At 73.1% G+C, this 56304-nt stretch carries 49 protein-coding genes and 1 pseudogene (2 of these 50 cut by a window edge); 27 read left to right on the top strand and 23 right to left on the bottom strand.

Annotated features, from left to right (window positions below; genetic code table 11):
• From ABZ934_RS18550 to ABZ934_RS18535, 4 genes are all read left to right on the top strand, one after another.
• Positions 1–725 carry the 3' portion of a DUF1343 domain-containing protein gene (locus ABZ934_RS18550; RefSeq protein WP_361314099.1) on the top strand. The gene continues 520 nt to the left of window position 1, outside the view, so 725 of the gene's 1245 nt are visible here — the last part of the coding sequence; its start codon lies off the left edge, out of view; it ends in the stop codon at positions 723–725.
• A 97-nt stretch (positions 726–822) separates the two neighbouring features.
• Positions 823–2142: a serine-threonine protein kinase gene (locus tag ABZ934_RS18545; RefSeq protein WP_361314096.1), complete on the top strand. Its 1320-nt coding sequence runs from the start codon at positions 823–825 to the stop codon at positions 2140–2142.
• A 153-nt stretch (positions 2143–2295) separates the two neighbouring features.
• Positions 2296–2886 (top strand): hypothetical protein, encoded by a 591-nt coding sequence (locus ABZ934_RS18540; RefSeq protein ID WP_361314093.1) that lies wholly within the window; start codon positions 2296–2298, stop codon positions 2884–2886.
• Positions 2887–2889: 3 nt separating this feature from the next.
• The gene (locus ABZ934_RS18535; RefSeq protein ID WP_361314090.1) at positions 2890–3696 is read left to right on the top strand and encodes a 3-keto-5-aminohexanoate cleavage protein; all 807 of its coding nucleotides are present in this window, start codon (positions 2890–2892) and stop codon (positions 3694–3696) included.
• Here ABZ934_RS18535 and soxR read toward each other — a convergent pair.
• Positions 3671–4120 carry a redox-sensitive transcriptional activator SoxR gene (gene soxR / locus ABZ934_RS18530; protein WP_361314087.1) on the bottom strand — a complete coding sequence of 150 codons (450 nt, stop codon included), beginning with the start codon at positions 4118–4120 and terminating at the stop codon, positions 3671–3673. The genes ABZ934_RS18535 and soxR overlap by 26 nt on opposite strands.
• A 119-nt stretch (positions 4121–4239) precedes the next feature.
• Between soxR and ABZ934_RS18525 the strand changes: the two genes are divergently transcribed.
• A complete protein-coding gene (locus ABZ934_RS18525; protein WP_361314085.1) occupies positions 4240–4701 on the top strand; it encodes a MaoC family dehydratase in 462 nt (153 codons plus the stop codon).
• 27 nt (positions 4702–4728) lie between these two features.
• Here ABZ934_RS18525 and ABZ934_RS18520 read toward each other — a convergent pair whose 3' ends face one another.
• The 3 genes from ABZ934_RS18520 to ABZ934_RS18510 form a co-directional block, all read right to left on the bottom strand.
• Positions 4729–5355, bottom strand: coding sequence for a TetR/AcrR family transcriptional regulator (locus tag ABZ934_RS18520; RefSeq protein WP_361314082.1), 627 nt, complete (start codon positions 5353–5355; stop codon positions 4729–4731).
• A gap of 94 nt (positions 5356–5449) precedes the next feature.
• Positions 5450–5767 carry a YiaA/YiaB family inner membrane protein gene (locus tag ABZ934_RS18515; RefSeq protein WP_361314079.1) on the bottom strand — a complete coding sequence of 106 codons (318 nt, stop codon included), beginning with the start codon at positions 5765–5767 and terminating at the stop codon, positions 5450–5452.
• A gap of 103 nt (positions 5768–5870) precedes the next feature.
• Positions 5871–7022 (bottom strand): acyl-CoA dehydrogenase family protein, encoded by a 1152-nt coding sequence (locus ABZ934_RS18510; protein ID WP_361314076.1) that lies wholly within the window; start codon positions 7020–7022, stop codon positions 5871–5873.
• 75 nt (positions 7023–7097) lie between these two features.
• On the opposite strand from ABZ934_RS18510, the gene ABZ934_RS18505 reads away from it, so the two are divergent.
• Positions 7098–7739: a TetR/AcrR family transcriptional regulator gene (locus ABZ934_RS18505; RefSeq protein ID WP_361314073.1), complete on the top strand. Its 642-nt coding sequence runs from the start codon at positions 7098–7100 to the stop codon at positions 7737–7739.
• A gap of 57 nt (positions 7740–7796) precedes the next feature.
• Here the strand turns inward: ABZ934_RS18505 and ABZ934_RS18500 are convergent, their stop codons facing one another.
• From ABZ934_RS18500 to ABZ934_RS18465, 8 genes are all read right to left on the bottom strand, one after another.
• Positions 7797–8876: a zinc-binding dehydrogenase gene (locus ABZ934_RS18500; protein ID WP_361314070.1), complete on the bottom strand. Its 1080-nt coding sequence runs from the start codon at positions 8874–8876 to the stop codon at positions 7797–7799.
• Between the two features lie 75 nt (positions 8877–8951).
• On the bottom strand, positions 8952–10364 hold the full coding sequence (locus ABZ934_RS18495; protein ID WP_361314067.1) for an aldehyde dehydrogenase family protein: 1413 nt from the start codon (positions 10362–10364) through the stop codon (positions 8952–8954).
• A 99-nt stretch (positions 10365–10463) separates the two neighbouring features.
• Positions 10464–11960: a citrate:proton symporter gene (locus tag ABZ934_RS18490; protein ID WP_361314064.1), complete on the bottom strand. Its 1497-nt coding sequence runs from the start codon at positions 11958–11960 to the stop codon at positions 10464–10466.
• A gap of 73 nt (positions 11961–12033) precedes the next feature.
• Positions 12034–14328: a molybdopterin-dependent oxidoreductase gene (locus ABZ934_RS18485; protein WP_361314061.1), complete on the bottom strand. Its 2295-nt coding sequence runs from the start codon at positions 14326–14328 to the stop codon at positions 12034–12036.
• 173 nt (positions 14329–14501) lie between these two features.
• Positions 14502–15122 (bottom strand): TetR/AcrR family transcriptional regulator, encoded by a 621-nt coding sequence (locus tag ABZ934_RS18480; protein ID WP_361314347.1) that lies wholly within the window; start codon positions 15120–15122, stop codon positions 14502–14504.
• Between the two features lie 35 nt (positions 15123–15157).
• Positions 15158–16462 carry a hypothetical protein gene (locus ABZ934_RS18475; RefSeq protein WP_361314058.1) on the bottom strand — a complete coding sequence of 435 codons (1305 nt, stop codon included), beginning with the start codon at positions 16460–16462 and terminating at the stop codon, positions 15158–15160.
• Between the two features lie 62 nt (positions 16463–16524).
• The gene (locus ABZ934_RS18470; protein ID WP_361314344.1) at positions 16525–17328 is read right to left on the bottom strand and encodes a hypothetical protein; all 804 of its coding nucleotides are present in this window, start codon (positions 17326–17328) and stop codon (positions 16525–16527) included.
• 170 nt (positions 17329–17498) lie between these two features.
• The gene (locus tag ABZ934_RS18465) at positions 17499–19643 is read right to left on the bottom strand and encodes a right-handed parallel beta-helix repeat-containing protein (RefSeq protein ID WP_361314055.1); all 2145 of its coding nucleotides are present in this window, start codon (positions 19641–19643) and stop codon (positions 17499–17501) included.
• 556 nt (positions 19644–20199) lie between these two features.
• Between ABZ934_RS18465 and hmgA the strand changes: the two genes are divergently transcribed.
• Both hmgA and ABZ934_RS18455 read left to right on the top strand, forming a co-directional pair.
• A complete protein-coding gene (hmgA, locus tag ABZ934_RS18460) occupies positions 20200–21531 on the top strand; it encodes a homogentisate 1,2-dioxygenase (RefSeq protein WP_361314052.1) in 1332 nt (443 codons plus the stop codon).
• Positions 21532–21584: 53 nt separating this feature from the next.
• The gene (locus tag ABZ934_RS18455) at positions 21585–22334 is read left to right on the top strand and encodes a GntR family transcriptional regulator (RefSeq protein ID WP_361314050.1); all 750 of its coding nucleotides are present in this window, start codon (positions 21585–21587) and stop codon (positions 22332–22334) included.
• Between the two features lie 58 nt (positions 22335–22392).
• Here the strand turns inward: ABZ934_RS18455 and ABZ934_RS18450 are convergent, their stop codons facing one another.
• Positions 22393–22560 carry a hypothetical protein gene (locus ABZ934_RS18450; RefSeq protein WP_361314047.1) on the bottom strand — a complete coding sequence of 56 codons (168 nt, stop codon included), beginning with the start codon at positions 22558–22560 and terminating at the stop codon, positions 22393–22395.
• Between the two features lie 159 nt (positions 22561–22719).
• On the opposite strand from ABZ934_RS18450, the gene ABZ934_RS18445 reads away from it, so the two are divergent.
• Positions 22720–23862, top strand: coding sequence for a type ISP restriction/modification enzyme (locus tag ABZ934_RS18445; RefSeq protein WP_361314341.1), 1143 nt, complete (start codon positions 22720–22722; stop codon positions 23860–23862).
• Between the two features lie 18 nt (positions 23863–23880).
• Here ABZ934_RS18445 and ABZ934_RS18440 read toward each other — a convergent pair whose 3' ends face one another.
• The gene (locus ABZ934_RS18440; RefSeq protein WP_361314044.1) at positions 23881–24618 is read right to left on the bottom strand and encodes a TetR/AcrR family transcriptional regulator; all 738 of its coding nucleotides are present in this window, start codon (positions 24616–24618) and stop codon (positions 23881–23883) included.
• A gap of 70 nt (positions 24619–24688) precedes the next feature.
• On the opposite strand from ABZ934_RS18440, the gene ABZ934_RS18435 reads away from it, so the two are divergent.
• The 3 genes from ABZ934_RS18435 to ABZ934_RS18425 all read left to right on the top strand — a co-directional run bounded on the left by ABZ934_RS18435 (position 24689) and on the right by ABZ934_RS18425 (position 27828).
• Positions 24689–25666: an ATP-binding cassette domain-containing protein gene (locus tag ABZ934_RS18435; protein WP_361314042.1), complete on the top strand. Its 978-nt coding sequence runs from the start codon at positions 24689–24691 to the stop codon at positions 25664–25666.
• Positions 25663–26451, top strand: a complete 789-nt coding sequence (locus ABZ934_RS18430) for an ABC transporter permease (protein WP_361314041.1) — start codon at positions 25663–25665, stop codon at positions 26449–26451. Before ABZ934_RS18435 ends, ABZ934_RS18430 begins: the two co-directional genes overlap by 4 nt.
• 153 nt (positions 26452–26604) lie before the next feature.
• On the top strand, positions 26605–27828 hold the full coding sequence (locus ABZ934_RS18425) for a CaiB/BaiF CoA-transferase family protein (RefSeq protein WP_361314039.1): 1224 nt from the start codon (positions 26605–26607) through the stop codon (positions 27826–27828).
• Between the two features lie 188 nt (positions 27829–28016).
• On the opposite strand, the gene ABZ934_RS18420 is transcribed toward ABZ934_RS18425, so the two are convergent.
• Entirely contained in the window at positions 28017–28286 is a 270-nt protein-coding gene (locus ABZ934_RS18420; protein ID WP_361314036.1) for a hypothetical protein, read from the bottom strand.
• Between the two features lie 314 nt (positions 28287–28600).
• On the opposite strand from ABZ934_RS18420, the pseudogene ABZ934_RS18415 reads away from it, so the two are divergent.
• A pseudogene (locus tag ABZ934_RS18415) lies at positions 28601–28834 on the top strand (serine/threonine protein kinase); the annotation flags it as partial.
• Between the two features lie 219 nt (positions 28835–29053).
• Here ABZ934_RS18415 and ABZ934_RS18410 read toward each other — a convergent pair.
• Complete coding sequence (locus ABZ934_RS18410; protein ID WP_361314033.1) at positions 29054–29866, bottom strand: SGNH/GDSL hydrolase family protein; 813 nt, start codon at positions 29864–29866, stop codon at positions 29054–29056.
• Between the two features lie 190 nt (positions 29867–30056).
• Between ABZ934_RS18410 and ABZ934_RS18405 the strand changes: the two genes are divergently transcribed.
• Both ABZ934_RS18405 and ABZ934_RS18400 read left to right on the top strand, forming a co-directional pair.
• Positions 30057–31166 (top strand): DUF5925 domain-containing protein, encoded by a 1110-nt coding sequence (locus tag ABZ934_RS18405; RefSeq protein WP_361314031.1) that lies wholly within the window; start codon positions 30057–30059, stop codon positions 31164–31166.
• 94 nt (positions 31167–31260) lie between these two features.
• A complete protein-coding gene (locus ABZ934_RS18400) occupies positions 31261–31803 on the top strand; it encodes an FABP family protein (RefSeq protein ID WP_361314029.1) in 543 nt (180 codons plus the stop codon).
• A 46-nt stretch (positions 31804–31849) separates the two neighbouring features.
• Here the strand turns inward: ABZ934_RS18400 and ABZ934_RS18395 are convergent, their stop codons facing one another.
• Positions 31850–32242 carry a GntR family transcriptional regulator gene (locus tag ABZ934_RS18395; RefSeq protein WP_361314026.1) on the bottom strand — a complete coding sequence of 131 codons (393 nt, stop codon included), beginning with the start codon at positions 32240–32242 and terminating at the stop codon, positions 31850–31852.
• A 72-nt stretch (positions 32243–32314) separates the two neighbouring features.
• On the opposite strand from ABZ934_RS18395, the gene ABZ934_RS18390 reads away from it, so the two are divergent.
• From ABZ934_RS18390 to ABZ934_RS18375, 4 genes are all read left to right on the top strand, one after another.
• The gene (locus ABZ934_RS18390; RefSeq protein WP_361314023.1) at positions 32315–33280 is read left to right on the top strand and encodes a GNAT family N-acetyltransferase; all 966 of its coding nucleotides are present in this window, start codon (positions 32315–32317) and stop codon (positions 33278–33280) included.
• The gene (locus tag ABZ934_RS18385) at positions 33277–33759 is read left to right on the top strand and encodes a DUF402 domain-containing protein (RefSeq protein ID WP_361314020.1); all 483 of its coding nucleotides are present in this window, start codon (positions 33277–33279) and stop codon (positions 33757–33759) included. The genes ABZ934_RS18390 and ABZ934_RS18385 overlap by 4 nt, the downstream gene beginning before the upstream one ends.
• Before the next feature lie 281 nt (positions 33760–34040).
• Positions 34041–35540 carry a M4 family metallopeptidase gene (locus ABZ934_RS18380; protein ID WP_361314338.1) on the top strand — a complete coding sequence of 500 codons (1500 nt, stop codon included), beginning with the start codon at positions 34041–34043 and terminating at the stop codon, positions 35538–35540.
• A gap of 210 nt (positions 35541–35750) precedes the next feature.
• Positions 35751–36773, top strand: coding sequence for a lytic polysaccharide monooxygenase (locus ABZ934_RS18375; protein ID WP_361314017.1), 1023 nt, complete (start codon positions 35751–35753; stop codon positions 36771–36773).
• A 58-nt stretch (positions 36774–36831) separates the two neighbouring features.
• Here ABZ934_RS18375 and ABZ934_RS18370 read toward each other — a convergent pair whose 3' ends face one another.
• From ABZ934_RS18370 to ABZ934_RS18360, 3 genes are all read right to left on the bottom strand, one after another.
• Complete coding sequence (locus ABZ934_RS18370) at positions 36832–37692, bottom strand: alpha/beta fold hydrolase (protein WP_361314015.1); 861 nt, start codon at positions 37690–37692, stop codon at positions 36832–36834.
• Between the two features lie 211 nt (positions 37693–37903).
• Positions 37904–38887 carry a hypothetical protein gene (locus ABZ934_RS18365; protein ID WP_361314012.1) on the bottom strand — a complete coding sequence of 328 codons (984 nt, stop codon included), beginning with the start codon at positions 38885–38887 and terminating at the stop codon, positions 37904–37906.
• A complete protein-coding gene (locus ABZ934_RS18360) occupies positions 38884–42375 on the bottom strand; it encodes a DNA polymerase III subunit alpha (RefSeq protein ID WP_361314009.1) in 3492 nt (1163 codons plus the stop codon). Before ABZ934_RS18360 ends, ABZ934_RS18365 begins: the two co-directional genes overlap by 4 nt.
• Positions 42376–42562: 187 nt before the next feature.
• On the opposite strand from ABZ934_RS18360, the gene ABZ934_RS18355 reads away from it, so the two are divergent.
• Positions 42563–43660 carry a DUF3533 domain-containing protein gene (locus ABZ934_RS18355; RefSeq protein ID WP_361314007.1) on the top strand — a complete coding sequence of 366 codons (1098 nt, stop codon included), beginning with the start codon at positions 42563–42565 and terminating at the stop codon, positions 43658–43660.
• Between the two features lie 60 nt (positions 43661–43720).
• Here the strand turns inward: ABZ934_RS18355 and ABZ934_RS18350 are convergent, their stop codons facing one another.
• Complete coding sequence (locus ABZ934_RS18350) at positions 43721–44146, bottom strand: VOC family protein (RefSeq protein WP_361314005.1); 426 nt, start codon at positions 44144–44146, stop codon at positions 43721–43723.
• Positions 44147–44323: 177 nt separating this feature from the next.
• On the opposite strand from ABZ934_RS18350, the gene ABZ934_RS18345 reads away from it, so the two are divergent.
• Positions 44324–45214, top strand: a complete 891-nt coding sequence (locus ABZ934_RS18345; protein ID WP_361314336.1) for an alpha/beta hydrolase — start codon at positions 44324–44326, stop codon at positions 45212–45214.
• A gap of 17 nt (positions 45215–45231) precedes the next feature.
• Here the strand turns inward: ABZ934_RS18345 and ABZ934_RS18340 are convergent, their stop codons facing one another.
• Positions 45232–45723 (bottom strand): hypothetical protein, encoded by a 492-nt coding sequence (locus ABZ934_RS18340; protein WP_361314002.1) that lies wholly within the window; start codon positions 45721–45723, stop codon positions 45232–45234.
• Between the two features lie 620 nt (positions 45724–46343).
• Between ABZ934_RS18340 and fxsA the strand changes: the two genes are divergently transcribed.
• The 6 genes from fxsA to ABZ934_RS18310 all read left to right on the top strand — a co-directional run bounded on the left by fxsA (position 46344) and on the right by ABZ934_RS18310 (position 56037).
• Positions 46344–46508: an FxSxx-COOH cyclophane-containing RiPP peptide gene (gene fxsA / locus ABZ934_RS18335; protein WP_361313999.1), complete on the top strand. Its 165-nt coding sequence runs from the start codon at positions 46344–46346 to the stop codon at positions 46506–46508.
• 29 nt (positions 46509–46537) lie between these two features.
• Positions 46538–48805: a radical SAM/SPASM protein FxsB, inactivated metallohydrolase extension form gene (gene fxsB / locus ABZ934_RS18330; RefSeq protein WP_361313996.1), complete on the top strand. Its 2268-nt coding sequence runs from the start codon at positions 46538–46540 to the stop codon at positions 48803–48805.
• Positions 48802–49599, top strand: a complete 798-nt coding sequence (locus tag ABZ934_RS18325; protein ID WP_361313993.1) for an AAC(3) family N-acetyltransferase — start codon at positions 48802–48804, stop codon at positions 49597–49599. Before fxsB ends, ABZ934_RS18325 begins: the two co-directional genes overlap by 4 nt.
• A 43-nt stretch (positions 49600–49642) precedes the next feature.
• Complete coding sequence (locus ABZ934_RS18320) at positions 49643–51049, top strand: TIR-like protein FxsC (protein ID WP_361314333.1); 1407 nt, start codon at positions 49643–49645, stop codon at positions 51047–51049.
• The gene (gene fxsT, locus ABZ934_RS18315) at positions 51033–55064 is read left to right on the top strand and encodes an FxSxx-COOH system tetratricopeptide repeat protein (RefSeq protein ID WP_361313990.1); all 4032 of its coding nucleotides are present in this window, start codon (positions 51033–51035) and stop codon (positions 55062–55064) included. Before ABZ934_RS18320 ends, fxsT begins: the two co-directional genes overlap by 17 nt.
• A gap of 76 nt (positions 55065–55140) precedes the next feature.
• Positions 55141–56037, top strand: a complete 897-nt coding sequence (locus ABZ934_RS18310; RefSeq protein WP_361313988.1) for a DUF4231 domain-containing protein — start codon at positions 55141–55143, stop codon at positions 56035–56037.
• Between the two features lie 24 nt (positions 56038–56061).
• Here the strand turns inward: ABZ934_RS18310 and ABZ934_RS18305 are convergent, their stop codons facing one another.
• A protein-coding gene (locus ABZ934_RS18305; protein WP_361313986.1) for a hypothetical protein crosses the window boundary here: on the bottom strand, positions 56062–56304 show its 3' portion. It continues 237 nt past the right edge of the window; 243 of the gene's 480 nt are visible here — the last part of the coding sequence; the start codon falls outside the window, past its right edge; it ends in the stop codon at positions 56062–56064.

Genomic DNA, 56304 nt, shown 5'->3' with positions numbered 1-56304 from the left:
GGCCCAATCCGATCGGCGGCCTCCGGGCGTCCGGGCCCGTGCTCCGACGGCCGTACGCGAGCGGCGTGGGCCGCGAGCCCATCGCGCTGGCGCACGGCATGACGGTCGCCGAACTGGCGCTGCTGTTCCAGGGGGAGTTCCCGACCGGCCGCTCCCTCGCGCTGAGCACCGTACCGATGTCGGGCTGGCACCGGGGCTCCTTCTTCGGGGAGACGGGGTTGCCGTGGGTGCCGCCGAGCCCCAACATGCCGACCCCGGACACCGCCCTCGTCTACCCGGGCACCTGCCTGTTCGAGGGGACCAACCTGTCCGAGGGGCGGGGCACGACGACACCCTTCGAGGTGCTGGGCGCGGAGGGCGTGGACCGCAGGTGGGCGCAGGCGGCGAACGCGCTGGGCCTGCCCGGGGTGTGGTTCCGGGAGGCGTGGTTCACGCCGGTCTCCTCCAAGCACGCCGGGAAGGTGTGCGGCGGGGTCCGGCTGCTCGTGCACGACCGCGCGGCCTTCGATCCGGTGCGGGCGGGGATCGGGCTGCTGGTCACCGCGCGGCGGACGTGGAGCGGGTTCGCCTGGCGGCCGGACCACTGGATCGATCGGCTCACCGGTTCCGACCGGGTGCGGACGATGGTCGACGCGGGAGCCGGGGTGGAGGAGATCGCCGGCGACTGGGCGGCGGGGCTGGCCCGGTTCGCCGCGGTCCGGGAGGGGTACCTCCTGTACCGGTGAGGCAGAGCGGGATCGGGTTCGGGGTCGGCGCGGGATCGGTCGGGCGGGCCGGGCCGCGGGATGCCGATCGGCGGTGACAGGACCCGGAGGGGGCGTCATGTCGGGTGGAGCGGCGTGGGGAACGGGTGTCGGGGTGGCTCCGTACGCGGAGCTGGTCTTCGACGCGGACGGGGACCCCGCCCCGGGGACCGGGACCGCACTCGACGGGATGGAAGCCACCGACCTGCTGGTCTTCGCGCACGGCTGGAACAGCGAACCGACCACCTCGACGCTGCTCTACGACCGGTTCTTCGCACCGTTCCCGGGCCTGGTGGGCCCGGAGGTACGGCTGGGGTACGCGGGGGTCCTCTGGCCCTCGATCCGCTTCGCGGACGAGCCGATACCGGACTTCGACCCGCGCGGCCTCGCGGGCGCGCTCGCCGAGCCGGGTCTCGGGACGGCGCTGGACCCCGGGACCAGGCGGGCCCTCGGGCAGTTCTGGCCGGGGCGGCGGACGGAACTCGACCGGATCGCGGAACTGCTGGAGGACCGGCCGGAGTCGGAGGCCGCGTTCGTCGAGTTCGGGGCGCTGGTCCGGGAGTTGGCGGGGGTGGCCTCGGTGTCCACGGCCGGCGGTGAGGACGTACCGGCGATGTTCACCGAGGACGTCCTGGACGTCTGCCGCCGCTTCACCGAGGCACTGATCGAGGCGGGCGGGGCGGCGGGCGGGGCCGGGGGCGAGCCGGGCGGGGCGGAGCTGTCCCTGGGCGGCGGGTTGCGCGCCTTGTGGGGAGGCGCCAAGGAAGTGCTGCGCCAGGCCACGTACTACGAGATGAAGAAGCGGGCGGGAGTGATCGGCGAGCGGGGGCTGGGACCGGTACTGGCCCGACTGGCCGCCCACCGGCCGACCCTGCGCGTCCACCTGATCGGGCACAGCTTCGGCGGCCGGGTGGTGTCCTTCTGCCTGCGGGCGGTGCCCGGCAGTGCCCGGTACGTGAAGTCCCTGACCCTGCTCCAAGGCGCCTTCTCCCACTACGCCTTCACCGACCGCCTCCCCCACGACAAGAGCCGCGGCGGCATGCTGCACGGCCTCCAGCGCATGGTGGACGGCCCGGTGGTCGCCTGCCACTCGCCTTACGACACCGCGCTCAAGGTGTTCTACCCGTTGGCCTCCCGGATGGCGGGCGATTCGGCCGGTGTCCTGGGCTTGGACGAACGGTGGGGCGCGGTCGGGCACGACGGCGTACAGGCGGTGCCGGGCGCGCCCCGGCTGACCCTGGCCGCGGCCCTGCGCGACGGGCTGCCGACGTCCGGTTGCGTCAGCGTGGACGCGGGCGCCGTGGTGCGCAGGGGCGGGGCACCGACGGGGGCGCACAGCGACATCTGCCACGAGGAACTGGCCCGGATCGTGGTGGCGGCGGGGCGCATGGGGCGCTGACTTCCGGCCATGTGCCACCCGCACGCCTCGACCGCCCCGCATGCGCCCGCGTCCCTCCGGGCATGTTGGGCACGTCGGGACGTAGGACGACGTTCACCTCGTACGGCGTCTCGACGTCGGTGTGGGCGTGGGCGCGGCGGAGGTGAGGGTGTCATGGCGGGATTCCGGAGTCTGGCCTACCAGGTGCGTGATGGGCGCAACGACCGTGCGTTGCGGCGCCATTCGCTGCGCCGCTGTCTGGAGCGGTTCGCCCCGTACGGGCACCGCGCGACGTGGTGGCACCTGTGCGATCGGCACGGGATCGCCCCCGAGGACCGGGCGGCCGATCCGGGGCGGCTGGTCGCGGCACTGGAGGAGTTGGAGGAGGCGCGGGCGGTCTGGCTGGAGTACGAGCGCCAGTTCGCGGAGCGCAGACGGCGCGAGAAGCACGACGGGCTGCGCCGGCCGGAGTGGGCGTGGGGCGGCAGCGGGGACGCGGTGGTGCGGTGCGCGGACCCGGGGGTGCGGCCGGACGGGACGTTGGGCGAGGTGCTGCGGCGGCTGGTGAAGGCGCTGGAGTCGGAGCCGGGGACGTCGTGCCCGGTCTGCGGGGAACAGGAGTTGCACTGGTCCTCGATGGGGTCCGCGCGCGGGCCGTGGGCCGGGGCGTGGGCGTGGGACGGGCCGGTGTGCGGGGGCTGCGGGATCGTGGTGCCCAGACCGGCGTTGGCGGACGCGCCGGCGTATCCGGCGTCGGCGGCGTGAGCGGTGGGGCGGCCGGGGCGGGGGGGTGCGGACGGGCCGGGGGGTGCGGACGGGCCGCGGATCCAGGTCGCGCTGAACGGCGCGCGGGGCGCGTGTGACGGGACGGCCGTGCCGGTGTCCCCGCGGGCGCTGGCGGAGTCGGCGCTGGGGGCGGTCGCCGCGGGGGCCCGGGAGGTACTGGTCCATCCGCGGACGCCGTGCGGGCGGGAGAGCCTGTCGCCCCGGGTGGTGGGGCCGGTGCTGGAGGCGTTGCGGGGCGCGGGGGTTCGCGTACCGCTGGGCGTGCCGGTGAGCGTGGCGACGGAGTCCGATCCGGTGGGGCGACTGGAGCGGGTGCGGTCGTGGACGGTGCTGCCGGAGCGGGCGGTGGTGCGCTCGGCGGAGCCGGGGGCGCGGGAGTTGGCGTCGGCGCTGCTGGCGCGCGGGGCGGCGGTGGACGCGGTGGTCCGGCTGGGCGGGCCGCAAGCGTCGGGCGGGGTCGGGTGGGAGGCGGCTTGGGCGGGCGCGGCGGCTTGGGCGGCGGGCCACGCCGGGCGGGTCCGGCTGGTGGGTGAGGCGGCGGGGGCGGGTCAGGCGCTGGAGGCGGCGCTGCGGTGGCCGCCGGCCGTGCCGTGGACGCTGTTCGGGCGGGACGCGGCCGCGTGGCCGGTGCTGCGGCGGGCCGCGCGGTACGGGGCGGGTGTGCGCATCGGCGTAGGGGATGTGCTGCTGCTGCCGGACGGGCGGCAGGCCCGCTCGAACGCCGAGCTGGTGGCGGCCGCCGTCCGCGAGTGGGGGCGCGCCGCTACAGCGACAGCCGGGAGCCGGTGAGGCGTTCGCCGAAGACGTCGTCCGGGTTGGACAGCGCGCAGGTCGTCAGCGACAGACAGCCGCAGCCGATGCAGTCGGAGAGGTTCTCGCGCAGCCGGGTCAGTTGCTTGATCCGCTCGTCGAGTTCGGTGCGCCAGGCCTCGGAGAGGGCCGCCCAGTCCTCGCGGGTGGGCGTACGTTCCTCGGGGAGCCGGGTCAGTGCCTGGCGGATGCTCGCGAGCGGGATGCCGACCCGCTGTGCGGCGCGTACGAAGGCCACTCGGCGCAGCGCGTCACGGGTGTAGCGGCGTTGGTTGCCGGAGGTGCGGCGGCTGCTGATCAGGCCCTTGGCCTCGTAGAAGTGGAGCGCGGAGACGGCGGCGCCGCTGCGCGCGGACAGCTGGCCGACCGTGAGTTCGTGGACGTTTCCGGGAATCTGCGGCACCTGCCCGAGAGTAGTCGGCGCGGCCGGGGAACGGGGGCGGAGGGCGTTGACAGGGGCGGGCGGTCCCAGCATGCTGAGCAAGCGCTTATTAGCTTGATCAGCGAGAGGCAGGGCAGGGCATGGCCGAACCGAGGATCTTCACGTCCGCCGAGGAGCTGCGCGCCGGTATCGGCGAGCGGCTGGGCCCGAGCGGGTGGCTGGAGGTGGACCAGAAGCGCATCGACCTCTTCGCCGACGCCACGGGCGACCACCAGTGGATCCACGTGGACCCCGAGCGGGCGGCCGCCGGGCCCTTCGGTTCGACCATCGCGCACGGCTACCTCACGCTGTCGCTGCTGCCGAGCCTGGTGCCGCAGATCATGCGGGTCGAGGGCATGCGGATGGGCATCAACTACGGGACGGACAAGGTGCGTTTCCCGGCTCCGGTGCCGGTCGGGTCGCGGCTGCGCGCGACCGCCGTGGTCACCGACGTCCGGGAGGCGGGCGGCGGGGTGCAGGTCACCGCGACCGTGACGGTCGAGCGCGAGGGCGGCGAGAAGCCGGTGTGCGTGGCGGAGTCGGTGTCCCGCTACTACTTCTGAGGCTGCCGGGACGCGCGGGGCCGCCGGTCAGGGTTTCGCCGTCACCATGCGCAGCACGAGGTCGGCGTAGAGCGCGCCGACCTCGTCGGGCGTGCGCCGTCCTGCGACGTTGAACCAGCGGGCCACGTCGATGCACAGGGAGAGCACGGCGAGGGTGGTGCCCGGGACGTCGGGGACGTCGAACTCCCCGGACCGGACGCCGTCGGCGAGGATGCGTCGGACGGCGGCGTCGCTCTGCCGGCGCAGCGCCATGATTTCGGAGCGGTGCTCCGGAGCGAGAGCATCGAGCTCGTACTGGACCACCCGCGCCGTGGTGTGGTGCGCGGCGTGCCACAGCACGAAGGACCGCACGGCCTCGTCGAGGCGCTCGGCTGCGGTCCCGGGGCGGTCCGCGGCCGTCTCCAGGATCTCCAGCGCCTTGTCGTGGCCGATCCGGCTGATCCGGTGGAGCAGCTCTTCCTTCGTCTTGTAGTGGATGTAGAGGGCGGCCGGGCTCATCCCGGCGCGCGCGGCGATGTCCCGCGTGGTGGTCGCGTGGTAGCCGCGCGCCGCGAAGGTCTCGACGGCGGCGACCAGGAGTCGCCGGGCGGCGTCGGGGGTGACCTCCGACCACGGCTGGTAGCCGCCGGTCTCGGCCGCGCCGGCACTGTCCATCGCTCGCTCACCCTCTTCGGCTTGTAGGAACCAACACCTTACCGGAGGGTGAGCAAGCGCTTAGGGCTGTCCCGCCCCGATCCGCCGGACTCCCTCAGGGGCGAGCCGCCGGGCGTTCGGGGGTCTGCTTCGGGGAGAAGGGGTCGTACTCCGCCATGATCTTCTCCATTCGGGCCTGGTCGACCCGGCTGACGATCTGCGTGACCTCCTGGCGGTCACGGATGACCTTGGCCAGGGTGAAGGCGGAGGTGGTGAGGTAGAGGACCGCGATGCCGATGAAGGCGCGGACCCAGCCGTCGGCGTCCATGTTGTAGATGCCCAGCCCCACAGCGGCGAGGGCGATGGCGAAGGAGGCGACGGCCTGGCCGTAGTACGCCCCCGTGTTCTGCTGCTTGACCGGTGTCTCGTTCATGGGTCCAGCGTCGCGGCGGGGCGCCCGGCGGCGCATCCGCGCGCGTACTCACGTACGTACTCAGGCCGGCGGCCCCGGCGCCCGCGCCGCCTCCGACGACCCGTCAGAAGGCGGAGACCCCGGTGCGGGCACGGCCGATGAGGAGCTTCTGGATCTGGCTGGTGCCCTCGTACAGGGTCATGACGCGGGCGTCGCGCAGCAGCTTCCCGGCGGGGTACTCGTCGATGTAGCCGTAGCCGCCGTGCACCTGGAGCGCGTTGCCCGCGGCGCGCACGGCGGCCTCGGAGGCGAAGAGCTTGGCCGTGGACGCCTCGGTGGCGAAGGGCTGCCCCCGGTCGATCAGGTCGGCCACCCGCCAGGTCAGCAGGCGGGCCGCGTCGACGTCGACGGATATGTCCGCGATGAGTTCCTGCACCAACTGGTGCCGGGCGATCGGCTTGCCGAACTGCTCGCGCTGTCCGGCGTACGCGACGGCGGCGTCGAGCGCCGCCTGGGCGATGCCGACGCAACCTGCCGCGACCGACATCCGCCCCTTGGCCAGGGCCGACATGGCGACGGAGAAGCCCTTGCCCTGGGGGCCGAGCATCGCGGTGGCGGGTACGCGGACGCCGTCGAGGGTGAGTTCGGCGGTGGCCTGGCCGCGCAGGCCGAGCTTGCCGTGGATCTCGCGGCGGGTCAGACCCGGGCTGTCGGCCGGGACGAGGAAGGCGGAGACGCCGCGGTGGCCCGGCTCGTCGTTGGTGCGGGCGAAGAGGAGCACCACGTCGGCCCAGGTGCCGTTGGTGATGAACATCTTGCTGCCGCTGAGGACGTACGTGTCCCCCTCGTGCGTGGCGCGGGTGGTGAGGTTGCCCGCGTCGGAGCCGGTGCCTGGTTCGGTCAGGCCGAAGCAGCCGAGCGCCTCGCCGGAGCACAGGCGGGGAAGCCAGGCCCGCTTCTGCTCCTCCGTGCCCCAGGCGGCGATGGTCTTGGCGACGAGGCCGAGGGAGACCGAGACGATGCCGCGGACGGCGGAGTCGCCCCGGCCGAGTTCCTCGGTGACCAGCGCGTACGCGAGGTGGTCTCCGCCGGAACCGCCGTATTCCTCCGGGACGGTCAAGCCGAGGAAGCCGAGGTCACCGAGCTTCTTCACGATGGACCGGTCGACGCTTTCCGCGCGGTCCCAGTCGGCGGCGTACGGGGCGATCTCGCGCTCGGTGAACTCGCGGGCGAGCCGGCGTACGGCGGTCTGCTCCTCGCTGAGCTCCAGATTCACCGGGGCCTCCGTGGGCGGGCGTCGGGGTAAATTAGCAGCGCTAGTTTAACGGGGTCAGGCCCTACTATGTGGCGCATGGCCAGACCGCGCAAGCCCCTCCTGAGCAGAGACCGCATCGTCGAGGCGGCGGGCGCGCTGGTGGACGCGGAGGGGCTGGAGGCGGTGTCGACGCGGCGGCTGGCGGCCGCACTCGGGGTCAGCGGACCCTCGCTCTACAACCACTTCCGGACGAAGGACGAGATCCTGGAGGCGGTGGCGGACTCGGTGAGCGGCCGGGTCGACTTGTCGATGTTCGACGGGGACCGCGGATGGCGGGAGGCCCTGCACGACTGGGCGCACTCCTACCGGGCCGCCTTGGCCGACCATCCGAACATCGTGCCGGTGCTGGCGCGCGGACCCGGCCGTCGGCCGGCTGGGCTGCGGGTGGCGGACGCCGTCTTCGGCGCCATGACGGCGGCCGGGTGGCCACCGGCCCAGGCAACGCGGATCGGCGCCCTCATGCGGTACTTCATCCTGGGCTCGGCGGTCGCGTCCTTCGCGCGGGGTTTCGTGGACGACCGGACGGCGTACGACCCCGGCGACTACCCGCACCTGGGGCAGGCCCACCTGCTGGCGGAGCGGCAGCGGGAGGTGGACGAGGGCGCGTTCGAGACGGGCCTGTCGGCCCTGCTGGACGGCCTGGCCCTCCAGTACGAGGCGCTGCCGCGGCCGTCGTGACGACGGCCGCCGGCAGGGCCGCCCCGGAGGGCGGCCGGGTTCCCCGAGGGCCGGGCGTCAGAAGACGACCAGGGAACGGCCGCCCTTGCCGGCCAGCATGTCCTCGAAGGCGCCCGGGATGCCGTCGAGGCCGATGCGGTCGGTGACGAGGGCCCCGAGGTCGAGGCGGCCGGCCCTGACGTGGTCGGCGATCACCGGGAGGTCGCGGGCCGGGTCGCTGTTGCCGTAGACGCAGCCGGTGAGGGTGCGGGCGAGGTGGAAGATCTCCAGCGCGTGGAAGGTGACCTGCTGCTCCCTGCCGCCGATGCCGACGACGGTGGTGCGGCCGCCGCGACGCGTGGACTCCCACGCGCCCCGGATGGTGTCCGCCCGGCCGACGCACTCGATGGCGACGTCCGCTCCCTGGCCGGCCGTGAGGGCGCGGATCTGCTTGGCGGTGGTGTCGGACGCGAGGACGAACTCGGTGGCTCCGGCCGCCCCGGCGAGCTCCTCCTTGGCCGGGGAGACGTCGACGGCGACGATCGGGCCCGCCTGCGCGATCCGCGCGGCCTGGAGGGCGGCCAGTCCGACGCCGCCGACGCCGAAGACGACCACCGACTCGCCGGGGCGGACCTGGGCGCTGTGGTGGACGGCGCCGTAACCGGTGAGCACCGCGCAGCCGAGCAGGGCGGCCTCGGTGAGCGGGATCCCGGCGGGCGCGGGCAGCACGCAGTTCGCCGCGACGACCGTCTCATCGGCGAAGGCGGCGACGTTGAGCCCGGGGTGCAGTTCGGTGCCGTCGGCGTCGTGGGCGTAGACGGCGCCGACTCCGGTGAGGGCGTTGGCGCAGAGCCATACCTCGCCGATCAGGCAGTGGTGGCACGCGCCGCAGGACGGAGCCCAGTTGAGCACCACCCCGTCCCCGGGGGCGACGTGCGTGACGCCCTCGCCGACGGCCAGTACCGTTCCGGCGCCCTCGTGGCCCAGCACCGCGGGGACGGGGACCCGCATGGTGCCGTTGGTGAGGGAGAGGTCGGAGTGGCAGACGCCGGCCGCGGCGAGCCGCACCCGGACCTGGCCCGGACCGGGTTCGGGCAGCACGATGTCCCGGATCTCCAGCGGAGCTCCGACGGCGGGCAGGATGGCGGCGCGGACCATGGTCGTTTCCGTCTCTCGGGGCGTGGGCGGGGCAGGGCGTTGTGACGGCGGGGTAGCGGCGAGGCGCGGCCGTTCTCAGAACTGCAGGGACTTGGTCTGGAGGTACTCGGCCAGGCCGTGCGGGCCCAGTTCACGGCCGACCCCCGACTGCTTGTAGCCGCCGAAGGGCGCGAGCACGTTGAAGCGGCCGCCGTTGATGTCCACCTGGCCGGTGTCCATACGGCGGGCGAAGGCGACCGCGGTTTCCTCGTCCGCGGCCCAGACGGCGCCGCTGAGCCCGTACACGGTGCCGTTGGCGATGCGCAGGGCGTCCTCCTCGTCCTCGTAGCGCAGGATCGACAGCACGGGGCCGAAGATCTCCTCCTGGGCGATGGTCATCTCGGGCGTGACATCGGCGAACACGGTCGGGGCGACGAAGTACCCCTGCTCGTGGGGCGCCTCGGGGCCGCCCGCGACGAGGCGCGCGCCTTCCTCGACACCCTTGACGATGTACGCGCGGACGCGGTCGCGCTGCTTGGCGTTGACGACCGGACCGACGCGGGTGCCCGGCTGGGTGGGGTCGCCGGTGGGGTACTTGGCGACGGCGGCGGCCGCGAGGGTGACGGCCTCGTCGTACTGGTCGCGGTGGACGAGCATGCGGGTGAGCGCGTTGCAGCTCTGACCGGAGTTGCGCATGACGTCGGCCACGCCCGTGGAGACGGCCTTGGCGAGGTCGGCTCCGGGCAGGATGACGTTTGCCGACTTGCCGCCCAGTTCCAGGGCGACGCGCTTGATCGCGGCGCCGGCGGTGGCGCCGATCTGCCGGCCCACGGCGGTCGAGCCGGTGAAGGAGACGAGGTCGACTCCCTCATGCGCGGCCAGCGCCTGTCCGGCGACCGGACCGGTGCCGGTCACCAGGTTGAAGACTCCGGCCGGGATGCCCGCCTCGTGCACGGCTTCGGCGAAGAGCTGTGCGGTCAGCGGGGTGTCCTCCGCCGGCTTGAGGACGACGGTGCAGCCGGCGGCGAGAGCGGGTGCCACTTTGGCAACGATCTGGTGCAGCGGGTAGTTCCAGGGTGTGATGGCCCCGACCACGCCGACCGGTTCCAGCAGCACCGTGGAGTTGCCGAGACGCTCCTCGAAGGCGTAGCCGGCGGCGAGTTCGGCGAAGGAGGCGGCGACCCCGATCGGCGCGCCGACGTGGACGGCTTCCGCGAAGCCGAGCGTGGTACCGAGTTCGGCGGTGATCGTCTCGGCGATCTCGCTCTTGCGCGCGACCAGTACGTCGCGCAGGGCGCCGATCAGGGCGGCCCGTTCGGCCGGGGGCGTCGCCGCCCAACCGGGCAGCGCCGCGCGGGCCGCCCGTACCGCGGCGTCCACGTCGTCGGCGGTGCCGGCCGGGACCCCTCCGATGACCTGCTCGTCGGAGGGGTTCACGACCTCGATCCGGTCGTGCCCCGTGGCGGGCCGCCATGCGCCGCCGATGTACATCCCGTCGTGGGCCTTCATGGCTTTCCTCCCGAGCACGCGCGAGCGTGTAGACGCCGACCTCGCGGACAGCCTACAAATTAGCAACGGTAGTTTTACCGGCGCCAGGGTGGGCCGGGGTCAGATGATGCCGAAAAGCATCCCTGCCGCGAGGACCACCAGGGAGGTCAGTGCCGCCCATTTCACGGTGAAGCGGGTGTGGTCGCCGAATTCGACCTTGGCCATGCCCACGAGTACGTAGACGGCCGGAACCAGTGGGCTGGACATGTGCAGGGCCTGGCCGACGAGGGAGGCGCGAGCGATCTCCAGCGGCGAGACGCCGTGGGCGGCGCCGGCTTCGGCCAGTACCGGCAGGACGCCGAAGTAGAAGCCGTCGTTCGACATGAAGTAGGTCAGGGGCAGGCTCAGAACTCCGGTGACGAGCGCCATGTGGGGGCCCATGCCGTCGGGTATGGCACCGACCAGCCAGTCGGCCATGTGCTTGACCATGCCGGTGCCGGTCAGGACGCCGGTGAAGACCGCGGCCGCGAAAACCATTCCGGCGACGTTGAGGACGTTGTCGGCGTGGGCGGCGACACGGGCCTTCTGGTCGGGCATGTGCGGGAAGTTGACCGTGAGGGCGAGGGCCGCGCCGAGCAGGAACAGCACCGGGATGGGGAGCAACTCCATGATCATCGCGGCGAGCAGGGCGACGGTCAGGGCGGCGTTGAACCAGTAGAGGCGGGGGCGGAGGGTCGGCCTGTTCGGGTCGAGCCCCTGCATGTCGTCGGCGTCCCCTTCCCCGGCGGACGGGTTCGCGGCCGGTGCGGACGTCGACGTGGACGTGGACGTCGACATGGGGGGCGAGGTGGGGAACGACGCGGGGGACGCGCCTTCGCCGGTGCCGGTGCCGACCGTGAGGGCCGGGGCCACCGCGGGCTCCGCAACGAGCGCGGCGGTGTGCACGTCCGCGTGCGCCTCTTCGGGTGCGTCCTCGTGCGCGCCGGGGCCGGGAAGCGCGAGGGTGCCGACGCGGCGGCGTTCCCGCACGCCCAGCACGTAGGCGAGGACCAGCACACACACCAGCCCCATGGCGAGGGCCGGGATCATCGGCACGAAGATGTCGCCGGCGTCGAGCTTGAGGGCGGTGGCCGCGCGGGCGGTGGGGCCGCCCCAGGGCAGGGTGTTCATGACGCCGTTGGCGGTCGCCGCTACCCCGGTCATCACCACCAGGCTCAGCCCGAGCCGCTTGTAGAGCGGATACATGGCCGAGACCGTGATCATGAAGGTGGTCGAGCCGTCGCCGTCGAGTGAGACGACGGCGGCGAGCACCGCCGTGCCGACCACGACACGCATCGGGTCGGCCTTGCAGAACCGCAGGATGCCCCGCACGACCGGGTCGAAAAGGCCGACGTCGATCATCACGCCGAAGTAGACGATGGCGAACATCAGCATGGCCGCGGTCGGCGCGAGTTTGCCCACGCCGTCGATGACGTAGTCGCCGAGGTGGGCGCCCTTCCCGGCGAAGACGCAGAAGAGCGCGGGGATGAGGACGAGGGCCGCGATGGGCGACATTTTCTTCATCATGATCAGGACGAGGAACGTCCCGATCATGGCGAAGCCGAGGAGAGTCAGCATGCAGGGAACGTAGGCGCCGCCTCCTTGCGCCAACAAGACGTGCGCGCGTGAGCAATACGAGCAAAACCCCAGCTCAGGGCAGAGGTGACAGCTCGACGGGGAACCCGTTGAGGACGGCGGTGCCGGACAGCGGGTCCAGTCGGGTGCCGTCCAGCAGTTGGTTCACGTTGACTCCCGGGTCGGTGGCGGCCACCGACAGCCGGGAGCCCGCACGGTCGTGCCCCCAGCCGTGCGGGAGGCTGACGACTCCGGTGCGAATGGAATCGGTGACCTCGACCGGAACGTCCAGGGCGCCGCCGTCGGCGGTGATCCGGGCCCTGCCGCCGTCGGTGAGCCCGAGCCGGTCCGCGTCGTAGGGGTGAACCTGGAGGGTGCAGCGGTTGGAACCTCCGACCAGGGCCGGGACGTTGTGCAACCAGCTGTTGTTCGACCGCAGATGGCGGCGGCCCACGAGCACCAAGGCGGCGGGGCGTTCGGCGAGCGCCGCGCGCAGCCTGGGCAGCTCGGCCGCGATCGGGTCCGGCAGCAGCTCGATCCTGCCGCTGCGGGTCCTCAGCACGCCCGGAAGCCGGGGGCGCAGCGGACCCAGGTCGATGCCGTGCGGGTGCGCGAGTACCCGCTCCAGGCTGAGGCCGACCTCCGGCGCGCCCTGGGTGCGGTGTGCGGGCGCGCTCGTACCCTCCCGCCGGTCGGCGGCGGCGCCCGGGTCGGCTGCGAACATGTCTCCGTACGGCCCGAGTCGGAGCATCAGATCGAGCCTCCTCTCCGGGCCGGTTTCGCCGGTGAGTAGGCCGGCCAGGCACGCCGGGTCCTCTCCGTGCAGCGGTGAGTCGGGAGCGGCGGTCTCCTTGGCGAGGGTGGTCTGGATGGCCAGTTCGTCGACGGCTGACGGCTCGGCGCTGCCGTGCATGCCGGAGACGGCGAGGACGAGACGGGCGTGGATCTCGCACTCGTCGAGCCGGCCCACTTCGAGCGGGACGGCCGGTCGGGTGTAGCGCACCTGGTTGCGGATGGCGAAGCCGTTGAAGGCGAAGTCGTGGTGCGCGCTCTGGGCGGGCGGCGGCGGGGGCAGCACCACGTGGGCGTGGCGCGAGGTCTCGTTGAGGTAGGGGTCGACGCTGACCATGAAGTCGAGGCCGGCCAGTGCCTCGTCGAGGCGGCGGCCGTCGGGGGCCGACAGCACCGGGTTGGCGGCGATGGCGATCACGGCCCGGATGCGCCCCTCCCCCGGTGTCTCGATCTCCTCGGCCAGCGCGGCCGTGGGCAGTTCGCTCTTGACCTCGGGGTGGCCACTGACCCGGCTGTGCCACCGGCCCGTGGTGAACCCTTTGCCCGGCCCCGCGGGGCGGGGCCGTGGGCCGGCCGCCGGCAGCGGGAAGAGGGCTCCGCCCGGGCGGTCGAGGTTGCCGGTGAGGATGTTCAGTACGTCGACCAGCCAACTGGCGAGGGTGCCGTACTCCACGGTGCAGCTCCCGATCCGCCCGTACACGGCGGCGGTGGGCGCCGCCGCGAGTTCGCGGGCGAGGGCGCGGATCTCGGCGGCGGGGAGGTCGCATGCGGGGGCGACCGCCTCAGGAGTGAAACTCGCGAGGGCGACGCCGAGTTCCCCGAGACCGTCGGTGTGTTCCGCGAGGACTCCGGGGGCCGTCAGCTTCTCGTCGAGCAGCGTCTGCGCGAGCGCGGCCAGGAGAAGGGCGTCGCTGCCGGGGCGCGGGGCGAGGTGCCGGTCGGCGAGCCGTGCGGTGCGCGTGCGGCGCGGATCTACGACGACCAGTTTGCCCCCGCGTGCGCGCAGCGCCTTCAGCAGCCCGGGGAAGTCCGGAGCGGTGCAAAGCGAGCCGTTGGATTCGACGGGGTTGGCGCCGAGCAGCAAGAGGAAGTCGGTGCGGTCGAGGTCGGGCACCGGGATGGCGAAGGGGTCGCCGAAGAGCAGACCGCTGGAGACGTGTTTGGGCATCTGGTCCAGGGTGCTGGCCGTGAACAGGTTGCGGGTGCCGAGGGCCTTGAGGAGGAGCGGGGGGTAGAGGGCGCCCGCCATGGTGTGGACGTTGGGATTGCCGAGGACCACACCGACGGATTGGGCTCCGTGCTCCCGGACCAGGGCGGGCACGGCGGCGGCGATGGCGTCGTACGCCTCTTCCCAGGTGGCTTCCCGGAGCTCTCCGTCGCGGCGGACAAGGGGGGTGCGCAGCCGGTCGGGGTCGGCGTCGAGGGCGCCGAAGGAGGCTCCTTTGGGGCAGATGAAGCCCCGGCTGAACACGTCGTCGCGGTCGCCCCGGGCGCCGGTGACGGTGGCGCCCTCGATGGTGAGGGTGAGGCCGCAGGTGGCCTCACAGAGGGGGCAGATGCGCAGGGCGGTGCGGGGCATGGACCCTCCTGGGGGCGGCAGGCCCGCGGCGGCGGGCCGACGGGCACCGAGCATACCGACCGGTAGGGAGGTTGGGGAGGGGTGCGCCCCGGTTGGGCTCCGGCCGGTTCGAGCCCGCCCCCGTGGGCACCGGCGGGGTACGAGCGCCGACTGCGAGGCGGTCGGCGGTGGTGTCAGTCCAGCACCCTGGCCAGGTACGCCTGCATCATGGCGCGGGTTTCGGCGACGATGCCCGGGTCCCCGGCCGGGTCGGTCCGGAAGGCGAGCTGTATGAGCGCGTCGGTGGCTTCGACGGCGATCAGCACCGCACGTTCCAGGGCGGCGTCGGGGGCGAGCCCGAGGTGGCGCGAGAGCAGCTCGGTGAGCCGGGCGGCGACCAGGTGGTTCGGGTCGGCAGCGGGCCCCTCGGCGGGTGGCGCGGGCACGCCGAAGTCCACGAGGGCGAAGCCGGGAACGCTGCGTTTCATGGCCAGGTACTCGTCGAGCACCGCGTCCACGACGGGCCGCCAGTGGGTGCTCGGGAGCTCGGCGAGCCGCTCCTGGATGCCCTCTGCGTAACGGTCGAGGTTGCGGTGCGCGAGGGCGATGGCCATGGCCCGCTTGTTCCCGAAGAAGCGGTAGACGGATCCGATGGGCACTCCGGCGCGCTGGGCCACGGCGCGGGTGCTGAGGTTCTCGTACCCGGTCTCGTCGAGCAGTTCGGCGCAGGCGTCGAGGATGCGGGCGAGGCGGTCGGCGCTGCGCTGTTGGATCGGGGTCCGGCGCATGGGCTGGGCGGGGGGCACGGGGTCCATCATGCCGCTCCTGGCGGGTGCCGGGGTCGGCGGCCTCAGTTCAGCAGGAGGCCGAGCCCGCCGACGGTGTACGTGATCATCAGCGCGAGCAGCGGCAGTTGGCCGGCGACGGCTTTCGCCGGCGGGAAGAGGCGTACGGAGCGGTCGTGGGCCGCGATGACTCCGAGGACGTGGCCGGTGACGACGGCGACGACTTGGAGCGTGGCGAGTCCGCCGGGGCCCAGTGGCGGCAAGGGTTCGGGGGCGTTGTCAGTGCCCACTGTCATGATTACCGTGCGTGGTCCTTCGGTGACGAGAAGGGAGAAGTAGTGGGCGGTGAGATAGCCGAGCGAGATCGGCACGAGTGAGTGCGCGAAGGCGGTCAGCGGGCCGGGGTGCGGGCCGCTGACGAGGCGGGTGGCCGCCGCGCACAGGCAGTAGAGCGTGGCGACGAGGCTGATGGAACCGAGGAGTCCGAGCGTGGCCGTGGGGATGCGGCCCAGGGGGGAGGTCTGTATCGCGTTGATCCAGGAGGGGTTGACGGCGAAGCCGTCGTAGGCGGTGGAACCGAGCAGGACACAGACGGTGGCGACGAGTCCGGGCCGCTCGGGCGTCGCGTCGAGTCCGTGGAAGGGGTTACGCAGGACCAGGCGGCCGTCGTCACGGCGGCCGAGGGGGGAGAGGCCGGCCAGGAGGGTGGAGTACGCCTCGAAGGCATCTGCGTCTGCGAACCAGTTCTCGCCGAAGCGGGCGGCGAGGGCGAGTTGGACGGCGGTGTAGCAGCCGAGGGCGATCAGGAGGGTGGTGGTTGATGCGGGATCAGGTGAAACGAGCTCCAGCCAGGTGAAGCCGAACAGTCCGACCGCGGCGGGCCGTTGGCCGAGCCTGGCCGGGAGCGGTCGACCGGGCCCCGGGCGGGGCAGGGCCCGGGCGAGCAGCCGGTGCAGGGTGCGCAGGGGGTTGAGGAGGCGCCAGACGGGGCCGAAGAGGAGGGAGGCGGGGACGAGTCCGACCCAGAGGAGGACGTAGACGGCGCCGGGAGCGGGGTTCCGGGCCGGATCGTCGGGACCGAACAGGAGGTGGAGGAGTACGGAGAGGGCTGCGGCGAGACCGAGTCCGCGCAGGGTAGTGCGGGTGGCCGGCGCGTCGGCCACCCGCTGGAGCCCGGCGGGCAGGGCCAGGCCGGAGCGGTCGCCGCGGAAGCGGGAGGTGGACCAGAGCAGACCGAGGGCGAGGAAGGAGACGAACAGGGCGGCGAAGGCACCGGCGAAGGCGTAGAAGGGAGATATGGGCAGATCGTGCTGGGATCCGATCCCGTGCGCGAGGAAGGTGACGGCCGGATCGGCCGGGTGCGGGACCACGTCCCGGCCTCCGCAGTCACCTCCCGCGCAGAGGGCGGGCGCCAGGAACGGTCGCGGTGGGGTCACCGGACGAGGAGTTGGGTGAGGACGAGACCGGACTCGTGGGTCTCGACCTCGAACAGGCCGGCACGGTCGGCCATCAGGACCAAGGTGGCCTCTTGGCCCGCGGGCAGGGCGAGTTCCTTGTCGTAGCCGTGCACGTGGAGGGTGTCCGCGCGGTCGCTGGTGACCCGAAGGGCCACGCGCTCGCCATGTGTCACCTCGATCCGGCCCGGGGCCGGGGTGACCTTGCCGTCCCGCACGGTGAGGGTGACCGTCCGGTCCGCCTGCGGGGTCGCCGGCGGCGGGGTTGAGTTCGCGTGGGTGTGGCCGGCTTCGCCGGGGCCGGCGCCGGTCAGCGGGACGGACGCCTCCACCGCCTTGCCGCCGACGGCCCAGACGGTGTGGTCATCGGCGTACAAGCGGACGGTCAGGGTGTGCGGGCCCTCGGGTACCTGCGCCGCGGGCAGGTGGAACCAGGGGCCGTACACCCGGGCCAGCTTGCGGCCGTCGAGTTCCAGGTGGGCGTGGCCGGCGCCGGGGAGGGCGGCGCCGCCCGTGCTGTCGGGGGTGAAGCGGAAGCGGGACACGGTCAGCTGGAGGTTCCAGCCGTCCTCGGAGTCGGGGCGCGCGGTGAGGCGCACCTGGGGCGCGCCCTCGGCCGGGACCTCGCGCCAGTGGTGGCCTTCGCCGTCCTGGGCGGGGAGCAGGGTGCCGACGTTGCCGGATGCCTGCTCGTGACTGGTGCCCGGTTTGTGGTGGGTGGTGGCACGGCCCCCGCAGCCGGCCGCCGCACCGCCTACGAGCAGCAGGAGGAGGGCGACCAGGGCGGTGGTCCGGGCGGTGTGGGCCGTCCGGCGGGGCGGGCGCGGGAGGGGAGGGGAGAGGGGGGCGGGGCGTGGAAGGGGGGAGACAGGAAGGAGGGGGGCGACGCGGAGAAGGGGGCTGCAGACGTCGCAGGTGACGCGGTCGGCCTGGTGGCCGGCGGGGTGGTCGCTCACTGGGGGCCTCCGGTGGGGTCCGGTGAGTCCGGGGTGACAGCGGCGCTCAGGGTCGGGGCCGGGCCTGCCGGGACGGGGACACGGTCACCGTCCGGGTCACCGCCGGGACCGGCGGGGCGGGCCGGGGCGGCGCCCGGGCGGGCGGAGGCGACGACCGCCCACAGGATCCAGAGCACCGCCACGAGACCTCGTATCCAGGCGGGGCTCAGGGGTATCCAGGGGATCATCAGGACGGCCTTGTCGAAGGCGTCGAGCAGGGTGAGCGCGCCCAGCAGCAGGGTCAGCCGGGCGAGCCAGGGCCGGTTCGACCGCAGTGCCGCCCCGGCTCCGGTCCACCAGAGGCCGAGGAGCAGCAGGGCGAGGGCGGGGACGAAGGTGGCTTCGAGCGTCATGGTGGAGCCGGCGACGTCCAGCACCAGCCCGGCCGCGCCCAGCAGGGAAGCGGCCGTCCCGAGGCGTGAGTGGCGAAGGCGGCGCCACCACAGCACTCCGCCGACCAGCAGCAGTACGGCGGCGACGGCGAGTGCGATCTGGGTCTGCACCCGCTCCAGGCCGCGGGCGCCGTACCAGTCGCAGCCCGCGGGGAGTTTGCGTGCCTGGACGTTGTAGTCGGCGCAGACGAGCAGTTGGACCAGCTTGACCGGTTCACCGGCCAGGCGCGCGGAACCGCCCGAGACCGAGCCGCGGCGGTCTCCGCACTCCGGCAGGGTGCCGGGGGTCGATCCGTCCGGGGCCGCCTGCCAGCAGTTGCCGGTGCCCTGGCCGTCCCACCACACGTCCATGCCGTTGGGGCGTGAGGTGCCCGACTTGTCCTTGCCGAGGATGTTGCCGGCGTACCGGTTGTGGTGGGAGGTGTCCGCCTGCTTCGACCACGCCTCCTCACCGCGGATGAAGGCGGGGACGGCGCTGAGGAAGAAGCCCGCGCGTCGGTGGCCGTACACCCAGTTGTTCTCGTACAGGTTGCGGTTCCCGCCCGCCGTGATGATGCCCGTGCCCGGGGGCATGGAGATCTGGGGGCAGACCACGCCTTGTTCGTAGCCGCGCTCGATGGGCGGCTTGGCGCAGGTGCCGTCCGCGACGTTCGGGTAGTAGTCCGCGTTGTTGTCGTGGATCAGGTTCCGCTCGAACTTGGCGTGGTTCTGCGGCAGTCCGGGGTGGCCGGGGAAGGCGCTGTCCATCGAGGCACCACCCATGTTCTGGTCGAACTCGTTGTCGTGCACCCAGACCGAGTCCCCGGCGGTTCCGGAGTAGCCGACCATGTTGTGGTGGCTGCGGCAACCGGTGATCTCGATGGAGTAGCGGGGGACGTCGTAGCCGCGGCCGTCGTTGATGTCGGAGGCGCTGCCGGGGTAGATGCCGGAGTCCCCGTTGCCGTAGGACTCGCAGTTCTTGTAGAGGCCGTGGTCGCTCGCGAAGGTCAGGAAGCCGTACTCGTCGTTCCAACGGGTGAGGACGTCATCGATGACGAAGCCGTCGCCCGCGAGCACGTAGAGCGAGTTGAAGGTGGTGCGCTGGGCGGTGAAGTTGCGGAAGTAGATGCCGTTGGACTTGTCGGCGCGGATGGCGTTGAGCTTCTGGTACTTGGCGTCGATGACCACGTCGAGGCGGGAGGCGCCGGTGCCCTCGATCTGGAGGTTCGTCTTGCCGAGGATGGCGACCAGGTTCTGGTTGTGGCGGCACTGCTCCTGCTGCTCGTAGGACAGGATCTGGTAGCCGAGCGCGGAGTTCGGGGCCTTGAGGTGGGCACATTCCCCCGTCGGCTTGGGGAGGGAGGGCTCCTCCTCGTACAGGCCGGGCAGGATCGCGATGTTCACCCCGGCCCGGTCGACGGCGTCGACGGCGTCCTGGAGGTGGCGGTAGCCGGTCTTCTCGCAGCGTTCGTAGAGGGTGAGGTTGCGCTGCTTGAGGTCTGCGGGGAAGGCGGATATCCGGCGCTCGAAGTCCGGTCGGTCCGTCTTGCAGACCAGCAGGTCGGGCTCGGCGGTGCGGTACTCGGGTACGGAGCCGGTTCCGTCGGGGAGGGTGACGGGGCGCTCCTCGTGCGCGGTGGCGGAGGGCGCGGCGGCGAGGAGGGACAGGAGAGCGAGGAGGGCGGCGGGGAGCACCGCCGGCACGGCAGGAATCCTGCGGGTCCACGGCATGCGCGAGAGAGTAGAGCAATGTTCATCTTTTCGGATCCCCTCGGGCGCGAATCACACCGAAGTCCGGCCAGAGGGGCGTGGCCGGGCGTGAGTCGATGCTCGGGGTGGCGGGCCACCGACGTGGCTGACGGGGGTGCGCCGCGCGGCAGGGGCCGCCGGGCGGTGCATGACGCCGTACGTGATCCCGCCTGAGCAATCCCGGCCGCCCCGCTGCGCATCGGGCTCCGCCCTCGCCTTCCCCGTCGGGTACCGCTGCGAGGTGCGCCTCGGCCACCGAGGTGACTGCGGGCGCACGCATGGAGGAGCAACCGCCCCGGCGTGCGCCCGCGCCGGGCCGCACCGCCAAGGTGCCCCGCTACCCAGACGCTCGGGCGCCGGGCGCCGCCCCGCCCCCACCCCGCCCCCCACCCCGGCTCCGGCCCCGGCGCCCACGCCCAGGCGCCGGCGCCCCACCTCGACCCCAGGCCCCCGCCCGCGCCCCGGTGGCGTTGACGGGGGACGGGGGAGAATCCTACTGTCAGGCATAGGATTCCTTCGTCAGACACGGGAGCGTTGCATGAGTGACGACGGCAGCACCAGCGAGCGGGCCTCCAAGATCGCGGAGGGGCTGGCGTACCTCACCGGCTTCGGGAACGAGCACAGCTCCGAAGCCGTTCCCGGGGCGCTCCCCCGCGGGCGGAACTCGCCCCAGCGCTCCCCCCTCGGCCTCTACGCCGAGCAGCTCAGCGGCAGCGCGTTCACGGAGCCGCGCACCCACAACCGCCGCTCCTGGCTCTACCGGATCCGCCCCTCGGCCGCGCACCCGCCCTTCACCCGCGCGGACAACGGTGCCCTGCGCACCGCGCCCTTCACCGAGACCGCCCCCGACCCCAACCGTCTGCGCTGGAACCCGCTCCCCGACCCGGCCCCCGGCACCGACTTCCTGGCCGGCCTCTGGACCCTCGGCGGCAACGGCGACGCCACCCAGCGCACCGGCATGGCCATCCACCTCTACGCCGCCAACGCCCCCATGACCGACCGGGTGTTCAGCGACTCCGACGGCGAGCTGCTCATCGTCCCCGAGCGCGGTGGTCTGCTGCTGCGCACCGAACTCGGTCTGCTCAGCGCCCGCCCGGGCGAGATGGCGTTGGTCCCCCGCGGCGTCCGCTTCCGCGTGGAGCTGCTGGACGCGGACGCCCGAGGCTACGTCTGCGAGAACTACGGGCAGCCGTTCGAGCTGCCGAACCTCGGCCCGATCGGCGCCAACGGCCTCGCCGCCGCGCGGGACTTCCGGGCTCCCGTGGCCGCGTACGAGGACGTCGAGCGGCCGACGGAGGTGGTCAACAAGTTCTGCGGGAACCTCTGGTCGGCGACCTACGACCACTCGCCGCTCGACGTGGTCGCCTGGCACGGCACGCACACCCCGTACGTGTACGACATGCGCCGCTTCAACGTGATCGGCTCCATCAGCTTCGACCACCCGGACCCGTCGATCTTCACCGTCCTCACGTCGCCCTCGGACACCCCGGGGCTCGCCGGCGTGGACTTCGTCGTCTTCGCGCCCCGCTGGCTGGTCGGGGAGGACACCTTCCGCCCGCCGTACTTCCACCGGAACGTGATGAGCGAGTACATGGGCCTGATCGAGGGCGCCTACGACGCCAAGGCGGAGGGTTTCGTGCCGGGCGGCGGCTCGCTGCACAACATGATGTCCGCGCACGGGCCGGACCGCGAGACGTTCGACCGGGCGAGCGCCGCGGAGCTGAAGCCGCAGAAGATCGACGACGGCCTGGCCTTCATGTTCGAGACGCGCTGGCCCGTCACCGCCACCGCGCAGGCGGCCGGCGCCGAACACCTCCAGCGCGGGTACGACGACGTGTGGCAGGGTCTGGAGCGCCACTTCCGCGCCTAGAGGTCGTCGGCCGTCGAAGTCCCGACCACTTCCCGCCCGTACGGAGAAACACCGTGACCGCCTTCGCCCCCGACTCGCTGGTACTGAACCGGAAGCTTCCGCTCTGGTACCAGGTCTCCCAGTCGCTGCGCGCCTCGATACTGGGCCGCACCCCGGACGCCTCGCTGCGGCTGCCCACCGAGGAGCAGTTGGCCGAGCACTACGGGGTGAGCGTGCTGACGATGCGCCAGGCGCTCAAGGAGTTGGAGGGCGAGGGCCTGATCAGCCGGCACCGGCGGCGCGGCACGTTCATCGAACCGGGCGCCCGACGCGGGGCCCCGGTCCGGCTGCTCGGTTCGGTGGACGCGATCGTGGCCCAGCAGTCGGGCGAACGTACGACGATCCTCGGCCACGCCCGCGTGGTGGTGGCCGGGGACCTGCTGGAGCACTTCCCGGACACCGCGGAGGTGGTCACGTACCGGCGCCTGCGCCACGACAGCGAGACCGGCGAGCCGAGCAACTGGGCGGAGAACGCGGTCCTGCCGGAGCTGGCCTCCGCCATCGATCCGGCGGACCTGGAACGCTGGCCGATGACGAAGGTGATCCGGGACATCGTGGGCGTGAAGATCAGCCGGATCACCGACACGGTGGAGGCGCGGCTCGCCGATCCGGAGACGGCCGAGCTGTTGCGGGTCCCGCTGCTCAGCCCGATCCTGCACTACACGGGCGTGACCTACGACGCGGACGGGCGGGTCGTGGACGTCGCGCGCATCCGCTATCGGGGTGACCGGTTCTCGTTCACGGTGACCGTCGACGCCACCTGATCCGAGCGTCCCAAGCGTCACCAGCGCCCGAAGATCCCCGAGCACAGCCCCACCGCTGTCAGCGCTTCCGCTCCTCTTCCTCCGCGCCCCGCTCGCCCTCCGCCTGGGACGGTGTTCCGCGCATGGTCTGCGGGTGCCGCTGTCCCTTCTCCTTCTCGTCCATGTCCTCGTCGAGGCGCTCGCCCTCGGCCTGCGACGGGGTCGAGTATTCGTCGTACTGACTCATGACCGCCTCCTACCGGAAATGCTCCCCAAACGCCTCCATAGGCGTACACAAGGAGCGTAACGCTTCGGCCGGGACCGGGCCCGGCCGCCGCTCGCCGTCGATACCATCGGCCGCGTGAGCACCGACGTACCGCCGCAGAACCCGCTGCTGGACGATCTGATGCCCTGGGCCGTGCGCCCCCCGCGCCTGGGACGGGACTGGGTGGCCGCGCCCGACCCGGCCACCCTGCGGTCCCGGTGGACGGCGCTCGTGGCCGCCGAAGGAGCGGAGCGGGAGCGGTTGTTCCGGCCCGCCCGGGGCCGTACGCCCGCCACCGGGGCGGCCGCCCTGCCCGGGCAGCGCTCCGAGACCGCCCCCTTCGCCGTCGCCCCCGGCTCCTGCCCGCAGCCCGTACGGATCCTGCGCGCCCCCTTCGACGAACAGTGGCTGCTGCCGGACCAACGGCTCATCGACGCGGCCCGCCCCGAGCTGTGGCGGGTCCGCGACGATCGGCAACTGTTCCTCGTCGAGGCCACCGAGCCGCTGGTCACCGCCCACCTCCCGGTCGGCCGGCTCGGCCGCGTGCGCCCCCTGCACCGACGTCCGGGCGGCACGGAGCCCAATATCGCTCCGGGGCTGCCGGCCCTGCTGGGCGAGCGGTACGGCGGCCGGGTCGGCCCGGAGGACGTCCTGTGCTGGATCCTGGCGGCGGCCCGCCCCGGGCCCCGAGGGGCGTACGAGGTCCCGCTCGCCGCCGACCCGGAGCGCTGGCGCGCCGGGCTGGAACTGGGACACCGGCTGCTGGCGGCGCAGGTGCGCGGCGCGCGGGGCGGGGACGCGCCCCGGCTGCCGGGCGGGCGCCGGCCGTACGTCCGCTCGGCGGTCACGACGTGGCCGGGCGCGCTCGCGTACGACCCGGAGGCCGAGACGCTGTCCTTGGGGAACGGGAGCATCTCCCCTGTACCGGCGGGCGCGTGGGAGTACGAGGCGCAGGGCACGCGGGCGCTGGAGACCTGGTTCGACGCCCGCACCGCGCACCGGGCGGCGGCGGGGACGGAAGGGCCGGAGGCGGCGGGGCTGGAGGCGCTGGGCCCTGCCGAGTGGCCGCAGGCCTGGACCTCGGAGCTGCTGTCGCTGGTGACGACGCTGGCGCTGCTCGCCGACCTGGCCCCGTTGCGGGCGGCGTTCGAGCCGGGGCCCTCGTTGTCGATGGACGCTCTCACAGCCGCCGGGGTGCTGCCGCCGCCGCGCTGGGCCCGGCGCCCGGCCTCGGTCCTGGACCACCGGGAGGAGGGGCCGGGCGGCCAGTTCGCCCTGTTGTGACAGCGCCTGTCGTAGCGACTACTTCCCCCACGCCCCCAGCAGTCGCGACACCGAGCGGTCGAACGCCTCGCCCAGGTCGGCGGGGATACCCGTCCATCCCGCGAGGGCGGCGGCCAGCCTCGGGTACTCCCCCGTCGCGATGCGCGAGGTCAGCCAGGCCGTCCGTACGTCCTGCTCGTCGGCCTCGCTCCAGGGCAGCGTGCGCGCGCGTTCGGCCAGGGCCAGTTCGCTCGACACGAACGTGGCCACGGCGCCGTTGACGGCGGCGATCAGCTCCAGCTTCTCCCCGTCCGGCAGGTCCAGCGGCGCCAGACAGGCCAGGCCGTGCTCCAGGTACCGCAGGGCGTTGGGGCTGAACCCGTGGACCGGGCTCAGCAGCCGGGGCAGCCAGGGGTGGCGGTGCATGAGCGCCCGGGTCTGGCGGGCCAGGGCCAGCAGGTCGGCGTGCCAGTCCCCGGTCGGCGGGACGTAGGAGTACTCGCCGCTCACCGCGTCGACCATCAGCTCGTAGAGGTCCTCCTTGCGCGGGACGTAGTTGTAGAGGGACATCGTCCCGGCACCGATACCGGCCGCGACCCGTCGCATGGAGACGGCGTCGATCCCCTCCGTGTCCGCGATCCGCACCGCTTCGGCCGCGATCGAGTCACGGCTGTGCGCGGGCCGCGGGCCCCGACCCGCGCGCTGCGGGCGGGCCCAGATCACTTGGGGTTCGGCGGGGCGTCCGCCGCCGGGTGTCATCCGCTCGACCTCGTCCATCGCACCGTCACCTGATCCATCGCCCCATCGTAGTTACGTACAGCGTACGCAGTGCGGTAGGGTCTGGCACATGACTACTACGTACGCTGTACTTAGTGAGGGTCTGGAGAAGAGCTACGGGGACGTCCACGCCCTGCGCGGGCTGGACCTGGCCGTGCCGTACGGGGCGGTCTGCGGCCTCCTCGGCCCCAACGGCGCGGGCAAGACCACCGCCGTCCGCGTCCTCGCCACCCTCACCGCCCCTACCGGCGGCCGCGCGCTGGTCGCAGGCCACGACGTCACCCGCGAGCCGGTCGTGGTGCGCCGCGCCATCGGGGTCACCGGGCAGTACGCCTCGGTGGACGGGGACCTGACGGGCCGCGAGAACCTGCGGCTCTTCGCCCGCCTGGCGGGGCTGCGCGGTGCCGCCGGCCGGAGCAGGGCCGACGAACTGCTGGAACGCTTCGCCTTGGGCGGGGCGGCCGACCGGGTCGCCTCCACCTGGTCGGGCGGCATGAAACGGCGCCTGGACTTGGCCGCCGGGCTGATCAACCGCCCCCGGGTGCTGTTCCTGGACGAACCGACGACCGGCCTCGATCCGGCGGCCCGCGAGCACATCTGGACGGCCGTACGGGAACTGGCCGACGAGGGCACCGCCGTCCTGCTCACCACCCAGTACCTGGAGGAGGCCGACCGGCTCGCCGACGACATCGTGGTCGTCGACGGCGGCCGGGCCGTGGCCGGCGGAACCCCGGCCGAGCTCAAGGCCCGTATCGGCGCCCGCGCCGAGGTCACCGTCACCGACCGTGCGGCCCTCGCCGGCGCGGCCGTCGTACTCGACCAGCTCACGGGCGGCAGTCCGGTCGTGGACGAGGGGCGCCTCACGGTGGGGGTGACGGTGCTGGACGGTGACCTGACCCTGCCCCGGATCATCCGCGCCCTCGACTCCGCCGGCATCCCGCTCACCGACGCCGCCCTGCGCCCGCCCACCCTCGACGAGGTGTTCCTGCGCCTCACCCGGGTCCGTACCGCCACCATCACCGAGCACGCGAAGGAGAACGCGGCATGAGCACCCTGCTGTCCGACGGCGGCGCCGTCTTCACCCGACAGTTGCAGAAGGCGCGCCACGCGCCCGCGCTGCTGATCCTCACCCAGACGATGCCGATCACGATGCTGCTCTTCTTCGGCTACGTGTTCGGCAGCGCGCTCGCCATGCCGGGTTCCGAGTACCGGGAGTTCCTGGTGCCGGGGCTGCTCGCCGCCACCGCGGCGAACGGCCTGATGACCGGCATGTTCACGGCCGCCCAGGACGCCCACCGCGGGGTGATGGACCGCTTCCGCACGCTGCCGATGAGTCGGGCCGCCGTACCGCTCGGGCAGACCGCCGCCGATCTGCTGACGACGGCGCTGTCGATGGTGCCGCTGATGCTGGTGGGGCTGGCGATGGGATGGCGGGTCGAGAACGGCCTGCCGGGCGCGCTCGGCGCCCTGGGGGTGCTGTTGCTGTTCCGCTTCGCCATGGCCTGGACGGGTACGTACCTGGGGCTGCTGAGCAAGAGCGAGGAGGCGGCGGGCCAGTTGGGCAGCGCGACCTTCGTCCTGCCGATGCTCTCCAGCGCGTACCTGCCGACCGCCGGGCTGCCCGGGTGGCTGCGGGCGGTGGCCGAGTGGAACCCGATCAGCGCGGTGGCGAGCGCGGTGCGCGCGCTGTGCGGGAACGCGGGCGGCGAGGCCGCGGCGGGCGCCGCCTGGCCGGCGGCACATCCGGTGGCAGGGGCGGTGCTCTGGTCCCTGGTACTGCTCGCGCTGTCGGCGCCGGCGGCCGCCCGCCGGTTCGCCCGCGGCCGGGACTGACCCCCCGACCCGGGCCGCCCACGACCGGGACCGACAGCGGCCGGGACCGACCACGGCCGACAACCGCCCTCGGCAACCCGGGCGCCGGAACTCCCGAGATCTCGGCACTGTGCGGGATGACAGGCCCGGGTCCCAGCCGGTAGGCAGGCTGTCATGGCTCCCGATACGCACCCCGCGCCGCCCGCCGCCGATCCGCTGCCCCTCGACGGCGTCACCGTCGTCGCCGTCGAACAGGCCGTCTCGGCCCCCTTCGCCACCCGCCAGCTCGCCGATCTCGGAGCACGGGTGGTCAAGGTCGAGCGCCCCGACGGCGGCGACTTCGCCCGTGCCTACGACACCACCGCCCAGGGCCTCGCCTCGCACTTCGTCTGGGCCAACCGCGGCAAGGAGTCGATCGCGCTGGACCTCAAGGATCCGCGGGGGCGGGAGGTCCTGCACGGCCTGCTGGACGGCGCCGACGTCTTCGTCCAGAACCTCGCCCAGGGCGCCGCCGCCCGGCTCGGCCTCGACTCGGCCGCCCTGTGCGCCCGTTATCCGCGGCTGATCGCCGTGGACATCTCCGGGTACGGCCCCGAGGGCCCGTACGCCCACAAGCGCGCCTACGACATGCTCGTGCAGTGCGAGGCGGGGCTCGTGTCGGTGACCGGCACCCCGGAGCAGCCCGTCAAGGCGGGTATTCCGGCCGCCGACATCGCGGCCGCCATGTACGCCTTCTCGGGGGTGCTCGCCGCCCTCCTGCGCCGCGGGACCACCGGGCGCGGGGGCCGGGTGGAGGTGTCGATGCTGGACGCGCTCGCCGAGTGGATGGGCCACCCCCTGCACCACACGATGCACGGCGGGCGGCAGCCGGTGAGGACCGGCCTCGCGCACGCGGTCATCGCACCCTACGACGCCTACCCGACCGCCGACGGGGACCGCGTCCTGCTGTCGGTACAGAACGATCGCGAGTGGCGCCGCCTCGCCGAACAGGTTCTGGAGCGACCGGAGTTGGCTGACGATACGGCGTACGCGACGAACGCCGCGCGCACCCGAGGCCGGGAGAAGACCGACGCGGTGGTGGCCGAGGCGCTGGCCGGGCTGGACGCGGACGAGGCGATCGGGCGCCTGGAGGCGGCGGGCATCGCCTGCGCGCGGCTCAACTCGGTGGCACGGGTGGCCGCGCACCCGCAACTGGCCGCCCGGGACCGCTGGCGGGAGGTGGGGTCACCGGTCGGCCCACTGCGGGCGCTCCTGCCCCCGATCGGGCTGCCGGACGGCCCGCCGCCCCGGATGGGCGCGGTGCCCGCGCTGGGTGAGCACACCGAGGCGTTGCTACGGGAACTGGGGATGGCCGACGAGGGGATCACGGCGCTGCGCCGGGACGGTGTGATCGCCTGACGGGGACGGCGGCCCGGCCGCGGGCCTCGCGACAGCGGGTCCCGGCGTCCCGGCGCGAGCACGCGCGGGGACACCGGGACATCGGCAACACCGGGGCGCCGAGCGACCGGAGCGCGCCATGGACGAGCCGTGGACAAGACGGGGCCGGGGGGTTGCGGCCGGGCCGACCGGCCGCCTCGCGGGGACGGTTACGAGCGGCGGCTGCCGAAGAGGGTGCGCCGCAGCCGGCGCAGCGGCGCGAACAGCGCGACGCGCGCGCTCCGGCTCCGCTGGACGTGCGTGTGGTCGCGGAAGGTGAGTTCGCGCATCAGCAGCGTCGCCTCCGCGGTCTCGTGGTGCGGGACGGCGGGTCCGCCCAGCACGGCGAGGTGGCGGTCGAGGCGCGAGCTGGTCGCACTACTGCCGCAGGTGATGGCAGGCACGCGGGGCGGCCTGCTGCGCATTGCTATCTGTTCCATGTCTCTCCCCACCCGTACGAGGGCACCCGGCCCGGGCAGGTTAACCCTATCGCCCCCGGGTCGCCCCCGGGTATCCCGGTGGTGTGAATTACCCCTATACCTACGGGGAGTTGACGATTACTCAGTGCAGTCGGCGATCACTCTCCGCACAGGTTGGAGGATGCCTGACCCGTCTCCGGGGCCTCCTCGCGGCAGTCCTGTCACCACCCGTGTCCACGCGCGCCCGCTGCGCTGACTCCGAGTGATCATCCGGTGACGGACACGGGGGGCTCCGGTGAGCGGGAACGTGGATGGGGACGGGCGTGTCGTCGCCGGACCTGTGGTCCCTCGGCGTGCTGCTGTACGCGGCCGTCGAGGGAGCCTCGCCGTTCCGCCGGGACACCCCGCTGACCACACTGCGGGCGGTGGTGGAGGACGAGCTGCCGCCGCCGCGCCGGGCCGGGCCGCCGGCGCCCGTACTGGAGGGGCTGCTGCGCAAGGACCCGGCCGGGCGGCTGTCGGCGGCGGAGGCCACCCGGATGCTACGGGTGATCGGCGCGGGTGGGACCCTACGCGACCCGGGCGGTCCGGTGGCGCGGCCGGACGCGCCGAGGTGGAGTACCGCTGCGTGACGCGCGGCGAGGCCGGCTCGGACGCCGGCCGGCAGGGCGTCACCTACGAGGCCGGCGGCGCGCGGACCGCCTCCTCATTCCGTTCCACCGGCCCCCTCCGCCTCCCCGAGCCGGACACCGGACCCGGGGAGCACGCCGTAGCGGCCGATCGGGGCGTTACGCCTTGCCGGCGAAGACGGGCAGGTAGCCGCTCGACTGCCCGGTGGCGGTCGGGTGGTAGGACTCGCCGATATCCGCCCAGTTGAGGCTGTGCAGCCATGCGCTGCCGGAGCAGATCTCGTGTCCGGTGAAGGCGCTGGTCACCGAGGCGAAGGTGAAGCCGTGGTTCGCGGCGCGTTTGGCGATGGCGGCGTTGAGGTAGTCGGCGGCGCCGTTGATGGCGCTGCGTTCACCCTCGGTCAGTCCCGCGATGCAGGAGCCGTTGAGCTGGTAGAAGCGGGGATAGCCGAGGACCACCACGTGGGCGGCGGGGGCGCGGCCGGTGATGGCGTTGTAGACCTGGTCGAGCTGGCCGGGGAGGGTCGAGTCCACGTACGCCTTGGCCTGGTTGACGCGGTTGACGCAGGTGGACTCCGACTGGAGCACACAGGTCGTCATGACGTCTGAGAATCCGGCGTCGTTGCCGCCGATGGTGATGCTGACGAGGTCGGTGCCGGAGTTCAGCGGGCCGAGCTGGCCGGAGAGGACGTCACCCGTCCGGGCGCCCGAGCAGGCGACGAACGAGAAGGTCTGCGGGGAGTGGGCGGCGGCCCACAGGGCCGGGTAGGCGCGGGAGGTGCGCTTGCAGTCGCCGCTCCCGCTGTCGTAGTTGCCGGAGCCCACGCCGGAGGAGTACGAGTCTCCGAGGGCTACGTAGCCGAAGTCGGCCTGGGCGGAGGCGGCCGCCTGGCCCGCGCCGAACAGGGTGGCACCCGCGGCGAGTAAGAGGGCGGAGGTGAGGGTGGCGAAGCGCGACAGGCTCTTGCTCATGTGTGCGGCTCCTAGTGGGGGTTACTCCTGAGTCGTTGGTACAACGAGCACGGCCTGGCTGGAAGTGTTCATGCCAAGAATGTTCGGAGTGGAGTCCGCTCCGAACCTTCACCGACGAGGGGTTTGAAGACCCGACCCGCGCACCCGTTCCGGCGAAACACGGGTGCGGGAGGGCAGTTCGTGCCGGATCATGGGCGCCATGTCAGCCAACCCGCACGACGCGCTGCCGATCCGTCTCACCCTCGACGACAGCGACTCGCCGTCGGATGTCGTCGACGCCCTGTTCCTCGGCCGGTTCGCGTCCGGCGAGCAGCCGTACTCGCACAGCGTCTCCATCGAACGGGTCAAGGCGGAGGCCACCTTGCTGCCGCCCGGCGCGACCGTGCTGCGCTCGGCGCGCGACACCGACCGCAGCGCCACCCTCGCGGAGGGCGAGGGCTGGACCGTGCTCGTGTCGCGCTGGAGCCGGGGCGCGGACGTGACGGTGACAGCCGTCAGCGACGAACTGGCCGCGGGCGTGCTCGGCGACGCGACGGAAGGGGCGCGGGACGAGCCCGAACCGCAGCCGGAGAACGTCACGATGGGCTTCTGGTACGTCTCCCCGCGCCGCGGCCCCTACCGCACGACCCGGCAGATCGCGGCGGGCACCTGGGCGGAGGTGCGACCCAACTACACCGCGCCGGTGGCCGAGGCGATGGACCGGCTGATGAAGGTGACCCCGGACGACATCGCGGGCCGGCTGCTCCTGCTGCACGGGCCGCCGGGGACGGGGAAGACCTCCGCGCTGCGGACGCTGGCCCGGTCGTGGCGGGAGTGGTGCCAGGTGGACTGCGTCCTGGACCCGGAGCGGCTGTTCAACGACGTGGGCTACCTGATGGACATCGCGATCGGCGAGGACGAGGGCACGGCCAAGGGCCGCTGGCGGCTGCTGTTGCTGGAGGACTGCGACGAGCTGATCCGCGGCGAAGCCCGCCACCAGGCCGGACAGGCGCTGTCCCGGCTGCTGAACCTGACGGACGGCCTGCTGGGCCAGGGCCGCAACGTCCTGGTCGGGGTGACGACCAACGAGGACCTGGAGCGGCTGCACCCGGCGGTGGTCCGGCCGGGCCGCTGCCTGGCCCGGATCGAGGTGGGGCGGCTGACGCGCCGTGAGGCGGCGGACTGGCTCGGCACCGACGAGGGCGTCTCCCGCGAGGGCGCCACGCTGGCCGAACTCTTCGCCCTGCGCCGCGGTACGGGCCCGACTGCGGCCCTCCTGCCGCCACAGGGCCACGGCGCGGAGCCGGGGCTCTACCTGTAGGTCCCGCCCCGGCGGACCCGGGACGACGACAATGGCGCGGACGACCACGCCCCGCCGTGCCCGGTGCCCCCGGGCACACCGAACAGGAGTCCACGTGCTCGAACCGGCGCAGGAGAACCCCTTCCCCGACACCTCCGTCCTCGGCGAGGGCCCGGAGCCCCACCCGCAGCTGCGCCCCGTGCTGGCGCTCATCGGGCGCTGGCAGGGCCGGGGAAGCGGTGAGTACCCCACCCTGGAGCACGGGTTCCGGTACGAACAGGAGGTCACCTTCAGCCACGACGGACGGCCCTTCCTGCGCTACGAGTCCCGCGCCTGGCTGATCGACGCGTCCGGCGCGGCCCTGCGCCCGTCGGGGCGGGAGGTCGGCTGGTGGCGGGTGATGCCCGACGCCTCCCTGGAGGTGGTGCTGGCCCACCCGACCGGGATCGTGGAGACGTACGTCGGCCGGGCGTCCGGTACGGAGTTCGAGATGGCGACCCGGAGCGTGTCACTGACCCCGCGGGCCAAGGAGGTGACCGGGATGCGCCGTCGGTACACCCTGGAGGGCGGGGAGCTGGTCGTGGTGCAGGAGATGGAGGCCATGGGGCAGCCGATGCAACACCACCTGATGGCGCGGCTCCGCTCCCGCACGGCGTGAGGGGGTCCGCTCCTGCGGTGGGGGCTTCACGCCTACCGAGTGGGCTTCATGCGCCGTACCGTGCCCGCAGGGCCTCCCCCGCCGCGGCCACCGCTTCGTCCCGGGTCAGGCCCAGCCGGTGGACGCGTTCCGCGAACGCCTGGGCCGCCGCGGCGGCCTCCCGCGCGGCGGAGTCCCCGGCGGCGGCGACGAACGTCCCGTTGCGCCCCCGCGTCTCGATCACGCCGTCCGCCTCCAGGGCCCGGTACGCCTTGGCGACGGTGTTCGCCGCGAGCCCCAGTTCCTCCGCCAGCCCGCGCACCGTCGGCAGTTTGAACCCCACCGGCAGCCGCCCGGTGCGGGCGCCGTCCGCGATCTGCGCGCGCAGTTGCTCGTAGGGGGCCGCGGCGCCGGCCGCGCCGTCGATCTTGATCTTGAGGTGGGTCGAAGTCGGGGTCACGGGGCCGATTCTCCCCCACCGCCCCGATAATTCGCAGGCGCCGAGGGCGGTCCGGCGCCTAGCGTCGGCCTCATGACCGTTTCGATCCGCGACCTGCGCCCCGGCGATCGGGGGGACGCGGAGGCCGTCGTACGCCTGCGCCGGTCCGCCCTCCCGTTCATGATCAGCACCTCGGCGGGGGTGGCCCACGAGGTCGCCTCCGCCCACCCGGACAAGCGGTACCGCATCCTGCTGGCCGAGCGCGCGGGCGGCCCGGCCGTCGCCACCGCCCAGGTCGGCATCGCGCACGAGAGCCCCGAGCCCGGGCAGGGGTACGTCAACCTCCAGGTGCATCCCGCCCACCGCGGCCTCGGCGTCGGAAGCGCCCTGCTGCGTGCGGCGGAGGAGCACCTGGCCGCCGCCGGGGCCGTGACCGCGTACGCCTGGGTCCTGGACGGGGCCGCCGAGCACTCCTTCGCCGCACGGCACGGCTACCGGGCCGGCCGCTCCGCGCACTTCCTGCGCCTGGAGCTGTCGTCGGACACCCTGCCGCCCGCGCCGGCCGTCCTGCCGCCCGGCGTCGAACTGCGTCCCGCCTCCGCGTTCGCGGACGACCCGCGCCCGCTGTACGAGGCCGACGCCGAAGTCTCGTCGGACGAGCCGGGTGACCTGCCGGTGGAACTGGACGACTACGACAACTGGCTCAGCGAGGTGTGGCGCGAGCCCTCGCTCGACCACGACCTGACGACGGTCGTCCTCGTCGACGGCGTGGTGGCCGCCTTCTCGGCCGCGCGGACCGACGGGGCGGGTCGCTACGGCTCCGCGATGACCGGCACGCGCCGCGCCTACCGGGGCCGGGGTCTGGCCAAGCTGGCCAAGACCGCCTCCCTGCACCGGGCCCTCGCGGCGGGCTGCACCGAGGCACTGACCGGCAACGACGCGGGCAACGCGGCGATGCTCGCCGTCAACAAGTGGTTCGGATACGAGATCCGGGCCACCGAGACCCGCTTTGCGAAACGACTCGCCGCCCACACGGATCCGAAGGAAGTGACGGCGTGACCGACCGACTCACCGTCGCCCTCGTCAAGGCCGGCCGCACCAAGATCCGCTATCCGGCCGACCTGGTCGCCGACACGGGCGACCGACTGACCGTGCGCGCGCCCTGGGCGGCCGAGGGCGTACGGGACTTCGGCTTCGTGCGCTTCGAGCCGGGCGACGTGTTCACCGAGCACTTCTGGCGCAGCCGCTGGTACGCCGTCAAGGAGGTGCGCGCGGGCGACGGTCGGCTCAAGGGGTGGTACTGCGACGTGACCCGGCCCGCCGTGGTCCGGGACGGCGAGATCGTCGTGGAGGACTTGGACCTCGATCTGTGGGTGTCCGCGGACGGGACGAGCGTCCTGCGCCTGGACGAGGACGAGTTCGCGGCGAGCGGCCTCGCCGCACGCGATCCGGAAGCCGCCGCGCAGGCCGTACGAGCCCTCGACGCCCTCGAAGCCGAGGCCATGACGTCGACCGGCCTCCCGGGCCTGCTCGCCTAGGGGTGCCTGACGGATCAGGGGCGCCCGGTAGCGGAGGAATTCCTTCCGATACCGGGCGGTTTCACCGCCGAGCGGACACCGCCACACGCTCTCCGGACAACGAGAAGGTCAAATTCTTGTTGCGCACCTGCCAATCCCGGGTGATTTGCCGGCACTGTCTCCTCCACTGCCCCCACCGGCCAGTCAAGGAGCCACGAGTGACTCACCCCACGTCCTCAACCCCCACCTCCCGCAGCCGTGTTCACGTCCTTCGCGCCGCCGCTCTCGTCGCCTCGGCTGCGATGGTCGCCCTCGCCGTCCAGAGCGGTCCCGCCAACGCCGCCGCCGAGCGTGAGGCCGGCGCCACGGCCGTCGCGCTGACCGGAACCGCGCGTGCCTCCGCGATCGCGCAGGCCCAGAACGACGCCCCCGCCACCGCCAAGGCCATCGGTCTCGGCGACCAGGAAGGGCTCGTGGCCCGGGACGTCGTCAAGGACGCGGACGGCACCGTCCACACGCGCTACGAGCGCACCTACGCCGGCCTGCCGGTACTCGGCGGTGACCTGGTCGTGCACGCCTCGAAGAGCGGCGCCCGCTCCACCACCAAGGCGTCCCAGGCCCGGATATCCGTGGACACCAAGGCCGCCTCGCTCGCGGCCCCCAAGGGCGCCCGGAAGGTCGTCTGGGCCGTCGGCGGGGCGTCCGTGCTCGCCTGGGAGAGCGTCACCGAAGGCGTGGGCGACGACGGGACGCCGAGCAAGCTGCACACCGTCACCGACGCCCGCACCGGCAAGGTGATCTACTCCTACGACGCCATCGAGACGGGCATCGGCGCCAGCGAGTACAGCGGCTCGGTCACCGTCGGCACCAAGTCCAACGGCTCGCAGTTCGAACTGAACGACACCGCCCGCGGCGGACACAAGACCTACGACCTCGCCGGCGGCACCAGCGGGACCGGGACCCTGTTCACCGACGCCGACGACACCTGGGGGAACGGCACCCCAGCCGACCGCCAGACGGCCGCCGTCGACGCCCACTACGGCGCCGCCGTGACGTGGGACTTCTACAAGAACGAGCTCGGCCGGCTGGGCATCCGCGGCGACGGCGGCGCGGCGTACTCCCGCGTCCACTACGGAAACGCCTACGTCAACGCGTTCTGGGACGACAGCTGCTTCTGCATGACCTACGGCGACGGCGCGAACAACACCAAGCCGCTCACCTCGCTCGACGTGGCCGGCCACGAGATGTCGCACGGGCTGACCGCCTCGACGGCCGGACTGCGTTACACCCGTGAGTCCGGCGGCCTCAACGAGGCGACCTCCGACATCTTCGGCACGTCGGTCGAGTTCTACGCCGCCAACTCCGCCGACCCCGGCGACTACCTCATCGGCGAGAAGATCGACATCCACGGGAACGGCACGCCGCTGCGGTACATGGACAAGCCGAGCCGCGACGGCGCCTCCGCCGACTACTGGGACAGGAACGTCGGCCGGTTGGACGTCCACAACTCCTCCGGAGTCGCCAACCACTTCTTCTACCTGCTGTCCGAGGGCAGCGGCGCTAAGACGATCAACGGCGTCGGCTACAACTCCCCGACCGCCAACGGCGCCACCGTGGCCGGCATCGGCCGGACCAAGGCGTACAAGATCTGGTACAAGGCGCTGTCGGTCTACATGACGTCCTCGACGGACTACGCGGGGGCGCGGACGGCGACCCTCAACGCCGCCGCGGACCTGTACGGAACCGGTGGCACCGAGTACCAGGCGGTCGCCGCGGCCTGGACCGCGGTCAACGTGAAGTGACCCCTCTTCCTGAGGGGCCGCTTACCCCCGCCTTAAGCGGAGCCTAAGGATCGGCTTCCGGGCCCCGATCCGGGCGGAACCGCAGGTCGGGGCGGTTAGGTTGGCGTGGCCAGGGAGGGCCGGAACGGCGTCGGAGACACCTCGTGTCCGGGGACGCGCCGGCCGGCCCCCCTGGCGTACCCGACGTCGTCGCCGCCCGGAGGATCCACCATGCGCACCGCCATCCGCACCGTCGGCCGCATCGCCGCCGCCGGCCTCGCCCCGCTCGCGGTGGCCGCGTACGCCGCCGCTCCGGCGGCCGCGCACGGTTCGATGACGGACCCGGTCAGTCGGGTGGCGACCTGCTACGCGGAAGGCCCCGAGTCCCCGCGGTCGGCGGCCTGCAAGGCGGCGGTCGCGGCGGGCGGCGCCCAGGCGTTCTACGACTGGAACGCGGTGAACATCGCCAACGCGGCGGGCAACCACCGGGCGTTGATACCGAACGGGCAACTGTGCTCGGCGGGCAACGACAAGTACCGGGGCCTGGACCTGGCCCGCGCGGACTGGCCGGCCAGTGCGCTGACGTCCGGCCCCCACACCTTCCGCTACAAGGGCACGGCCCCGCCCAGGGGCACCTTCGAGCTGTACGTGACGAAGGACGGCTACGACCCGGCGAAGCCGCTGAAGTGGGCCGACCTGGAGCCGGAGCCCTTCGCGAAGGTCACCGACCCGGGGATGAAGGGCGGTGACTACGTCTTCTCCGGCACGGTCCCCAAGAAGAGCGGCCGACACCTGATCTACAGCATCTGGCAGCGCTCGGACAGCCCGGAGGCGTTCTACACCTGCTCGGACGTGGTCTTCGGCGAGGACACCGGGGGTGGGAAGCCCGGCGCGAAGCCGAGCGGCACCGGCAGCGCCGGCGACAACGCCGCGAGCGCCAAGCCGTCGAAGGGGCCCGTGGCCAAGCCGCCGACGGACGAGCAGATCTCCGAGGGCGCGTCCAAGTCGACGGTGGAACACGGCGGCCACGGTGACAACGACCCCGACACGAACGGTTCGACCGCCGAGTCCCCGTTCGCCTCGCCGTCCTCGGCGACGGCGGTGGGCGCGGCGGCCGGGGACCTCGCGCGGACCGGCGGCGACGGCTCCGCCCCGGTGATCGCGATCGCCGGGGCGGCCACCCTGGCCGTGGGCTCGGCCGTGCTCTTCGCCGTGGCCCGCCGCCGTTCGACGCCGGGCCGCCACGGCCGCTAGCGCGGTGGACCTTTCCGGTCACAGTGCTGGGTCACGGGTCGGGCCGGGGCGCGGTCGGTCACTCGAAGACCGAGGCGCAGGTGGTGCGTTCTGCGTGGGCCGGGTCGAGGGCGTTGGCCGCCTCGTGCCAGGCGATGCGGTCGGTCAGGCCGATGGCCACGTGCTCGGAGAGGTCGAGGGCGCACAGGTCCTGGAGCACGACGTTGCGGACGTTCGACCCGCCGAGGAATCCACTGGTGTACGGGGTCACCACCTCGTCGTACTTGGTGGTGATCACCGTGTAGGCCACTCCCGGGACGGTGTCGCCGCCCGCGTTGAGCTTGGTGACGAAGGGGGACCCGGCGATCTGGTCGGCCAGGCCCGGGGTCGTCGAGCTGATGAGGTCCTCGGCTCCGGGGAAGTACGGGAGCAGTTGGGTCAGGCCGGACAGGGTGGTGCCGTGGTTGTCGGGGGCGAGTCCGACGAGCGCGCCGACCTTGGAGGCGCCGCCGAGGAACTTGAGGTACTGCCGGGGCATCATGCCGCCCTGGGAGTGGCCGACGATGTCGGTCTTGGCGGCGCCGGTGGAGGCGAGCACCCGGTCGACGAAGGCGCCGAGCTGGACGGCGGACTTGTCGATGGGCCCGAGGCCGTTGAAGAAGCTCTGGCCGGGGAGTTGTCCATAGTCGAGGGAGTAGACGCAGTAGCCGCGGTGGACGAGGTACGGCGCGAAGCCGAGCCAGTTGTCGACGGAGTTCCCGAAGGTGCCGTGCACGAGCACGACGGGACGGGGGTGCGCGGCGGACGGCTTGCAGGTCCAGTCGTTCCAGCCGCTGCTGGGGGCGGAGGCGGCTTGCGCGGTGCCGGTGGGGGCGACGAGCGCGGCGGCGGCGAGGCTGAGGACGGCCAGCGGGCGGAGCAGGCGGCGCCAGGGCAGCATCGGGTGATCTCCTTGCGTCATGGGGATGGTGCGGGGGGTTTGTCCCGTGATCCGGATCACAAGGGGGAGCTGCTGTCGATAAATTACGGGTGAGTAGCAAGACTTGGAAGTTACGCGTCGGTAAAAACTCGCGTGTCGAGCCGCCCTCCGGTGCACCGCGAGACCGCGAGGTCGGGAGACCGGTCGACAGGGAGCCGCAGGGCCGGGAGGTCTACGAGGCCCTGCCGAAGGTGGCCGCCGGGCGGACGGTGCCCGGGCCGAAGCGGGCGTTGGCCCGGTCGATGGCCGCCTCCACCGTCAGACGGGACTCGCGGACGGGGTCCAGGGTGAGCTGGCGGGCCACGCCCTCGACGCCGGTCAGGTCCTCGGCCCGGAGCACCACGCCGGTCAGCCGGGCCCGTTGCAGGCCGGCCGCGTCCATCAGCCGGTACGCCATGGCGCGCAGGTCCTCGTCGTGGGCGGAGGGTTCGGTCAGCCGCCGGGTCTTCTCCCAGCGGGTGCCGCCGGCGAACTGGAGGGTCAGGGTCAGGGCGCGCGCGGCCTGGCGGCGCCCGCGCAGGATGGCGCCGAGCCGGACGACCAGGGCGAGCAGCGCCGCCCGGGCGTGCGGTCCGTCCAGCTCCTCCCGGGGGAACCGGGCGCGGACGGCGGCCGAGGAGGGCAGGTCCCTCGGGGTCACCGGGCGCGGGTCGATCCCGTGGGCGCGCTCCACGACCAGTCGGCCCGCCCGCTTGCCGAGGATCCGCTCCACGACCCCCGGGGACACCTCGGTGAGCGCCCCGATCGTATGCAGCCCGTATCCGCGCAGCGCCTCGGCCTGGCGGGAGCCGATCCCGTACAGCGCCTCCACCGGCAACGGCCCGAGGAAGCCGGGCACCTCCTCCTCGGTGACGGCCAGGACGCCGCCGGGGCCGGGCACCCGCGCGGAGGCCGTCGCCGCCACGGCCCAGGTGCCGGCGACCCCGATCCGGACGTCGGTGCCGAGCCGGGCCACCGCGCGCAGCCGGACCACCTCGGCGATGCGGGCGGCGTCCGCGTCGAAGTAGCGCAGCGCCCCGCCCACTTGGACGAGCGCGGCGCGCGGCGGCAGGGCCTGCACCACCGGGGAGAACTCCCGCAGCAGTTCCAGGACCTCCCGGTAGCCCTCGCCGGTCAGGGTCGGGGCGCACCGCACGTGCAGGACCGCGCCGGTCATCCCGCGCTCCCCGGGCTGGAGTGCCAGAGCTTGCGGCCGGTCGCGGGGCCCGTGCCGGGCGGCTGGAGGTCGGCCCACGGGTTCATCTCGTAGCCGGTCGGCAGGTGGATCCGGCGGCCGGGGTCGGCGGGTGCGCCAGGGACGGCGGGGCCGGCGGGCCCGGCGGGCGCGGGGGCTTCGCGCGGCGATTCGGACAGCCGGGCGGTGACGGCCTCCAGGCCGCTCTCCGCGCGCAGTTCGACCAGTTCGGCGAGGTTCCAGGCCGCCGCCCCGACGATGCTCAGGCTCTGCGGGCCGCGCCGTTGCACCACTCCGCGCACCAGCAGCAGGAAGGAGTGGAAGACGGTGTGGGCGCAGGCTTCGTGGCTGTCGTCGAAGAAGGCCAGGTCGACCAGGCCGGTGCCGTCGTCGAGGGTAGTGAAGATGACCCGCCGGCCGGAGCGGACGGGCGGGGTCTGGGTGGCCGCCTTGGCGCCGGCCACCAGCACGGTCCGCCCGTGTTCGGCGTCGCGCAGCCGCCGGGCCGGCACCACGCCCAGTTCGGCCAGGAAGGCGTGGTGGTCCGCCATCAGGTGCCGCGAGGCGTCCATGCCAAGGACGCCCAGCTCGGCGCTGAGCCGCTCGGCCTCGCTGAGGTCGGGCAGTCCGACGGCGGCGGTGGACCGCCCCCCGCCGAGCGGGAGTTGGGCGCTTCCCCTGGCGTCGGCGGCGCGCTGGGCGCCGTGCAGTTCGCTCACGTGCAGCAGCAGGTCGCGGCGGTTCGCGCCGAACGCGTCCAACGCCCCGACCTGGGCCAGTCGTTCGGCCACGGGCCGCCCCGGGTGGGCCCGGTCCCAGAAGTCGCGCAGGGAGGCGTAGGGCTGCCCGGCCTCGATCCTGGCGGCCTCGGCCTCGCTGATGCCGTGGACGTCGGCCAGCGCGAGCCGGAGCCCCCACAGCGGCGGCATCTCGGACACCAGTTCGATACGGTGGTGGACCGAGGACCGGTTCACGTCCAGCGGCAGCACGGGCACGCCCCGCCGCCGCGCGTCCGCCAGCAACAGCCGCTTCGGGTACATGCCGGGGTCGTGGGTGAGCAGTCCGGCGTAGAAGGCGGCCGGGTGGTGGGCCTTGAGCCAGGCGGACTGGTACGTGGGGACGGCGAAGGCCACCGCGTGCGCCTTGCAGAACCCGTACGAGCCGAACGCCTCCACGATCTCCCAGGTCCGGGCGATCACCTCGGGCGAGTAGCCGCGCGCCCGCGCCGTCGCCGCGAACCAGACCTTGATCCGACCCTGCGAGTCCGGGTCGGACAGCCCGCGCCGCACCCGGTCTGCCTCGTCGCGGCCGCAACCCGTCAGGACGTGCACGATCTCGATGATCTGCTCGTGGAAGACCACCACCCCGTACGTCTCCCGCAGCGCGTCCGCCAGGTCCGGGTGCGGGAAGCGGACCTGGGCCCGCCCGTGCCGGGCCTCGATGAACGGCCGCACCATGTCGGCGGCCACCGGACCGGGGCGGAACAGCGAGATGTCCACGACCAGGTCGTGGAAGGTGGCGGGCTGGAGCCGACCCACCAGGTCTCGCTGACCCGGGGACTCGATCTGGAAGCAGCCCAGCGTCTCGGCCGAGCGGATCAGCTCGTACGTGGCCCCGTCGCCCGGCGGCACCTGCGCCGGGTCGTCCAGGTCGAGCTCCTGCCCGGTGGCGCGCCGCAGCTCCGCGACGGCGTGCGCCATCGCGGACTGCATCCGTACGCCCAGCACGTCGAGTTTGAGCAGCCCGAGTTCCTCCACGTCGTCCTTGTCGAACTGGGACATGGGGAAGCCCTCGCCGCTGCTGGGCACGACCGGGGTGCGGGCGAGCAGCGTCGCGTCGGAGAGCAGCACCCCGCACGGGTGCATGGCGATCCCGCGCGGCAGTCCGTCCAGGGCTTCGACCAGTTCCCACAGCCGCCCGTGCGACTCGCCCCGTACGTCATGGAGTTCGGGCAGCTCGGCGAGCGCGGCGCGGGCGTCACGGGCCCGGATGTGCGGAAACGCCTTGGCGAGCCGGTCGACGGTGGCCGGTTCCATGGACAGGGCGGCGCCCACGTCCCGGATGGCGTGCCGGACCCGGTAGGTCTCGGGCATGGAGACGGTCGCGACGCGTTCGGCGCCGAACCGGTCGATGATCCGCCGGTAGACCTCCAACCGCCGGGCGGACTCCACGTCGATGTCGATGTCGGGCAGCACCCGACGGCGCTTGGACAGGAAGCGTTCCATCAGCAGGCCGTTGGCGAGCGGGTCGGCGTGCGCGATGCCGAGGAGGTGGTTGACGAGGGACCCCGCGCCGGAGCCGCGGGCCGCCACCCGGATGCCCATCTCCCGTACGTCGTCCACTACATGGGCGACCGTCAGGAAGTACGAGGCGAAGCCGTGGTAGGCGATGATGTCGAGTTCCTCGTGCATCCGCTCCCAGTAGCGGCGGTCGCCGGCGTAGCCGCGCAGCACCATGCCCGCCGCCGCGCGGGAGGCGAGGACCCGCTGGGCGGTGCGGTGGGCGGCGCCGACGAGTCGGGCCTCGGGGAAGTGGACGGAACCGATGCCCAGGTCGTCCTCGGGATCCACCACGCACGCCTCGGCGGTCCGCCGGGTCTGCGCGAGCAGCCGGCGGGCGTCGGCGGGGCGCAGTCCGGCCGCCCGGGCGACCAGGTCGGCGGTCTCGGCCATGGCGGCGGGGTCCTTGAGCCAGCGCTCACCGCTGTCGAGGGGTTTGCGGGGATCGACGGGGACCAACCGGCGGGCGGCGTCGAGGATGTCGGCGACGGGCCCCTGACCGGGGTCGGCGTACCGGACGGCATTGCTGAGCACGGCCGGGACGCCCTGCTCGGCGGCGAAGCCGACCGTACGGGCGGCCAGGCGCAGCGAGCCGGGCCCGGTGCCGGCGCGGCCGTGGTGGACGGCCTCCAGGCGCAGGTCGTCCCCGTAGACCTCGCGCCAGGGCGCGAGCAGCCGCGCGGCCCGGTCCGGCCGGCCGGCGGCGAGGGCCCGGCCCACTTCGGAGCCGGGGCCGAGCAGGACGTACACCCCGCTCGCGCCGCGCAGCTCCTCCCAGGGCAGGAGCGGGACGTCGGGTCCGCCCGCGTGGGCGGCGGTGACCATGCGGCACAGCTCGGCCCAGCCGGTGGCACCGGCGCGGGCCAGGAAGACGGCGCGGGCGGCGGACTCGTCGACGAAGGCGCCGCCCCGGACGGGGTTGCGCCGCCGGGAGGACGCCTCACCGGACGCGGCGCGGGCGGTGGCCGCGTGACTTGTGGCGACCCCCAGGTCGACCCCGAACAGGGGCCGTACCCCGGCTTCCGCCGCCGCCCGCGCGAAACGGACCGTGCCCGCGAGGGTGTCACGGTCGGTGAGGGCGAGGGCGTCCATGCCCCGCTCGGCGGCGCGCTGCGCCAACCGTTCCGGGTGGCTGGCTCCGTAGCGCATGGAGAACCCCGAAACGGTGTGCAGATGCGTGAAACCTGGCACCCGCCGCCTCCTGCTTTCCCTCGATGCTTCGCAACGCTCCTTCCGCCCCGTCTCCACCATAGAGCAATTCGAATATCCGTGCGAAACACTTGTTCGATCATCCATCCGCGTCCGTTCCGGGGCTCCCCGTCCCCCGTTCGGCCCGCCCCTGCTGCGCCCGACTCCCGGTCCGCCGAGCGTGTGGGACATGACCCAGCCCACCACCGACACACCCGCGGGTCCCTCCGGCGGTTTCCTCGCCGAGTTCAAGGACGCCGTCAGCACCCGGGCCTTCCTGCTGGTCCTGGGGGTACTGGCGCTCCAGCTCGCCTTCATCACCTCCTACATCGGCGCCTTCCACCACCCCGAGCCGAACGGGATCACCCTCGCGGTGGCCGCCCCCGCCGAACAGGTCGCCACAGGCACCACGCGGCGCCTCGGCGCCCTGCCCGGTGGCCCGCTCGACACCCGCACCGCCCCGGACGAGGCGGCGGCGCTCGCGTGGGTCAGGAACCGGGAGGTGGACGGCGCGCTGATCGTCGACCCGGCCGGCAAGACCGACCGGCTCCTGGTCGCGAGCGGCGCGGGAGCCTCGCTCTCCCAGGCACTCGTGGGGATCATCAGCCGCGCCGAGGCGACCCAGGGGCGCGGCGTGAAGATCGTCGACGTGGCTCCGGCCGCCGACGGGGACGCCCGCGGCCTGAGCTCCTTCTACCTGGTGGTGGGCTGGTGCGTCGGCGGCTACCTGTGCGCCGCGATCCTGGCGATCAGCGCGGGGGCGCGGCCCGCGAACTCCGCCCGCGCCGTCATCCGGCTCGGCGCCCTGCTGCTGTACTCGATCGCCGCCGGGCTGCTGGGCACGGTCATCGCGGGCCCGATCCTGGGCGCGCTGCCCGGCAACGTCATGGCCCTGTGGGGGCTGGGCACCCTGGTCGTCTTCGCCGTCGGCGCGATCACCCTGGCGTTCCAGGGCGTGGCGGGGGTGGTCGGCATCGGCCTGGCGATCCTGCTGGTGGTGGTCCTGGGCAACCCGAGCGCGGGCGGCGCCTACCCGTATCCGCTGCTCCCGCCGTTCTGGAAGGCCATCGGGCCTGCCCTGCCCCCGGGCGCCGGTACGTACGCCGCCCGCTCGATCACGTACTTCCGGGGCAACGACACGGGTCCGGCCATGCTGGTGCTGGCGGCCTGGGCGGTCCTGGGCGCGGCCGTCACCGTGGTCTGCGCGGTCCTCCACCGCGGCAGGGGCGGCCCGGCGGTGGGCAGCGGCACCACGACGGGTCCCGCCGCCCGGACGCCGGGACCCTGACCGCCCCCCGCCCCCCAACCCCCGACTCGCCGCGCCGCGCCGCGCCGCGCCGGGGTACGCCTAGGCGACCGGCTCGCCGATGCCCAGCAGGTTCCCCTCGCTGTCGCGGAACCAGGCGGCGCGTTCGCCCCGGGCGCCCCTGCTCGGGTAGTTCCCCTCGATCTCCGCGATCCCGTCCCTCGTCCGGAACCCGGGCACGTCGACCTCCTCGAACACCACGCCCCGCCGCCTGAGCTGCGACACGGCCGTCTCCAGGTCGTCGACCTCCCACCCCATCTGGGTGAAGGTGCCGGGCGAGGCCCCCGTCGACCGGAACACCGCGAACTCGGTGCCACCGCACCGGTACAGCAGCCCACCGGGGCGTTCGTCCACGGGTTCCAGTCCGAGCCGCTCGGAGTAGAAGCGCCGCGCGCGGTCCATGTCCGCGGCCGGGAGCCGGGTCGCCACGCGTCCCCGGGCCAACACGTTCTCGTCGTCTGCGTTCATGTGCCCACTGTGCCGTGGCCGCCGCCCGCGGGAGCGCAGGCGCCGGGGACGGCATGGCGCCCCCGGGTGAGCCGGGAAATTGCCGGCGGGCGCGCCCTACCGCACCCCTGCCCCGAAGCGCACAATCACCCTGACTGCTCGCGTCGAACGTGAGGGAGGGAGCGCGTGCGCGACCTGGTGCGCACCGCCGACGGCCGCGCCCTTATGGTGGAGCGCTGGGGGGACCCGGACGGCAAGCCCGTCTTCCTGCTCCACGGCACCCCCGGCAGCCGCCTGGGACCGGCCCCCCGCGGCATGGTCCTCTACCAGCGGCGGGTACAGCTCATCGCCTACGACCGTCCCGGCTACGGGGGCTCCGACCGTCACCCCGGCCGCACCGTCGCCGACGTGGCCCGGGAGGTGGCCGCGATCGCCGACGCGCTCGGCCTGGACTGCTTCGCCGTCGCCGGCCGCTCCGGCGGCGGCCCCGGCGCGCTGGCCTGCGCCGCCCTGCTCCCGGACCGGGTCACCCGCACGGCGGCCCTGGTCACGCTCGCGCCCCGGGACGCGGAGGACCTCGACTGGTTCGACGGCATGGCCGCCTCGAACGTAGAGGAGTACACCAGGGCCCATGACGACCCCGAGGGGTTCGCCGCCCGGCTGATCCCCCGCGCCGAGGGCATCCGCGAGGACCCCCGCCGACTGCTGGAGGAGCTGCGCCGGGAGCTGACGGAGAACGACCGCATGATCGTCGCGGACGCGGGCCTGCGGGCGATGCTGCTGCGCAACTACCGTGAGGGCGTGCGCACTTCGGCGTACGGGTGGATCGACGACGCGATGGCGTTCAGCGGCCCGTGGGGTTTCGACCCAGCCGACATCCGCTGCCCGGTGCTGATCTGGCACGGCGAGCTGGACGTGTTCTCGCCCGTCGGACACTCCCGCTGGCTGGCCCGCCGCATCCCCGGCGCCACCACCACCTTCGACCCGGCGGCCGCCCACTTCGCGGCCCTGCGGGCGTTGCCCGACGTACTGACCTGGCTGCTGCGCGACCTGCCGGTGCCCCCGCTGGGCGAGCAGTTGCCCGCCTGAGCGGGGGCCGACGGGAGTCAGCGCCCGCCGACGACCGGGTGCTCGGGCTGGTAGTTGGTCAGGACGCACCCCTCGACCTGGGACCGTTCCAGCCGGTACCCGGTCGGGGCGGCGAAGCCGGGCGTGCAGTTCAGGTAGAGGAACTGCTGCTGGTACAGACCGAACCGGGCGCTCGGGTCGTTCGTCTCCACCGCGATGCCGTCGCCGACGAGCAGCAGGCTCGCGGTGGCCTTGAGCTTCCCGTCGTCCTCGAAGTCGGCCAGTTGCGCGGCCTTCGCCTTGGTCTGGAGCTTCTTCATGTCGCCCACCGTGTCGAGCCAGTTGAGGTTGTGGGCGCGCTGGGCACCCGCCGGCTCGCCGCACAGGGCCCGACCGCTCACGCCCCAGTCGAGCGGGTTGCCGTCGACCACGGGTGCGTAGTCGATCGACCGGATCGCCACCGTGTCGGGGTCGGTGGAGAAGTGCGAGCAGTCCACGCTCGACGCCACCAACTTCTTCAGCTCGGTCATGCTCGCGGCCCGAGCCAGACCGAGGCTGCCCTGGGCCGGCTGCCCCGGCTTCTCGCCGCCCGGGTCCTGCGGGGTCTCCAGGTTCGGACTCCCGGAGCCGTCCGAGCTGTTGACGAAGTCGCTGAGGACACAGCCCTCGACCAGGGCCTCCGTACGTACTGCTGCGCTTCGATGATCGAGCCGCCGGCGGACGGCCCCGCGACGGACGGGGAGGGGCTCGCGCCCGCACGGCCGGCGGGCGGCGCGGGGTCGCCCTTGCAGGCGGCGAGGGCGGGGAGGGCGATCAGGACGGCGGTCGCGGCAAGGGTCCGCTGGAAGCGCATGAGGGTGCTTTCGGCCGAACGGCAGGTCAGGGGGGTGGCGTGGACATGCTAAATGCCACGGACCGGGTGATCCACATGGCGGGTGACCCGGCGTCAGGGAGAAAGGATCTTGCTGTACGGCAAACGGCCGATTACCGCACCTCGAGAATTGCGGCAGCCTTTCCATGGAACGCTTGACCAGGCGTCATGTCTCGGTTGCCAATAAGGTGTGGACGAGTAAAGTCCACGCTTGACACCAGCAGGTCCGCTGGTGCCGCTCCCCTGCCCATTTCGCATGGCCTCCCCGAGGACGGTGTCGTGAACACTTCCGCAACCCCCGCGACCAGCACGGTCAAGACCCCCCTGGTCCCGCTCGACCGGATCGACGTCCACAGCACCGCGACGGCCGAGACACTCGGACGTGTCCTGCCCTCGGAAAACGGCCGTCACGTTCAGGCACCGATCTTCAACTCCGCGCTCTGACACCGGAGCCCGCGCTCTAGACTGGTGGAATGACCGGCCTGATCGCTTTCCGCGAGATCGTCCTCAAGGTTCACAGCAGATGCGATCTCGCTTGTGATCATTGCTATGTCTATGAACACGCTGATCAGAGCTGGCGAGCCCGGCCGAAAGTGATCTCCTCCGAGGTCATTTCACAGACCGCGTCGCGGCTCGCCGAACATGCCCGTGACCATGCACTCCCCTCCGTCACGGTGATTCTCCACGGAGGGGAACCCCTGTTGGCGGGCACCGCCCGACTACGCCTGGTGTGCGAGGAGTTCACCCGCGCGCTCGCCGGCACCGCCGCGTTGGACCTGCGGATCCACACCAACGGGCTTCAGCTCAGCCGTCGTTACCTCGACCTCTTCGCCGAGTTCGGCGTCCGCGTGGGCATCTCCCTCGACGGGGACCGCGCCGCGAACGACCGCCACCGCCGGTTCGCCGACGGACGCACCAGCCACCCCCTGGTCCTGGCCGCCGTCGCCCTGCTCCGTTCGGAGCCGTACCGCCGCCTCTACCAGGGCCTGCTCTGCACCGTGGACGTCGCCAACGACCCCGTCGCCGTGCTCGACGCGCTCGTGGAGCTGGAACCGCCCCGGGTGGACTTCCTGCTCCCCCACGCCACCTGGGAAAACCCGCCGGTCCGCCCCGACGGCGCCCCCGACGCGTACGCGCGCTGGCTGCTGCGGGTCTTCGACCACTGGGAGCGCCTCGGGCGACCGGTCTCCGTACGGCTCTTCGAGTCCCTGCTGTCCACCCTGCGCGGCGGACCGAGCCTGACCGAGTCGCTGGGACTCGCGCCGACCGACCTGGTCGTCGTGGAGACCGACGGGACGCTGGAGCAGGTCGACTCCCTCAAGAGCGCCTACGAGGGCGCCGCCGCCACCGGCTTCGACGTCTTCGGCCACTCCTTCGACGAGGTCGCCGCCCACCCCGGGGTGCGGGCCCGGCAGCTGGGCCTGGCCGGGGTCAGTGCCACGTGCCGCCGGTGCCCCGTCGTACGTTCGTGCGGCGGCGGCCTCTACACCCACCGCTACCGGGCCGACCCGGACGGGGGGGGCGGCTTCGACCACCCCTCCGTGTACTGCACCGACCTGCGCGAGCTGATCGACGGGGTCGAGGGCCGCACCGCGTCCCGGCAGACCGCGCCGGAACTCACCGACCCGGCCGAACTGGCCCGCTCCCAGGAGCGCCTGACCCGGGTCCTGCTCGCCCGCCTGAACGCCGACCGTACGGGTGATCCCGACTGGGCGCGGTCCTGGGAGCTGCTGGCCCGGGTGGAGCGGTCCGGGGAACCGGGCGCGAACGCGCTGGGGGCCGTACTGGACCACCCCTTCACCCGCACCTGGGTCCTGGAGGCCCTGGACGCCGGGCGGGACGGGCGCCCCGACGGCGACGGCGCGGCGCGCAGGCTGGCCGCGCTCGCCGCCGCGGCCGTGCTGCGGGGCGGCCTCGACCTGCCGGCCGAAGTGCCCTACCGGGACGGCGAGGTGTACCTGCCGACACTGGGGCTGCTGCGGTTGGGCGAACCCGGCACCCGGGGGCGGGCCGCGGTGCGGGCCACCGGGACGGGGTACGCGGTGCGCGACGGCCGCGCCGAGCACCGCTTCGGTCCGGCGGCGGGGGACGCGCGCTGGCTGCCCGTACGGAGCTGGTCGCCGCCGGGGCCGGACGCCGCCCCGGTGGCGCTGGAGGACCTCGACTCCTACCGCAATTGCTTCGCCCGCCCGCCCCGGCTGCGACTGGGCGCCGGGGAGGCCGAGGAGTGGCGGGGCAGGCTCGACGCGGCCTGGGCGCTGCTGCACACCGCCGTCCCGGAGTTCGCCCGGGCGGCCGCGGCGGGGCTGACGACGCTGACCCCGCTCGCGGGTGGTCCCCGGGCCCCCGGCTGGGGCGAGGCCGGGCGGCACGGGCCCGGGGCGCTCGGGGTGCCGTACGGCGCCGGGGTCCGGGAGACGGCCCTCGCGCTGCTGACGGGGCGGCGTCGGGCCCGGCTGCGGGCGCTGGCCGAGGTGGCCGACCTGTACGCGCTGGACGGGCAGTGGCAGCATCCCTCGCCCTGGCGGGAGCGCCCGGTGCCGGTGTCCCGGCTGCTGGCCGACGTACACGAGCGGGTGGCGGTGGCGGCGTACCGGCGGGCGACGGCGGCCCCCGAGCCCGGGGCCTCGGACCGGATCCAGCGGGCCTTGGACCGGCTGGCCGGTGCGGCCGAGCTGACCAGTACCGGCAAGCGGCTGGTGGCGGAGCTGCGGTGGGAGTCCAAGGCGGTCGACGCGTGACGTCGCCCGGCGGCCCGGGCACGCTCGCGCTGGCCGGGGAGTTACGCCGGCTCGGGGTGCGCCCCGGGGCGTCGCTGCTGGTGCACGCCGCGCTCGGCGGCACCGGTCTGCGGACCGAGTCGCTGCGCGACGCGCTGAGGGGCGTGCTGGGGCGGGACGGCACCTTGGTGGTGCCCGCCTTCACGTCGGAGAACTCCCGCACCTCCACGGCGCACCTGGAGCGGATCGCGGGTCTTACGGAGCCGCAGGTGCGGGAGTTCCGGGCCCGGATGCCGGCGTTCGACCCGCGGCGGACCCCGAGCCAGGGCGTGGGGCGTTTCGCCGAGACGGTCCGTACCTCCCCGGGCGCCGCGCGCAGCGGGCACCCGCAGACCTCCTTCGCGGCGCTGGGAAAGGACGCGCGGCGGCTGTGCGCCGGTCACCGCCTCGAATGCCACCTGGGCGAGGAGTCGCCCCTGGGAAGAATGTGCGGGGAGGGCGGCCAGGTACTCATGATCAATGTGGGATTTTCGGTCTGCACCGCTTTCCATCTGGCGGAGTACCGAATTCCGAAGCCCCCCTTGCGCATGTACGACTGTGTGGTGAAGGTGAACCTTCCGGGGGGACGGTGGGGGGAGGGGTGGACGACGTACGAGGACGTCGCACTGGACGACAGCGATTTCGCGGAGATCGGCGACGCGTTCCCGGATTCACGGTTGCGCAGGGGTCGGCTGGGAGGGGCACGGGCCGTGCTCTTCTCGATTCCCGACGCCGTGGGACACGCAATCGACTGGATGACCGAAAACAGACGCTGATTGACTGAACGATGAGGGGATGTGGCGAAGCAGCTCCGGAATGATGTTTCTTCGCTCGCATCTTCGGGACGGGGGTCGTGTGCCCGCATCAGTGCAGCCGTACTTCTTTCTGAGTTATGCGCATACGCCGAGATTCGGGGCCGGGGGGCCCGACCCCGACATGTGGGTCGAGCGGCTCTTCCGTGATCTCTGCAACCACGTGATGGCGCTGACCGATCTCCCCGCCGGTTCCGAGGCCGGCTTCATGGACCGCGAGATACGCAGTGGCGAGGGCTGGTCGGAACGGCTCGCGGCGGCGCTCGCCACCTGCCGCGTCTTCGTCCCCCTGTTCTCGCCGCGCTACTTCGCCAGCGAGATGTGCGGCAAGGAGTGGTTCGCCTTCGCGCAGCGCGCGATCCAGCACGGGGCGCGCCACAACGAGCCGCCGCCGGAGGCCATCGTGCCGGCCCTGTGGGTGCCGGTGCCCGCCACCCACATGCCGGGCCCCGCCTCGCGGTTGCAGTTCAACCACAACACCTTCGGCGAGCGCTACGTCACCGACGGCCTGTACGGCCTGATCAAACTCCGAAGCTACGCCGAGCAGTACGAGGCGGCCGTGTACGAACTCGCCAAACGCATCGTGCACGTGGCCGAGACGGTGCGGATCGACCCGATCAAGCCGCTGGACTACCGGGTGGTGCCGAGCGCATTCGGCGGCAACGGCGGCAACCCGGCCCGCACCCTGCACATCACGGTGGCCGCCGCCTCCCGGCACGACCTGCCGGAGGGCCGCAGCCCCGAGTACTACGGGGACAACGCCCTGGAGTGGAACCCGTACCACCCGGTGGCGCAGCGACCCATCGCCTACGTGGCCGAGGACGTGATCCGCAACCTCAACTACCAGACCAGCCTGGGCTCGTTCGACGACGAGGCCGGGCACTTCGACAGCAAGCAGCCGCCGACGCGCCCGGAGATCCTGATCGTCGACCGCTGGGCGGTGGAGGACGAGCAGCGCCGACAGCGCCTGGCCGCCTTCGACCAGGAACACCGGCCGTGGATCAACGTGGTCGTGCCCTGGAACCGGTACGACCACCAGAGCCGGGCGAAGGAGGGGGAGCTGGCGGACCGGCTGGAGGGGACGATGCCCGTCAAGATGAGCCAGGGCCGGGCCGCCTGCCGGGCGGCCGCGAACGGCGTCGCCAACATGGAGATGCTCGGGCAGATCCTGCCCCAGGTGGTCGAGGCCGCCGCCCAGCAGTTCCTCAGACACGCCCAGGTGTACCCGCCGGCGGGCGGCACCCACACCGAACGGCCGCGGCTGGTCGGGCCGATGGGGATGGACGAGCCCCCACTGCCGCCGCGCGTTCCCTTCCCGCCCGACACCGAGGCGGGCGGCGGCGCACCGGGCGGGACCGACACCAACGACGTCAGCGACACAGAGCGGGGGGACACGGATGACAGCCGGTCGTGACAGCCGTGGCGGACGCATCGTCACCTTCTATTCGTACAAGGGCGGAACGGGCCGCACCATGGCGCTGGCGAACACCGCCTGGATCCTGGCGGCCAACGGCAAGCGGGTGCTCGCCGTGGACTGGGACCTGGAGGCGCCGGGCCTGCACCGCTTCTTCCACCCCTTCCTGGACCCTTCCACGCTCGGGGCCACCACCGGGGTCATCGACCTGATCAGCGAGTACGCCTGGGCCGCCACCAGCCCGGTGCAGCGGGCCGACGACTGGCACAAGGACTACGCGCGGATACAGCCGCACGCGGTGTCCCTCACCCCGGAGACGCTGGGCTGGGAGTTCCCCGACGGCGGCACGCTCGACTTCGTCTCGGCGGGCCGGCAGAACCGCGAGTACTCGGCGACCGTGTCCACCTTCGACTGGGACAACTTCTACGACCGCCTCGGCGGCGGCCTCTTCTTCGACGCGTTACGCGCCGACATGAAGCGGAACTACGACTACGTGCTGATCGACAGCCGTACCGGCCTGTCCGACATCGCCGACATCTGCACCGTGCACCTGCCGGACGTCCTGGTCGACTGCTTCACCCTCTCCGACCAGTCCATCGACGGCGCCGCCTCCGTGGCCCGGCAGATCGACGAGCGGTTCAACGACCGCGGCATCAAGATCTACCCGGTGCCGATGCGCATCGACGAGGGCGAGAAGGAGAAGGCGGACGCGGGCCGGGCACTGGCGCGGATCAAGTTCGACCGCTTCCCGGGCGGCCTGGTCGGGGACGACCTGACCTCCTACTGGGGCGCGGTGGAGATCCCGTACCGGCCCTACTACGCCTATGAGGAGACCCTGGCCACCTTCGGCGACGAGGCCGGGCTCACCAACTCCCTGCTCTCTGCGTTCGAGCGGCTCACCGCCGTGGTCACCGAGGGCGAGATCACCTCGATGCCGGCCATCGCCGAGGACGTCCGGATGCGTATCCGGGACGCCTTCACCCGGCGCCGGCCGGCCCTGCCCGCGGACCTGTTCCTCTGCTACGTCGCCGAGAACAGGATGTGGGCCGACTGGATCGAGTCAGTGCTCACCCGGGCCGGCTTCCGCGTGGTGCCCAAGGACGTGTCGGCGGAAGTGGCCCCCGCCCCGACGTCCGGGTCCGGGTCCGGGTCCGGGTCCGGGTCCGGGTCCGGGTCCGGGTCCGGGTCCGGGGACACGCTCGGCGGTGCGGGCATCAGCGTCGACAACGCCGCCCGCACGGTCGTGCTGCTCTCCAGCGCCTTCCTCAAGTCCGCGCGCGCCGTCGAGGTGTGGAACCGGGCCGCCGCCGAGGACCCGACGGGCGGCCGGCGTCAGTTGGTGCCGCTGCGGGTGGGCGACGTACGGCTCGCGACCCCGTACATCGACCGCAATCCGGTGGACCTCTTCCGCCTCGACGAGGTGCACGCGACGACCGCCCTGCTGCGCGCGGTGGAGCGGCCCATGGCCCTGAACGACACGGTCAACAGTGCCTCCCAGCCCGGTCCCCGCTTCCCCGGGACCGTACCCAAGATCTGGAACGCGCCGCCCCGCAACACCGGTTTCACCGGGCGCAGCATCGTGCTGGAGCGGATGCGCAACCAGCTCGGCGGCGGCATGACCGTGGTGCTGCCGCAGCCGCAGACCCTCTACGGGCTCGGCGGCGTCGGCAAGACGCAGGTGGCGCTGGAGTACGTCCACCGGTTCATGGCGGACTACGACCTGGTCTGGTGGATCTCCTCGGAGCAGACCGACGACGTGGTCGCGGCCCTCGCCGAGCTGGCGGTACGGCTGGGGGCGCAGACGGGCGAGGACATGGCGGCCGCCTCCCAGGAGGCGATCGACCTGCTGCGGCGCGGTGTGCCCACCTCGCGCTGGCTGCTGGTCTTCGACAACGCCGACGATCCCGAGACGCTCAAGCGGTTCTTCCCACCGGGCGGGCCGGGGCACGTCCTGGTCACCTCCCGCAACCAGTCCTGGTCGCAGTACGGGGACGCCCTGCCGGTGGACGTGTTCCTGCGCGAGGAGTCCGTCGAGCACCTCCAGCGGCGGGCGCCCGGACTCTCCCACGAGGACGCCGAGCAGGTGGCCATAGCGGTGGGTGACCTGCCGCTCGCCGTCGAGCAGGCGGGTGCCTGGATCGCGGAGACCGCCACCCCCGTGTCGGCGTACCTGGAGCAGTTGGCGCAGCAGGCCGCGAGCGTGCTCGGGCTGAACCAGCCGGCCGGTTACCCCGAGCCGGTCGCGGCGACCTGGAACGTCTCCATCGAGCGGCTCCAGTCGCGCTCCCCGGCCGCCGTACGGCTGTTGCAGTTGTGCGCCTTCTTCGCACCGGAGCCGATATCCGCGAACCTGCTCTACAGCAAGGAGATGATCAACGCCCTCAAACCGTACGACTCCTCGCTCCAGGAGAAGTTGATGCTGGGCCGGGTGATCCGGGAGATCGGCCGGTTCGCGATGGCCAAGGTCGACCAGGTCGGCAACAGCATCCAGGTGCACCGCCTCGTCCAGGCCGTGATCCGGGCGCAGTTGTCGGAGGAGGAGCAGCGCGAGGCCCGGCACGCCGTACACCGCATCCTGGCGGGCGCCCGGCCCGATGACGACGAGCCGATAGACAACCCGGCCACCTGGCCCCGCTTCAACACCATCTGGCCGCACCTGACGCCCTCCGAGGCCCGGTTCTGCAAGGAGCCGGAGACCCGCAGGCTGTTGATCGACCGGGTGCGCTACCTGTGGAAGCGGGGTGACTTCAAGGCCGCTTACCAGCTCGGCGAGGAGCTGCGCGAGGTGTGGAAGGAGATGCTCGGCGACAGCGATCTGCAGTACCTGTACCTCCGCTTCCACCTGTCGAACATCCTGCGTTCGCAGGGCCGGTTCGTGGAGGCGAAGGAGTTGGACGAGGTCACCCTGGAGCGGCAGCGGACGGCGCTCGGCCCCTCGCACCCGCACACGTACATGACCACCAGCGGCCTGGCGATGGACCTGGGGGCGCTGGGCCGCTACGGCGAGGCGATGGAGCTGGCGACGGCCGCGCACGAGGGCTTCGGGCAGATTTTCCACGAGGCGCACCCGCGCACCCTGGCCGCCGCGAACAACCTGGCCCTGAACCTGCGCATGGTCGGGCAGTACTCCCGGGCCAGGGAGATCGACCAGGAGGTGTTCGACCGGCGCACCGAGGTGCTGGGCCCGGACCACCCGTACACCCTGTCCTCGGCGCAGAACCTGGCGCGGGACCTGCGCGAGGTGGGCAGGTACGACGATTCGGTGCAGTTGCTGAGCAGGACGTACGACATCTACAAGCGGACGCTCGGCCGGGCCTTCCCGGGCACCCTGTCCGCGGCGAAGAACCTGGCGGTGTCGCTGCGCCGGGCGGGCGACCTGGAGGACGCGCTGCGGCTGACCACCGCGACCCGCAACCGCTACCGCGCCAAGTACACCTCGGTCAACCCGGACCTGCTGGCCTGCGAACTGAACCTGGCGGCCGACCTGTTCGCGACCGGTGACCCGGGCGCGGCGCGCGACCTGGCGCAGGAGGTGGTGGACGAGTACGTGAAGGTGCCGGGCGAGCGGCATCCGTACACCCTGGCCGCCGTCAACAACCTGGCGGTGTTCCACTGGGGCACGGGCTCCGCGGACACGGCGGAGCCGATGCTGCGCCAGACGATCCGGCACATGCGCGAGGTGCTGGGCGACAACCACCCGCACACCATCTTCGGCAACCTGAACCTCGCCAACGCCCTCGCCGACCTCGGGGACCCGGAGGGCGCGCTGGAGCTGGAGCGGCTGGTGGTGCTGCGGCTGCGCGAGGCGCTCGGGACGCACCACCCGGAGACCTTGGCGGCCGCCTCGAACATGGCGGTCAGCCTGGACATGATGGGCCGCAAGGAGGAAGCGGCCCGGGTCCGGACGGAGACGGTGGCCGAGCTGACGCGTCTGCTCGGCGAGGACCACGGCCTGACCCGCTACGCCCGCGACGAGCGACGGGTCCACCGGGACCTGGAGCCGCTCGCCGTGTGATCCGACGGAGGGCGGCCCCCGCACGGGCCGCCCTCCGCCCCTACAGCAGACCTGGGGGGTTGCTGTGAGCGACAGCATGACGTTCCGGAACGAGGACCTGCCGGCCCTCTTCCACCACACCGACCAGGCGGCGATCTCCCGGCAGCGGGAGTCCACCCGGGCCACGCGCCGGCAGCTGATGCTGCTCGTCGCGGCCGCGGCCGCCGCGACCCTGCCCGCCGCGCCCGCCGCGGGCCCGCTGCACCTGTTCGGCGCGCTGAGCGCCCTGGCCTACGCCGGGGTGCTGGCGGTGGGCGTACGGGCGACCCGGCGCCGGGCCCGGCCGCAGTGGCAGCTCAACCGGAGCGCGGCGGAGTTCATCAAGTCGCTGGCCTGGCGGTACGCGGTGCACGGGGCGCCGTTCGGCAGTGATGTCGACGCCCCGCAGGCGACGTACCGGACCCGGTTGGAAGCCGGGCTGGACGAGCTGCGCAAGATGGGCTGGGAGGATCCCCGGGCCGCGGGTCTCGTGCCGGAGGGCGGGGAGATCACCGGGGCGATGCAGCGGCTGCGCGGACTGGGCTACCAGGTCCGCCGGGAGACGTACGTACGGGACCGGCTGATCGAGCAGCGCAACTGGTACCAGCGCAAGACGGAGGTGTCCCGGCGGGCGACGGCGCTGTGGTCGTGGACGATCGTGCTGCTGACCTGCGTGGCCCTGTTGTTCGCGTTGCTCGGCGCGTTCGGCTCGGGGCCGGGTCCGGCGCTCACGGCGCTGCTGAGCGCGTCCGCGGCGGCGGCGATCGCCTGGAACGAGGTGCGGCGCCACCATCCGCTGATCGAAGCGCACACGCTGATCGAGCAGGACCTGTCGGCGATGATGGTCGTGATGCAGACGACGATCACCGAGGCGCAGTGGCCGTCCGCGGTGTACGAGACGGAGCGGTACGTCTCTCCGCAGCACACGGACTGGCTGGCGCGGCACAGCAGTTGATCGCGGTCCCGGCCGGGGCGTGGCTCATTCCCGGGTCACGCCCTCGCGCCAGAGGACCGTGACGGGTTTGCCGAGCGCCCGGGCGTAGGCGACGATCTCGCCGGTGCCGCCGTGGCCCCGGGCCGGCAGACCGTCCCAGACGGCGACCAGGCGGTCGCAGGATTCGGCGATGTAGGTGCCGGCGGCGTAGTACGCCTCGTCGGTGGAGCGGGCGAAGCCCATCCGCACTTCCTGGACGGCCCGGCGCCTGAGCCGGCGGTAGCGGGC

The sequence above is a fragment of the Streptomyces sp. NPDC046557 genome (genome assembly GCF_040645975.1).
Classification (GTDB): domain Bacteria; phylum Actinomycetota; class Actinomycetes; order Streptomycetales; family Streptomycetaceae; genus Streptomyces.
The sequence above is the reverse complement of the archived record's forward strand: the minus strand, read 5'-3'. Positions and strand labels throughout refer to the sequence as shown.

Excerpts from the sequence above, each read along its gene's own strand:
- ABZ934_RS18500 (WP_361314070.1), bottom strand. The coding sequence starts at position 8,876 with ATGGTCCGCGCCGCCATCCTGCCCGCCGTCGGAGCTCCGCTGGAGATC.
- ABZ934_RS18410 (WP_361314033.1), bottom strand. The coding sequence starts at position 29,866 with ATGAGCAAGAGCCTGTCGCGCTTCGCCACCCTCACCTCCGCCCTCTTA.
- ABZ934_RS18485 (WP_361314061.1), bottom strand. The coding sequence starts at position 14,328 with ATGCCCCGCACCGCCCTGCGCATCTGCCCCCTCTGTGAGGCCACCTGC.
- ABZ934_RS18370 (WP_361314015.1), bottom strand. The coding sequence starts at position 37,692 with ATGCTGCCCTGGCGCCGCCTGCTCCGCCCGCTGGCCGTCCTCAGCCTC.
- ABZ934_RS18405 (WP_361314031.1), top strand. The coding sequence starts at position 30,057 with ATGGGCGCCATGTCAGCCAACCCGCACGACGCGCTGCCGATCCGTCTC.
- ABZ934_RS18355 (WP_361314007.1), top strand. The coding sequence starts at position 42,563 with ATGACCCAGCCCACCACCGACACACCCGCGGGTCCCTCCGGCGGTTTC.
- ABZ934_RS18525 (WP_361314085.1), top strand. The coding sequence starts at position 4,240 with ATGGCCGAACCGAGGATCTTCACGTCCGCCGAGGAGCTGCGCGCCGGT.
- ABZ934_RS18310 (WP_361313988.1), top strand. The coding sequence starts at position 55,141 with ATGACGTTCCGGAACGAGGACCTGCCGGCCCTCTTCCACCACACCGAC.
- ABZ934_RS18375 (WP_361314017.1), top strand. The coding sequence starts at position 35,751 with ATGCGCACCGCCATCCGCACCGTCGGCCGCATCGCCGCCGCCGGCCTC.
- ABZ934_RS18480 (WP_361314347.1), bottom strand. The coding sequence starts at position 15,122 with ATGGACCCCGTGCCCCCCGCCCAGCCCATGCGCCGGACCCCGATCCAA.
- ABZ934_RS18430 (WP_361314041.1), top strand. The coding sequence starts at position 25,663 with ATGAGCACCCTGCTGTCCGACGGCGGCGCCGTCTTCACCCGACAGTTG.
- ABZ934_RS18545 (WP_361314096.1), top strand. The coding sequence starts at position 823 with ATGTCGGGTGGAGCGGCGTGGGGAACGGGTGTCGGGGTGGCTCCGTAC.
- fxsT (WP_361313990.1), top strand. The coding sequence starts at position 51,033 with ATGACAGCCGGTCGTGACAGCCGTGGCGGACGCATCGTCACCTTCTAT.
- ABZ934_RS18420 (WP_361314036.1), bottom strand. The coding sequence starts at position 28,286 with ATGGAACAGATAGCAATGCGCAGCAGGCCGCCCCGCGTGCCTGCCATC.
- ABZ934_RS18350 (WP_361314005.1), bottom strand. The coding sequence starts at position 44,146 with ATGAACGCAGACGACGAGAACGTGTTGGCCCGGGGACGCGTGGCGACC.
- ABZ934_RS18495 (WP_361314067.1), bottom strand. The coding sequence starts at position 10,364 with ATGAAGGCCCACGACGGGATGTACATCGGCGGCGCATGGCGGCCCGCC.
- ABZ934_RS18435 (WP_361314042.1), top strand. The coding sequence starts at position 24,689 with ATGACTACTACGTACGCTGTACTTAGTGAGGGTCTGGAGAAGAGCTAC.
- fxsB (WP_361313996.1), top strand. The coding sequence starts at position 46,538 with ATGACCGGCCTGATCGCTTTCCGCGAGATCGTCCTCAAGGTTCACAGC.
- ABZ934_RS18520 (WP_361314082.1), bottom strand. The coding sequence starts at position 5,355 with ATGGACAGTGCCGGCGCGGCCGAGACCGGCGGCTACCAGCCGTGGTCG.
- ABZ934_RS18365 (WP_361314012.1), bottom strand. The coding sequence starts at position 38,887 with ATGACCGGCGCGGTCCTGCACGTGCGGTGCGCCCCGACCCTGACCGGC.
- ABZ934_RS18340 (WP_361314002.1), bottom strand. The coding sequence starts at position 45,723 with ATGACCGAGCTGAAGAAGTTGGTGGCGTCGAGCGTGGACTGCTCGCAC.
- ABZ934_RS18450 (WP_361314047.1), bottom strand. The coding sequence starts at position 22,560 with ATGAGTCAGTACGACGAATACTCGACCCCGTCGCAGGCCGAGGGCGAG.
- ABZ934_RS18425 (WP_361314039.1), top strand. The coding sequence starts at position 26,605 with ATGGCTCCCGATACGCACCCCGCGCCGCCCGCCGCCGATCCGCTGCCC.
- ABZ934_RS18320 (WP_361314333.1), top strand. The coding sequence starts at position 49,643 with ATGTTTCTTCGCTCGCATCTTCGGGACGGGGGTCGTGTGCCCGCATCA.
- ABZ934_RS18540 (WP_361314093.1), top strand. The coding sequence starts at position 2,296 with ATGGCGGGATTCCGGAGTCTGGCCTACCAGGTGCGTGATGGGCGCAAC.
- ABZ934_RS18380 (WP_361314338.1), top strand. The coding sequence starts at position 34,041 with ATGGTCGCCCTCGCCGTCCAGAGCGGTCCCGCCAACGCCGCCGCCGAG.
- ABZ934_RS18390 (WP_361314023.1), top strand. The coding sequence starts at position 32,315 with ATGACCGTTTCGATCCGCGACCTGCGCCCCGGCGATCGGGGGGACGCG.
- ABZ934_RS18445 (WP_361314341.1), top strand. The coding sequence starts at position 22,720 with ATGCCCTGGGCCGTGCGCCCCCCGCGCCTGGGACGGGACTGGGTGGCC.
- ABZ934_RS18465 (WP_361314055.1), bottom strand. The coding sequence starts at position 19,643 with ATGCCGTGGACCCGCAGGATTCCTGCCGTGCCGGCGGTGCTCCCCGCC.
- hmgA (WP_361314052.1), top strand. The coding sequence starts at position 20,200 with ATGAGTGACGACGGCAGCACCAGCGAGCGGGCCTCCAAGATCGCGGAG.
- ABZ934_RS18515 (WP_361314079.1), bottom strand. The coding sequence starts at position 5,767 with ATGAACGAGACACCGGTCAAGCAGCAGAACACGGGGGCGTACTACGGC.
- ABZ934_RS18490 (WP_361314064.1), bottom strand. The coding sequence starts at position 11,960 with ATGCTGACTCTCCTCGGCTTCGCCATGATCGGGACGTTCCTCGTCCTG.
- ABZ934_RS18505 (WP_361314073.1), top strand. The coding sequence starts at position 7,098 with ATGGCCAGACCGCGCAAGCCCCTCCTGAGCAGAGACCGCATCGTCGAG.
- ABZ934_RS18440 (WP_361314044.1), bottom strand. The coding sequence starts at position 24,618 with ATGGACGAGGTCGAGCGGATGACACCCGGCGGCGGACGCCCCGCCGAA.